Origin of the sequence: Pseudomonas sp. 18.1.10 (assembly GCF_024655625.1) — a bacterium.
In the GTDB taxonomy this organism is placed as follows: Bacteria; Pseudomonadota; Gammaproteobacteria; order Pseudomonadales; family Pseudomonadaceae; genus Aquipseudomonas.
In genome coordinates this window covers 1-42,897 of sequence record NZ_JANLGL010000031.1, presented here as the reverse complement: position 1 = coordinate 42,897, position 42,897 = coordinate 1, and the positions used below count along the sequence as shown (strand labels likewise).

At 60.0% G+C, this 42,897-nt stretch carries 47 protein-coding genes; 15 read left to right on the top strand and 32 right to left on the bottom strand.

The features are described 5' to 3' along the window. Positions 1-85: 85 nt before the first annotated feature. On the bottom strand, positions 86-865 hold the full coding sequence (gene fpr / locus NUV89_RS08135) for a ferredoxin-NADP reductase (RefSeq protein ID WP_124526086.1): 780 nt from the start codon (positions 863-865) through the stop codon (positions 86-88). Positions 866-990: 125 nt separating this feature from the next. Between fpr and NUV89_RS08130 the strand changes: the two genes are divergently transcribed. Beyond that, positions 991-1,917: a LysR family transcriptional regulator gene (locus NUV89_RS08130; RefSeq protein ID WP_017738246.1), complete on the top strand. Its 927-nt coding sequence runs from the start codon at positions 991-993 to the stop codon at positions 1,915-1,917. Positions 1,918-1,920: 3 nt separating this feature from the next. Here the strand turns inward: NUV89_RS08130 and NUV89_RS08125 are convergent, their stop codons facing one another. The 3 genes from NUV89_RS08125 to NUV89_RS08115 form a co-directional block, all read right to left on the bottom strand. Continuing rightward, positions 1,921-2,283: a diacylglycerol kinase gene (locus NUV89_RS08125; protein ID WP_017137081.1), complete on the bottom strand. Its 363-nt coding sequence runs from the start codon at positions 2,281-2,283 to the stop codon at positions 1,921-1,923. Between the two features lie 75 nt (positions 2,284-2,358). After that, positions 2,359-3,009 carry a response regulator transcription factor ErdR gene (gene erdR, locus NUV89_RS08120; protein ID WP_003189050.1) on the bottom strand — a complete coding sequence of 217 codons (651 nt, stop codon included), beginning with the start codon at positions 3,007-3,009 and terminating at the stop codon, positions 2,359-2,361. 251 nt (positions 3,010-3,260) lie between these two features. Continuing rightward, on the bottom strand, positions 3,261-3,980 hold the full coding sequence (locus NUV89_RS08115; RefSeq protein ID WP_207039861.1) for a tRNA-uridine aminocarboxypropyltransferase: 720 nt from the start codon (positions 3,978-3,980) through the stop codon (positions 3,261-3,263). A gap of 180 nt (positions 3,981-4,160) precedes the next feature. On the opposite strand from NUV89_RS08115, the gene NUV89_RS08110 reads away from it, so the two are divergent. Then, positions 4,161-4,601 carry a quorum-sensing-regulated virulence factor family protein gene (locus NUV89_RS08110; RefSeq protein ID WP_257780910.1) on the top strand — a complete coding sequence of 147 codons (441 nt, stop codon included), beginning with the start codon at positions 4,161-4,163 and terminating at the stop codon, positions 4,599-4,601. A gap of 290 nt (positions 4,602-4,891) precedes the next feature. Next, positions 4,892-6,004, top strand: coding sequence for a TIGR00730 family Rossman fold protein (locus tag NUV89_RS08105; RefSeq protein ID WP_257780909.1), 1,113 nt, complete (start codon positions 4,892-4,894; stop codon positions 6,002-6,004). A 178-nt stretch (positions 6,005-6,182) separates the two neighbouring features. Here the strand turns inward: NUV89_RS08105 and recX are convergent, their stop codons facing one another. The 21 genes from recX to NUV89_RS08000 form a co-directional block, all read right to left on the bottom strand. Beyond that, a complete protein-coding gene (gene recX / locus NUV89_RS08100; RefSeq protein WP_026136987.1) occupies positions 6,183-6,650 on the bottom strand; it encodes a recombination regulator RecX in 468 nt (155 codons plus the stop codon). Between the two features lie 8 nt (positions 6,651-6,658). Next, on the bottom strand, positions 6,659-7,717 hold the full coding sequence (gene recA / locus NUV89_RS08095) for a recombinase RecA (RefSeq protein WP_017738252.1): 1,059 nt from the start codon (positions 7,715-7,717) through the stop codon (positions 6,659-6,661). A gap of 84 nt (positions 7,718-7,801) precedes the next feature. Then, positions 7,802-8,302 carry a CinA family protein gene (locus tag NUV89_RS08090; protein ID WP_257780908.1) on the bottom strand — a complete coding sequence of 167 codons (501 nt, stop codon included), beginning with the start codon at positions 8,300-8,302 and terminating at the stop codon, positions 7,802-7,804. A gap of 92 nt (positions 8,303-8,394) precedes the next feature. Further along, positions 8,395-8,952 (bottom strand): glycoside hydrolase family 19 protein, encoded by a 558-nt coding sequence (locus NUV89_RS08085; protein WP_257780907.1) that lies wholly within the window; start codon positions 8,950-8,952, stop codon positions 8,395-8,397. 21 nt (positions 8,953-8,973) lie between these two features. Continuing rightward, positions 8,974-9,984, bottom strand: a complete 1,011-nt coding sequence (locus tag NUV89_RS08080) for a contractile injection system protein, VgrG/Pvc8 family (RefSeq protein WP_257780906.1) — start codon at positions 9,982-9,984, stop codon at positions 8,974-8,976. A 9-nt stretch (positions 9,985-9,993) separates the two neighbouring features. Further along, positions 9,994-10,206, bottom strand: coding sequence for a tail protein X (locus NUV89_RS08075; RefSeq protein ID WP_257780905.1), 213 nt, complete (start codon positions 10,204-10,206; stop codon positions 9,994-9,996). Next, a complete protein-coding gene (locus tag NUV89_RS08070) occupies positions 10,199-10,582 on the bottom strand; it encodes a phage tail protein (RefSeq protein ID WP_257780904.1) in 384 nt (127 codons plus the stop codon). Before NUV89_RS08070 ends, NUV89_RS08075 begins: the two co-directional genes overlap by 8 nt. Next, positions 10,582-11,676, bottom strand: a complete 1,095-nt coding sequence (locus NUV89_RS08065) for a glycine zipper domain-containing protein (protein WP_257780903.1) — start codon at positions 11,674-11,676, stop codon at positions 10,582-10,584. The genes NUV89_RS08070 and NUV89_RS08065 overlap by 1 nt, the downstream gene beginning before the upstream one ends. Before the next feature lie 128 nt (positions 11,677-11,804). Next, positions 11,805-12,377: a phage tail assembly protein gene (locus NUV89_RS08060; protein WP_017738260.1), complete on the bottom strand. Its 573-nt coding sequence runs from the start codon at positions 12,375-12,377 to the stop codon at positions 11,805-11,807. A gap of 154 nt (positions 12,378-12,531) precedes the next feature. Continuing rightward, on the bottom strand, positions 12,532-13,038 hold the full coding sequence (locus NUV89_RS08055; RefSeq protein ID WP_257780902.1) for a phage major tail tube protein: 507 nt from the start codon (positions 13,036-13,038) through the stop codon (positions 12,532-12,534). Further along, a complete protein-coding gene (locus NUV89_RS08050; protein ID WP_257780901.1) occupies positions 13,038-14,204 on the bottom strand; it encodes a phage tail protein in 1,167 nt (388 codons plus the stop codon). The genes NUV89_RS08055 and NUV89_RS08050 overlap by 1 nt, the downstream gene beginning before the upstream one ends. Before the next feature lie 2 nt (positions 14,205-14,206). Next, a complete protein-coding gene (locus tag NUV89_RS08045) occupies positions 14,207-14,398 on the bottom strand; it encodes a hypothetical protein (RefSeq protein ID WP_017738263.1) in 192 nt (63 codons plus the stop codon). 81 nt (positions 14,399-14,479) lie between these two features. Further along, positions 14,480-14,872, bottom strand: coding sequence for a phage tail assembly chaperone (locus NUV89_RS08040; RefSeq protein WP_257780900.1), 393 nt, complete (start codon positions 14,870-14,872; stop codon positions 14,480-14,482). Positions 14,873-14,881: 9 nt separating this feature from the next. Further along, entirely contained in the window at positions 14,882-16,324 is a 1,443-nt protein-coding gene (locus NUV89_RS08035; protein ID WP_257780899.1) for a phage tail protein, read from the bottom strand. Beyond that, positions 16,325-16,954, bottom strand: a complete 630-nt coding sequence (locus NUV89_RS08030; RefSeq protein WP_257780898.1) for a phage tail protein I — start codon at positions 16,952-16,954, stop codon at positions 16,325-16,327. It lies immediately after the preceding gene. Then, the gene (locus NUV89_RS08025) at positions 16,951-17,946 is read right to left on the bottom strand and encodes a baseplate J/gp47 family protein (protein ID WP_257780897.1); all 996 of its coding nucleotides are present in this window, start codon (positions 17,944-17,946) and stop codon (positions 16,951-16,953) included. Before NUV89_RS08025 ends, NUV89_RS08030 begins: the two co-directional genes overlap by 4 nt. After that, complete coding sequence (locus NUV89_RS08020) at positions 17,943-18,275, bottom strand: phage baseplate protein (protein ID WP_017738269.1); 333 nt, start codon at positions 18,273-18,275, stop codon at positions 17,943-17,945. The genes NUV89_RS08025 and NUV89_RS08020 overlap by 4 nt, the downstream gene beginning before the upstream one ends. Before the next feature lie 9 nt (positions 18,276-18,284). After that, positions 18,285-18,896, bottom strand: a complete 612-nt coding sequence (locus tag NUV89_RS08015) for a phage baseplate assembly protein V (RefSeq protein WP_257780896.1) — start codon at positions 18,894-18,896, stop codon at positions 18,285-18,287. Positions 18,897-18,899: 3 nt separating this feature from the next. After that, positions 18,900-19,415 carry a hypothetical protein gene (locus NUV89_RS08010; RefSeq protein ID WP_257780895.1) on the bottom strand — a complete coding sequence of 172 codons (516 nt, stop codon included), beginning with the start codon at positions 19,413-19,415 and terminating at the stop codon, positions 18,900-18,902. A 20-nt stretch (positions 19,416-19,435) separates the two neighbouring features. After that, entirely contained in the window at positions 19,436-19,765 is a 330-nt protein-coding gene (locus NUV89_RS08005) for a phage holin family protein (RefSeq protein ID WP_017738272.1), read from the bottom strand. A 595-nt stretch (positions 19,766-20,360) separates the two neighbouring features. Beyond that, positions 20,361-21,095 (bottom strand): XRE family transcriptional regulator, encoded by a 735-nt coding sequence (locus NUV89_RS08000; protein WP_207039880.1) that lies wholly within the window; start codon positions 21,093-21,095, stop codon positions 20,361-20,363. Between the two features lie 197 nt (positions 21,096-21,292). On the opposite strand from NUV89_RS08000, the gene mutS reads away from it, so the two are divergent. Beyond that, positions 21,293-23,884 (top strand): DNA mismatch repair protein MutS, encoded by a 2,592-nt coding sequence (gene mutS / locus NUV89_RS07995; protein ID WP_257780894.1) that lies wholly within the window; start codon positions 21,293-21,295, stop codon positions 23,882-23,884. Between the two features lie 143 nt (positions 23,885-24,027). Then, positions 24,028-24,351: a ferredoxin FdxA gene (gene fdxA / locus NUV89_RS07990; protein ID WP_017738276.1), complete on the top strand. Its 324-nt coding sequence runs from the start codon at positions 24,028-24,030 to the stop codon at positions 24,349-24,351. 487 nt (positions 24,352-24,838) lie between these two features. Here fdxA and apbC read toward each other — a convergent pair whose 3' ends face one another. Continuing rightward, complete coding sequence (apbC, locus tag NUV89_RS07985) at positions 24,839-25,933, bottom strand: iron-sulfur cluster carrier protein ApbC (RefSeq protein WP_257780893.1); 1,095 nt, start codon at positions 25,931-25,933, stop codon at positions 24,839-24,841. Between the two features lie 172 nt (positions 25,934-26,105). On the opposite strand from apbC, the gene metG reads away from it, so the two are divergent. From metG to NUV89_RS07965, 4 genes are all read left to right on the top strand, one after another. Continuing rightward, entirely contained in the window at positions 26,106-28,157 is a 2,052-nt protein-coding gene (metG, locus tag NUV89_RS07980) for a methionine--tRNA ligase (protein WP_257780892.1), read from the top strand. 113 nt (positions 28,158-28,270) lie between these two features. Beyond that, positions 28,271-29,434, top strand: coding sequence for an electron transport complex subunit RsxB (gene rsxB, locus NUV89_RS07975; protein ID WP_374684466.1), 1,164 nt, complete (start codon positions 28,271-28,273; stop codon positions 29,432-29,434). Positions 29,435-29,527: 93 nt separating this feature from the next. Then, entirely contained in the window at positions 29,528-30,166 is a 639-nt protein-coding gene (nth, locus tag NUV89_RS07970) for an endonuclease III (RefSeq protein WP_124526112.1), read from the top strand. Between the two features lie 107 nt (positions 30,167-30,273). Then, positions 30,274-30,456, top strand: a complete 183-nt coding sequence (locus tag NUV89_RS07965; protein ID WP_257780890.1) for a PA3496 family putative envelope integrity protein — start codon at positions 30,274-30,276, stop codon at positions 30,454-30,456. Between the two features lie 91 nt (positions 30,457-30,547). On the opposite strand, the gene NUV89_RS07960 is transcribed toward NUV89_RS07965, so the two are convergent. From NUV89_RS07960 to NUV89_RS07950, 3 genes are all read right to left on the bottom strand, one after another. Continuing rightward, positions 30,548-31,180, bottom strand: coding sequence for a response regulator transcription factor (locus tag NUV89_RS07960; protein WP_122719714.1), 633 nt, complete (start codon positions 31,178-31,180; stop codon positions 30,548-30,550). Positions 31,181-31,816: 636 nt separating this feature from the next. Beyond that, a complete protein-coding gene (locus NUV89_RS07955) occupies positions 31,817-33,034 on the bottom strand; it encodes an argininosuccinate synthase (protein ID WP_017738284.1) in 1,218 nt (405 codons plus the stop codon). A 129-nt stretch (positions 33,035-33,163) separates the two neighbouring features. Continuing rightward, on the bottom strand, positions 33,164-34,072 hold the full coding sequence (locus NUV89_RS07950; protein WP_257780889.1) for an OmpA family protein: 909 nt from the start codon (positions 34,070-34,072) through the stop codon (positions 33,164-33,166). Between the two features lie 156 nt (positions 34,073-34,228). On the opposite strand from NUV89_RS07950, the gene pyrC reads away from it, so the two are divergent. Together pyrC and rnt are read left to right on the top strand one after the other, a co-directional pair. After that, positions 34,229-35,275 (top strand): dihydroorotase, encoded by a 1,047-nt coding sequence (pyrC, locus tag NUV89_RS07945; RefSeq protein ID WP_032891786.1) that lies wholly within the window; start codon positions 34,229-34,231, stop codon positions 35,273-35,275. After that, positions 35,272-35,943 carry a ribonuclease T gene (gene rnt / locus NUV89_RS07940; RefSeq protein ID WP_017738287.1) on the top strand — a complete coding sequence of 224 codons (672 nt, stop codon included), beginning with the start codon at positions 35,272-35,274 and terminating at the stop codon, positions 35,941-35,943. The genes pyrC and rnt overlap by 4 nt, the downstream gene beginning before the upstream one ends. A 65-nt stretch (positions 35,944-36,008) precedes the next feature. Here the strand turns inward: rnt and NUV89_RS07935 are convergent, their stop codons facing one another. After that, positions 36,009-36,611, bottom strand: a complete 603-nt coding sequence (locus NUV89_RS07935) for a peroxiredoxin (protein ID WP_003172097.1) — start codon at positions 36,609-36,611, stop codon at positions 36,009-36,011. Positions 36,612-36,853: 242 nt separating this feature from the next. Here NUV89_RS07935 and NUV89_RS07930 point away from each other — a divergent pair, with 242 nt between their 5' ends. Next, complete coding sequence (locus tag NUV89_RS07930; protein ID WP_010564137.1) at positions 36,854-37,072, top strand: bacterioferritin-associated ferredoxin; 219 nt, start codon at positions 36,854-36,856, stop codon at positions 37,070-37,072. 201 nt (positions 37,073-37,273) lie between these two features. Further along, positions 37,274-37,744: a bacterioferritin gene (bfr, locus tag NUV89_RS07925; protein ID WP_257780888.1), complete on the top strand. Its 471-nt coding sequence runs from the start codon at positions 37,274-37,276 to the stop codon at positions 37,742-37,744. Positions 37,745-37,813: 69 nt separating this feature from the next. Here bfr and grxD read toward each other — a convergent pair whose 3' ends face one another. Next, positions 37,814-38,152, bottom strand: coding sequence for a Grx4 family monothiol glutaredoxin (gene grxD / locus NUV89_RS07920; protein ID WP_257780887.1), 339 nt, complete (start codon positions 38,150-38,152; stop codon positions 37,814-37,816). A gap of 77 nt (positions 38,153-38,229) precedes the next feature. Next, positions 38,230-40,338, bottom strand: a complete 2,109-nt coding sequence (locus tag NUV89_RS07915; RefSeq protein WP_257780886.1) for a molybdopterin oxidoreductase family protein — start codon at positions 40,336-40,338, stop codon at positions 38,230-38,232. A 435-nt stretch (positions 40,339-40,773) separates the two neighbouring features. Between NUV89_RS07915 and argF the strand changes: the two genes are divergently transcribed. Together argF and NUV89_RS07905 are read left to right on the top strand one after the other, a co-directional pair. Then, on the top strand, positions 40,774-41,694 hold the full coding sequence (gene argF / locus NUV89_RS07910) for an ornithine carbamoyltransferase (protein ID WP_257780885.1): 921 nt from the start codon (positions 40,774-40,776) through the stop codon (positions 41,692-41,694). Then, positions 41,691-42,800 carry an ABC transporter ATP-binding protein gene (locus NUV89_RS07905; RefSeq protein ID WP_257780884.1) on the top strand — a complete coding sequence of 370 codons (1,110 nt, stop codon included), beginning with the start codon at positions 41,691-41,693 and terminating at the stop codon, positions 42,798-42,800. The genes argF and NUV89_RS07905 overlap by 4 nt, the downstream gene beginning before the upstream one ends. The last annotated feature ends 97 nt before the right edge of the window (positions 42,801-42,897 follow it).

The window sequence follows — 42,897 nt, the reverse complement described above, 5'->3', positions numbered from 1 at the left end:
CAATAACTCTGTCGACTGACACTCCGCTTTCGCGAGCAAGCCCGCTCCCACATTTTTTTGGATCTATGGTGTTACTGACTCAGCATTACTTCTCGACGAACGCACGCTCGATCAGGTAATCACCCGGCTCACGCATGCGTGGCGAAACTTTCAGGCCGAAGCTGTTCAACACTTCGCTGGTCTCGTCCAACATGCTTGGGCTGCCGCACAGCATGGCGCGGTCGTCCTCGGGGTTGATCGGCGGCAGGCCGATGTCGGTGAACAGCTTGCCGCTGCGCATCAGGTCGGTCAGGCGGCCTTCGTTTTCGAACGGCTCGCGGGTCACGGTTGGGTAGTAGATCAACTTCTCACGCAGGGCCTCGCCGAAGAATTCGTTCTGCGGCAGGTGCTCGGTGATGAACTCGCGGTAAGCGACTTCGTTGACGTAACGCACGCCGTGGCACAGGATCACTTTTTCAAAGCGCTCGTAGGTTTCCGGGTCCTGGATCACGCTCATGAACGGAGCGAGGCCAGTGCCGGTGCTGAGCAGGTACAGGTGTTTGCCCGGCTTCAAATCGTCAAGCACCAGGGTGCCTGTCGGTTTTTTGCTGATGATGATCTCGTCGCCTTCCTTCAAGTGCTGCAATTGGGAAGTCAGCGGGCCATCCGGCACCTTGATGCTGAAGAACTCCAGATGCTCTTCCCAGTTCGGGCTGGCAATGGAGTAAGCGCGCATGAGCGGGCGGCCGTTGGGTTGTTGCAGGCCGATCATCACGAACTGACCGTTCTCGAAGCGCAGGCCCGGGTCGCGGGTGCACTTGAAGCTGAACAGCGTGTCGTTCCAGTGATGAACACTGAGGACACGTTCGTGGTTCATGTTGCTCATGTACGGGGAACTCCTGGAAATGGGTCTGCGCCAAAGAGATAGATGCGCAATTGCACAGCATTCTAATGGCGGCGACAATATCTGTTAACTGGATTATTAAGATAAGGGTTATCGGTTATATCGATATGCGATTTACTCTCCGTCAACTGCAAGTCTTCGTCGCCGTCGCCCAGCAGGAAAGCGTCTCCCGCGCTGCTGGCCTTCTGGCCTTATCTCAATCCGCCGCCAGCACCTCGATCACCGAGCTGGAGCGCCAATCCAGCTGCCAATTATTCGACCGCGCGGGCAAGCGGCTGAGCTTGAACGCCCTCGGCCATCAGCTATTGCCCCAGGCCGTGGCGCTGCTGGACCAGGCCAAGGAGATCGAGGACCTGCTCAACGGCAAGTCCGGCTTCGGTTCCCTGGCGGTCGGCGCCACGCTGACCATCGGCAATTACCTGGCCACCCTGCTGATCGGCAGCTTTATGCAGCAACACCCCGAGAGCCAGGTGAAGCTGCATGTGCAGAACACTGCGCATATCGTGCACCAGGTCGCGCACTACGAAATTGACCTGGGTCTAATCGAAGGCGACTGCAGCCACCCGGATATCGAAGTGCAAACCTGGGTCGAGGATGAACTGGTGGTGTTTTGCGCGCCCCAGCATCATTTAGCCAAGCGTGGCGTGGCGAGCATGGATGAGCTGACCCGTGAGGCGTGGATCCTGCGGGAGCAAGGTTCCGGCACGCGCCTGACGTTTGACCAAGCCATGCGCCATCACCGCAGCGCGCTGAATATCCGCCTGGAGCTGGAGCACACCGAGGCGATCAAGCGTGCCGTGGAGTCAGGTTTGGGGATTGGCTGTATTTCCCGGTTGGCGCTACGCGATGCATTCCGCCGTGGCAGCCTGGTGCCCGTGGAAACCCCGGACCTGGACCTGGCCCGGCAGTTCTACTTCATCTGGCATAAACAGAAGTACCAGACCTCGGCCATGCGCGAGTTCCTGGAACTGTGCCGCGCCTTCACCGCCGGGGTTCAGCGCAGCGACGAGATCGTGCTGCCGAGTATTGCCTGATCGTCAGATCAGGATCACGGCCCACACCAGGGTAATCATGGTCAGCGCGACGAATTGCGCGGCGCTGCCCATGTCCTTGGCGTTTTTCGACAAGGGGTGGCGGTCCAGGGAGATCCGGTCAATCGCCGCTTCCACCGCCGAGTTGAGCAACTCGACGATCAAGGCCAGCAGGCACACGGCGATGAGCAGGGCGCGTTCGACCCGGCTGACATGCAGGAAGAAGCTCAATGGGATCAGGATCACGTTGAGCAACACCAACTGACGGAAGGCCGCCTCGCCGGTGAAAGCCGCACGCAGGCCATCCAGGGAATAGCCCCCTGCATTGAAGATACGTTTGATACCGGTTTGACCCTTGAAAGGCGACATAGACGTAGGCAACTGAACCAAAGAAGTGGGGAAACTAGATCACGCCAAGTCAAAAAAGCGTGAATCGGTAACAGCTTAATGCTGCGAAATTGACTCAAGTTGTTGCAAGAGCAACGCCGCCTGGGTCCGCGTGCGCACCCCCAGCTTACGGAAAATCGCCGTGACGTGGGCCTTGATGGTCGCTTCCGACACGCTCAGCTCGTAGGCAATCTGCTTGTTGAGCAAGCCTTCGCAGACCATGGTCAGCACACGGAACTGCTGGGGCGTCAGGCTGGCCAAGCCATCACGGGCGGCCTTGGCTTCGTCAGATACGTTGATTTCTTCAAACGCTTGCGGCGGCCAAGACACATCACCATCCAGTACCGTACGCACGGCCTTCTGGATGTCTTCCATCGCGCTGGATTTTGGAATGAAGCCGCTGGCACCGAACTCCTTGGAACGCACCACGACATCGGCTTCTTCTTGCGCCGAGACCATCACCACGGGGATCTGCGGGTATTGCCCACGCAACAGCACCAACCCCGAGAACCCGTAGGCGCCGGGCATGTTCAGGTCGAGCAGCACCAGGTCCCAGTCGGATTTTTCGGTGAGGCGGGCTTCCAATTCGGCAATGCTGGCCACTTCGACCAGGCGCACGTCCGGGCCAAGGCCCAGGGTCACTGCTTGGTGCAGGGCGCTGCGAAACAGCGGATGGTCATCGGCTATCAGGATTTCGTATGTGGCCATTGATTAAATGATCCTGTTTTTTATGGGAGCCCTGATGGGTTCAGGGTTCGCCAATACACTAGGCGACGGCCAGGCAGCCATCGCCACAGGGCAAGTTCGACGTCAAAAGCACGTGCAACGACGTCGAAAATTCACGGTTGCGCCCCAATCGGCGCTCAGCATGCCCAGCGTAGCCTGGGGGGTCAAGCACTACGCCCTTGGGCATTTTAGCGGCGGCGGGTTTACGGTGCCATCATGCAAACGTCGTCTGGTTATACCGCTGGGATATAGGGTGCAAGACGAGTATGGACGATGTCGGTGGGGTCCAGGGGTAACTGGAATTTTGCCGCCAGGTAATGGGTGCTGAAGACGTCGAGGTAGGCGTCCAGCACTTCACTGGCGGCGCCATCGTCGGCCAGTTCCAGGCACAGCGCCGCGACCTCCGCAGTGCAGAAATGATCATCGCGCTTGGAGCGGCGCAGCTTGTAGCGCGACAGTTGCTCAGGCGCCAGGCTCAGTACCGGCAAATGCTCCAGGTACGGGCTTTTGCGGAACATCTTGCGCGCTTCGCTCCAGGTGCCGTCCAGCAGGATAAACAGCGGGCGCTTGCCCTCTTCGACCTGAACCTGGCTGACAACCCGCTCGGGCACCACGAATTCACCGGGAAAGACGATATAGGGCTGCCATTGCGGGTCGGCCAGCAAGGTCAGCAAGTCGGGGTCAACCTCGGTGCGCGACCAGGCGAACGCGGTGGTGTCGTCGATCACATCGGCGATCAGCCAGCCGGTGTTGCTGGGTTTCATCGGCTCAACGTCATGCATCAGCAGGCACATCGCGGACCTGGCCGCGACTTTAGGCCGCCAGGCGCACAGGCAATACTCGGGAATGACCCGGCAGCCCGGGCAGCGCTCGGCGCGGGAACCACGGTTCAGGAACGGCCGGACGGCGCGGGCCAGACGCTGGGTGCGCAGGCGAGAGACGGCGTGGCTCATCGGATGCGCCGTTGGGACGGGTAGATCGACACGGTGACAACTCGTGGACGGCTTTAAGTGGCGGCAGTTTACCAGCGATACGCCTGGCTGTAGTGGCAACGGCTCACCTATAATTGCGCGCCACTGAACGCGTAGCGCAGTGGCTGGTCTATGCACCAGTACCCGAATCAGGAGAGTTTCATGTTGCGTTCCATGCTGCGCCTTGCCGCCCCATCCATCGCCCTGGCGCTGGTATTGCCTGTAGGCGCCCAGGCGGCCTCGCTGCTGGAGGCCCAAATGAACCGCAAGCTGCAAAGCGTCGCAGCTGAAAGCAACAAGGACCTGCCCCGGGAAATCGACGAAAAAACCCTGGAAGTGGCCTACACCGTTGAAGGCATGCAACTGATCGATCACCTCAGCGTGCTGCCCGACCGCGCCGAACAGATGCGCGCCAACCCCAAGGCGGTGTATTTCCAACTCGGCCAGAGCGTGTGCTTGAACAAGGGCTACCGCGAGTTGATGGCCAAGGGCGCCGTAATGCGCTATGAGATTACCGAGAACAAGACCAACCGTCCTGTCGCGTCGGTGAAGTTCATCGAAGCCGATTGCCCGGCCCCAGCGGCGGCGAAGAAGAAAAAGTAACGGCTTAACCTTCGTGCACCACCGTCCGGTGGTGCGCACGCCCTCGCTTCACGCCCTTTCGGGCAGTTCGACTCTCTCTCGAGCAACCAATAAGTGGTTGCCAGCCAAGGGTTTTCCGGCTCATGATCGAGCCATCCCTGCCCTTCAATCACAGCATTTCCCCTGCTGTTCTGTAACATTTTCAGGGCAAAAGAAGGTTGCCCCCAGCGGCAAGCAGCGACACATGCAGTGTCGTCGCCTCCGGCGAATGGCTCGTCGGCCACCCGGGCCCTGCAAGAAGGAGAAGTTGAATGCCTTACGAACCGAATGACCGCCTGCTCCGCCATTTTGAACAAAGCGGAGCCGACCTCACGCAGCAGGTCGACGCGCAACTCCAGCTGATTGCCCCCAACAGCCCGAATATCCCTCTTTATCGCGACATGATCCTTACCGTGCTGCGCATGGCCCAGGACAACGGCGACCGCTGGAACGCGAAAATCACCTTGCAAGCCATTCGCGAGTTGGACAATGCGTTCCGCGTACTGGAACAGTTCAAGGGGCGCCGCAAGGTCACGGTGTTTGGCTCGGCACGTACGCCCGTCGAAAGCCCTTTGTATGCCTTGGCCCGTGAAGTCGGGGCAATGCTCGCGAAATCGGACCTGATGGTGATCACCGGCGGTGGCGGCGGCATCATGGCCGCTGCCCACGAAGGCGCGGGCCTGGAACATAGCCTGGGCTTCAACATCACCCTGCCGTTTGAGCAGCATGCCAACCCGACCATCGACGGCACCGACAACCTGCTGTCGTTTCACTTCTTCTTCACCCGCAAGCTGTTCTTCGTCAAGGAAGCCGATGCACTGGTGTTATGCCCAGGCGGTTTCGGCACCCTGGATGAAGCACTGGAAGTGCTGACGCTGATCCAGACCGGCAAAAGCCCGTTGGTGCCCGTCGTGTTGCTGGACGCTCCTGGTGGCGGCTTCTGGCAAGGCGCGCTGGACTTTATCCGCAGCCAGTTGGAAGCCAACCGCTATATCCTGCCCACCGACCTCAAGCTGGTACGCCTGGTGTACAGCGCAGAGGACGCGGTGGCGGAGATCAATCAGTTCTACGCCAACTTCCACTCCACGCGCTGGTTGAAGCGCGAGTTCGTGATGCGCATGCATCACCCCCTCAGCGATCGGGCACTGGCCCATTTGCAGAGCGAATTTGCCAGCCTGCGGTTGAGCGGGGAATTCCACCAACTCGCTTATACCGGCGAGGAACAGGACGAGCCGAGGTTCAGCCATTTGACGCGACTGGTGTTTAACTTTAATGGTCGCGACCAAGGTCGCTTGCGGGAGCTGGTGGATTTCATCAACTTGCCGGAGAACTGGGCGCAGGCTCAGGGCAAGACGCAGCAGCGGGTGGCGCCGGAGCCGGCGTGATTTTTTGAGCAAAAAAAAAGGCCCACTATTTTCATAGTGGGCCTTTTTTATGGAGGGTTTGTAGTGGAGTGGTTGGGGCTGCTGCGCAGCCCAGCGGGAGCAAGCTCCCTCGCCACAACAAGCGCCCTCATCACAACAAGCGCCCTTGCCACAATAGGCTCCCTCACTACATAACAACTCAGTCGTCCATGTCCCGGCCGCTTAGCAGGCGGCTAATCATTTCCATCGAGAATCCGCGATAACTCAGGAAGCGACCTTGTTTCGCACGCTCCCTGGCATCAATAGGCAGATGGCCAGAAAACTTGCGCCGCCAGGTCTCTTCCAACTGCGACTGCCAGCTGATTCCACACTCACGCAGCGCAAGGTCGATATCAGCACGTTGCAGACCCCTCTGGCTCAACTCTTCACGAATCCGCGCCGGGCCGTAGCCAGAGCGGGCTCGATAGGAGACAAAACTTTCGAGGTAACGGGCTTCCGACAGCAGCCCTTCTTCCGTCAAACGGTCGAGAGCGGTGTCGATCATCTCGGGCTCCGCGCCGCGCTGACGCAGCTTACGCGTCAGCTCGACTCGACCATGCTCGCGGCGAGCGAGCAGGTCCATCGCAGTGCGCCGAACGGCGACGAGTGTATCCAGTACAACTGTCATCGTTTGCTTCAGATATCAGTGTCGGCTTCTTCGACTTCTGCAACCGGCTCGCGGTTGGCGGCAGCCTTCACGTCTGGTGCGGCAGTCAGCAGTTTGTCGCGGATCTGCTTCTCAAGCGTGGCAGCGATATCCGGGTTTTCCGCAAGGAACTTGGCCGAGTTGGCCTTGCCCTGGCCGATCTTGCTGCCGTTGTAGGCATACCAGGCGCCAGACTTCTCAACAAAACCGTGCAGCACACCCAGGTCGATCATCTCGCCGTTCAGGTAGATACCCTTGCCGTAGAGAATCTGGAACTCGGCCTGACGGAAAGGCGGGGCCACTTTGTTCTTCACGACTTTGACGCGGGTTTCGCTACCAACAACCTCGTCACCTTCTTTCACCGCGCCAGTACGGCGGATGTCCAGACGGACCGACGCGTAGAACTTCAGCGCGTTACCACCGGTGGTGGTTTCCGGGCTGCCGAACATCACGCCGATCTTCATACGGATCTGGTTGATGAAGATCACCAGGCAGTTGGCGTTCTTGATGTTACCGGTGATTTTACGCAGCGCCTGGGACATCAGACGGGCTTGCAGGCCCACGTGCATGTCACCCATTTCGCCTTCGATTTCAGCCTTGGGTACCAGGGCTGCCACGGAGTCGACCACGATCACGTCGATGGCGTTGGAACGCACCAGCATGTCGGTGATTTCCAGGGCTTGCTCACCGGTATCCGGTTGGGAAACCAGCAGGTCGTCAACGTTGACGCCCAGCTTGCCAGCGTATTCAGGGTCGAGGGCGTGCTCGGCATCGACGAACGCGCAGGTGGCGCCCATTTTTTGTGCCTGGGCAATCACCGACAGGGTCAGGGTGGTTTTACCGGAAGATTCAGGACCGTAGATTTCAACGATACGGCCTTTTGGCAACCCGCCAATGCCGAGCGCGATGTCCAGACCCAGAGAGCCAGTGGAAATAGCCGGGATCGCCTGACGGTCGTGATCGCCCATACGCATTACGGCACCCTTGCCGAATTGACGTTCGATCTGACCCAGGGCCGCAGCCAAGGCTTTCTTCTTGTTGTCGTCCATTAAAGTCCTCACGTAATCAATAAGGCCGGAGCGGCCAACACCTGTATAAGTAGACAGTATTGTTCCACAAAGATCGGGGATCGCCTACCCCTGATTTTCTATTTCTGCTGCAGCTCGTCGCAACAAGCCCTCTAGCGCGGCCTTTACCGTTTGTCGGCGGACCTCATCGCGGTTGCCGGTGAAGTGCTCAAGCTCGGCGCTGACGTCATCACCGACACCAAACGCGAGCCATACAGTGCCCACCGGTTTGTCCGGCGAACCGCCATCCGGCCCCGCCACACCGCTGACCGCCACGGCAAAGCGCGCCAGGCTTTTTTCCTGGGCACCACGGACCATCGCTTCCACCACTTCCTGGCTGACGGCGCCCACTTTCGGAAACAAGGTTTCCGGCACATTCAGTTGCCGGGTCTTCTGGCGATTGGAATAGGTGACATACCCCGCCTCGAACCAGGCCGAACTCCCCGGAATCCGCGTGATCGCTTCGGCAATACCGCCGCCGGTGCAGGACTCGGCGGTGGTGACGTGGGCGTTGAGCACCTGCAAACGGCGACCTAGTTCAGCAGCCAGTTGAGTGATTTCCTTCACGGTCGTCTCCAGTCTTGGGCGGGGGTTCGCCTACCCTACAGGAGCCAATCGCGCGTGCAAGTGACGGACTGTCTCAAGCAGCTGGAAAGCACCTAAGAAACCCACAGCACCGTCTTCGCCCGCGCCCACAGCCGCAAGCGCTCCTCCAGCCCATTGAGCCCGCCATTGATACGCCGCGTGATCGTGGTGAACTGATCCTTGTCGGCCAGCTCATTCAGGCCGTTGCTCTGCCAGAACCAGGCAGCCGAGGCGACGGCCCAGTGCGGCTGCTCCAGCAGCGTCGGCTCCCGCAACAAACGATCGTCACCGAACAACGCCTGGCTACAGGCCAGATAATTGCGCCGACCGGTGATCTGGATCAGGCCACGGCCCCGGTACCGCTGGCCATCGCCGTCCTGTTCGGGCGTATTACCCAGACGCGCGGCCAATAGCCCCGTGTCGTACTTGCTCAGATACTGCTCGCTCCCAAGTTCGCGTACGTAGCGCAATTCACCGGACTCATGGCCGATTTGCGCGATAAACGCAGCGACGCGTCGGGCACTGTCGATCCCATAGAGGGCAAACGCGGCATTGAACCCAGGCAAAAAAATGCCCGCAAAAAGGCGGGCTCCCGGCAGGATTTGAATCAGTTGCGCCCGTGTGATCTGCATCAATCGCTCCCTGAAAAGTGCCTATTCCGACAAACCGCCGGCGGTGATGGAGCTGCGATACCCCGCCACCGGATCGTTCGCATTCACCACCTGGGTGATCGACCACCGCCCCTGCATGTAAGCCGGCCAGGTCTCATCGAGCCGCAACAGCCCTTCGGCTGCCAGTAAAGGATTGCCAGGACAATCGATCACCAACTCCAACCCCTCGCGCCCAGCCCTGCGCAGTTCGGCTTCAGCGACGGCACGGGCTTCCGCCGCGTTTTGACAGCGCTGGCGCACGGCCTTGAACGGCGCAATGCCCACTTCAACCACATGCTGCTTGCCTCCCGCCGCATCCCACCAGGTGACACGGCTGCCCTGGTATTTCGCGCGCGTCTTGTCGTTGAGCGTGGCGGTGATAAAGGCTGGATCACCGGGGCGATTGTCCTGGGTCACGGACAATTTCACCTCCGGCAACTGTTGCAGGGTCAAGGTCCGGGTTTTGCCGGCTTCGGCGAGGACATACAGTTCGTTGAACGGCTTGGTGATCGCGCAATAACGCTTGGCCAGCCGGGTAATGAAGGCCATGTCGCTTTCATTGGACTGGTCGATATGCGGCACCGGAACGTTTTCCAGCGACGGCGCCACACGCGGCGAAAACCCATGCCGGCTGACCAGTTGGCGAAACAGCACGCCCAGCGTGGTGGGCCCATAGCTGGCCGATCGACGCTGGCGATAGCCGCTCGCGTCCTGTTCGCTGAAGGGCGCCGCTGTGGCGACAATCAGCAAGCGCAGGGGAAACAGCACGGGGGTGCGCTGGCTGATCAGAAACTGACCTTTTTCCACCAGCCCCGTCTCTTTGTAACCCACGCGCAAGCCAATCTTGCCGCTCATGCTCGGCAGGCCTTCCAGCCCCTCGATATTGAGGGTCAGTTCCAACCGGTCAGATTGAATGCCGACCCCATCGGTATGGCTCCAGCGCAGGGTGCGTTGGTTGAGCAGTGCCGCGTTGGCGCCGTAAAACTCCACGATGGGTGTAAATCCCTGTGTCATGCAGCCTCCTTAATCCCACGCCAGAACGGGGCGCAGCGCAGCTGGCCGCGCTTGCATTTCCGGCACGATTACCCACACACCCGCCGGCAAAACAGGGCCGTACTCGGCAAGCGTGGGGTTCAGGCGCCACAGGGTTTCTTCGGCCGCATCATCGCAACGCCCCAGCTCGCGGTAGAGCAGCAGGTTGACCGAGTCACCGGCGATACTTCGTACTCTACGCATTGACGAATTCCTCCAGCTCAAGGGTCCAGGTCATCAGCATCGCCGTACCGTCATCGATCACGTTGCTCTGGGTTTCCTGAACCGAATTGATGCGCCACAGGCCCCAGTTGCGGCCGATGCCATCCACCAGCGGCAACGGTGTGCGCAAGCCTTGCAAGGCACGCAACTCATCCAGGCGTTGCATACCGATGGCGTACATGGCCTTGCCGCTGAAGGTGAGTTTTTCCAGCTTCTGGCCGCTCTGCCGCGATTGCGGCTTGCTGGCAATAATCGCCAGGTCGCTCCAGCCGCCGTCGCTGTTGCGGATCAGCGAGGCATAGGCAAAGCCTCGGGACAAACCAAAAATGAAATCGCCCAAAACCATCTGTTGTCGCATCAATCACCTCCTGGGTCGGCGAGAGCCACATTACGGCGGACTCCCAGCGCATCCGTGACCATCGGCATGCATTGAAATTGCAGGGCGTGGATCACCTGGCTGACCACCTGTTGGGCATCGGCAGGGTTCACACCGGTGATCTGGATACTCGGCGCGATGGACACCTGCACGTTATCCGTGCGGGCACTGTTGAGCTCTTTGCTCACGGCATCGGGCGCCGGCAGGCGATCACTGCGGCCGAACAGTTTGTCGCCCAGCCAGGCGCCCGCTTCGCTGCCCAGCAAACCACCGATTGCGCCGCCGACCGCTGTACCGACGCCGGGAAGAACCAGCGTACCGATGGCGGCCCCCGCAGAGGCACCCGCCCACGCTCCGCCCGCCGTGCTCAGGCCGGAGCCGATGGCGTTGGCGTCGCCGTTGCGTACGCCCTGGATCACGTCCAGGGCAGCTGCGGCGGCTCTCAATGGCCCAAGCCGGCGCATGCCGACGGATTGCAGTGTGCCGACAGCATCGGCCAAGGCGCCTGCGCTTAGGTTGGGTGCGCTAGCTGCCACGCTGGCCCCGGCAAATGACTGGCCCGCCCCCGGCTGAAAGCTGTTTGACAGGCCCCCCAAGGCCTGGCGCTTTCGCTTGGGCAGACTGCGCCTTACTGTGCTGTGCCCACCGTTTTTTTTGAGCTCTTTGAGTTTATTGACGGCCGCGTCCATGGCCAGATCAACCGCTTTTTCTATGAACTTGTCTTTGATCGTGCCCCACAAGCCTTCGTCGGCCGCCTTGGGCTGGTCCTTCGGCGCGCTCGCGGCCACATCGGCAGCCTTGGGCAGCAGCGCATCGCCGTTGATGAACAGCGTGCTGTTGAGCGTCTCCAACGTCTCGCGCAGCCGCACGTTTTCCTGGGCCAAGGCGTTGATATCCACACTCAGCGTGACCAACGCAGAGCGCAGTTCCACCTGCGGCTGCGCGGCCGCCTCCAGGCTTACGGGGGCCGCCGCACTGGCGGAAAACGGCGCCAGCACATTGCCAAGGTCGGCGTCGCCGATCATCCAGCGCAAGTCCTCCTGGGCGAGCCTCATCCCATATTTCGTGTCTTGCATCCCGCTCTACTCCTGTTTGACGCCAAGGCGAGTGATCGCGATGTCGTAGCGGCGCATGGCTTTGGCGGCGTCCCATTCCAGGATCTCCGCTTCATTGACCGAGTAAACCAGCGGCACCACATCGAGGATTACGTCAATGTCCCGTTGCGAAAGAAGGCCGCCGGTTGATTTAAAAAATCGTCAATGCGCTCCTGCAACCCCGTCCAGTCGGGCACGGTCAGGCCGGCGAGATCGGGGATCATCAGCCCGGTGCAATGGGCGGTAATGAATTCGGCGCGGTCCTTGGCGGTGGCGAGTTTTTTCATCACCTTGGTCGCGCGCAGGGCGGGCATTTCCAGGTCGAGTGCGGTGTGGGTGCGACCGGCGGCATCCACCGGCAGCAGCAGTTGGACCGGTTGTTCGTGGCTCGATGGCGCCGGCTCGCCGAGGAAGAACGACGCAGGACGGGTCGACATCTCATGCACGAATTGGGCGATGGTCACGTAGTCCGGGCGCTTGAGTTGGTCGAGCTCTTTTTCCGACAGGCCGGTGGCGAGTTTCGCCAGTTCGAAGAACTGATCGTCCTCATCATCACCGGCCCGGGCCAGCGCGTCTTTTTGCGCGGCGTAGTACAGCGGCTTGAGTTGTACCTGCTCGATCGTCGCGCCAGTGTCGGCGGTGATCGGCGAGAGCAGGCGGTGCAGCGGTGGCATCCAGGCCATGGGGCAATTCCTTGGGTAACGTTGTAAAAAAGGGCGGGCGCCGATTCCTGTGGGAGCTGGGCTTGTCCGCGATGCAGGCGACTCGGTGTTTCTCAGATAGACCGAGGTGTGGCCATCGCAGGCAAGCCAGCTCCCACAGGGACCGCGATCATTCCTAAGGCATCAGCACGGCGCGGCGTGCGTCGCCGAGAATATCGACGCCATTGAGCACGAACTTCTGGGTGCGCACGTCGATGTCGATCACCGGGATGCCGTTTTCCAGGCGGTTGTAGGTGCGGCAGGACAGCACCAGGGTAGTGGTGGCCTTGTCGCCCATTTTCAGCTTGGCTTCCGCCAGGGATTTGAGCTTTCCGCCGACCGTGTGGTAGGTGAAATAGGTCTTGCCGTCCTGGTCCTGACCGGCTTCGCGCACGTTCAGCAGGATGTCGTCACCCAGGCGCACACCCAGGGCCAGCATGATTTCCGGGCCGGCGCCTTGCAGGATCAACGTGGCATTGAGCACCTTGCCGCTCTTGGCCATTTCCTCGGCGATAAAGCGCCCGCCGGACATGGGCTCCATCTCGAACTCGATCGTCGGCGGGGTGAATTCCTCCACCGTCGCGGACAACGGCAGGCCTTGAAGGGTGGCCGCAATGGCCTGTCTGACTCGGTTGGTAAACATTAGAGAACGTCCTCCAGGAACTGCTCGATGATTTCATCGCGGGCATTGAGTTGATAAATCATGTGTTCGTTCGGCGCGTAGCGGCCGTAGTCGATGACGATGAACCAGGTGCCGTTCTTGTACTTCTCGACACTGTTCAGTTCCGGGTGCAGGTACACGCTGCCGCCGGGGATGGTTTCGTCGGCGACCAGGGTTTGCAGCCAGTCGTTGATGCGCTTGACCTCCTGGTCCATGAAGGACTTGGTGAGGTTCTTGGCCATGGCTTTCTGGCCGGCCTTGACCAGCTTGCGGCTGATGGCATCTTCCAGGCCGACATAGCTGATGAACTTGCCGGTGATGGAGCGGTTACCCAGCAGCGAAAAACCGCCGAGGATGGTCCGGGCGTAGTAGCTCACGCCGTAGCGGTTGAGCAGGTCGCCTTCGGTGGAGGTGTCGAGGATGTTGTACTCGACCACGCGGGAAACATCCTCGGCGAACGTCACCTGATTACCCGGGCTTTCCCACTGCTTGACCTTGGCCAATGCAGCAATGGCCAGGGACGACGGCGCGAGGAACACATTCTTCTTCGCCGCCTTGGAGTACACCGACGGCATGTTGTGCACCAGCAGGCAACGGTCGAAGCCAAGGTCGGCACCGCCCAGTTCGCCGCTGTAGGTCACTTGGCCGGCGACCGCCACGTCCTTGCCATCCAGCACCACACGGGCCTTGATGCGCTTGCCGAAAGCGGCGAACTCACCAGCCACCGCCTTGGCGCCGGTGAAGCCTGGAGCGCCGATGATGGTCAGGTCTTCCGGCACGCTGGCCAGTGCCGCCAGGCCCAGCTTGCGACCGGTGACCGGCTCATCGCCGCCGATCACGTTGTTCTGGGTATCGGCCGCCGTTGCGCCCTCCTCCACGATCACCACGTAGACCGGCACCTTCACCACCTTGAGGATCTGGTACACCGCATGAAACAACGTGCCCGACTCGCTGCCTGTAGGATCCAGCAACGCCTGGGCGGTGAAACTGTTGATACGGAACGGCGAATTTTTCGGGATCGACGCGTGGGCCTTCGGCGCGGTGCCGACCAGGCCGATCACGTTATCGCCCAGGCCGCCCATGGCCTCGGGAGATTCGGTCGCGTTGACGGTGATGCCGTTGTGCTCGAAGTTCAAAACCTCAGCCATGATTAGTCAGCCTTCTCGGTGGTGGCCTTTGGGGCCGGGGTGGCGTTGAGGACGCTGGTCAGTTCCAGACGGCCAGCGGTGCGCAAGGCGGTTGCTTCGACGTCCAGCAGGTCGAGTTCCTCGCCGACGACAGACCAGTGGCCGGCGTGGGTGGGGAATGGGATGAGGACGGTGTAGGTTTGGCGGGTGGGCATATGCACTCCATGCACAAAAAAGCCGCTCAAGGCGGCGGGGTTCTGGATCTGGAAAGAAAACGCCCCGTCAGTGCGGGGCGTTTATTCGGTTTGGTTGGCGATCCACGACGGTGCAACAGGCCGATGTTCACTGTTCGGAAAGTCGGGCGACTGAGGCCAGTCGCGCAACGCCTGCATATACATCAGCAGTTCTTTGAACTGCGCCTCGGAGAGCGTTGGAGCAACTTCAATTTCAAGCTGATCGCGATGGCGCTCACGCAGCCATTTCACTGACGACAACTCATAACCGCGCCAGGCTCGTTCCCGAGCGACAACATCTTCAATGGTTGGAGAAACACCAGGATCCGAAATGGCGAAACCCCGTTCGCTGAGATCCGCATATTCCTTTTCCGACATTTCAATCACATCGGCCGGCATGTTTTTGCCATGCAGCGACAACGAGTAAAGCCCGTGGGTAGACGGTGAATAAAACATGGCACCTCCTCAATAACCGATTGCAATCACCAGCGGAAAGACAAGCCCTTGGTTCGCGGTACCGAACCACTGAGGAAATAGTTTGACGGTCTCTTTGTTCCAGCTACTGACTTGGAACATCTGGTCAGAAAACACCGTGTCATTACCCATGGTCGAGACAGAAGAGATCAGACATGCATTGGGAAATGCGAGAGGAAAACTGACCGCGGGATAAGCGACTGATTCAAGACCGCTGACGGGCCCTTTAAACCACTGGATAACCAACCCGCCCAACCAAGAAGGAAATGCGATATGCCCAGGCATACCGAGTGAAATTGAAAACCCGGCGCGCAGTTTTTTGGGGGTTACAACGACTGCATCGTCCACCCCGGCATTCACTTGTGCCTGAGTTGCAACTTTCACAGTGCCTTGATTGATTTCCGTCGCCTGAACCGCCAAAGGCGCCAACGCCGAAACATTAATAGTTCCCTGATTGATCGGCGCGCTCCAGGCCTTGATACACCACATCACCGCCAGGTTGCGCGGACGGGTTTCATTACCGCCGGTGTACCCGACGTCCTGAAGGAAATCAAAAACGGAACCGCCGAGAGCCTTAACGCCAGCGACGCCAACCGCAGAACTGATGCCAGTTTGATTGGGCGGCGTATGGGTGTGGTTCTTGAACGCATCCGCCTGGAAACTGGCAACCGCACGCCCCGCATCAACGCCCCGCCCATGATCCCAACCCCGGAAAAACTCCCCTCGCGACTCCGGCAACCGGGTGAACCCAGCTGCATCACTCGCAACGTTGAATTTCTTCGCCAGATACGCAGCCAAGTCTGGATAAACAGAATCCTTGAACAGGCTGTTATCCACCTCCAGATACCCCGACGGCACGATTCCAAGCGGAAACGGCACCATCGCGCCGACCGGCAACGCTGAAGCCTTGGCGATCAATGCTTCAATCTCTGCCCTGGTATACGACCCCTTCGCCAACTGCTGCGCCAGGTAATCCACCACCCACGCCCGAGTCGCCTTCACCACCGTGTCATCAATCAACAACGTCACATTGGCGGCATTGGTCGTCTCGAAAATCGAGCGAATGTAAAACTCTTTGCCCGCCCCCGACGTCGTCAACACCGGCTTGTACGACTCCGGATATTTCACGATGGCATACAAGATCCCGCTGTCCGTCCACAGCCCGGCTTCCCGCACATACCAGCCGCCGACATTCGACGGAATGGTGACCTCAGCCATCAGCCAGTTGGCGTTTTTTTCATCTTGAAACAGCGCGTTCAATGGCCCGCGCCAGACTTCGCGTTTCAGCGCTTTTGCACTGGCATCAGGGTTATAGACAGCGCCGTTGCCGTCGCCGACGGAGATCTGCGCCAGTTTGATCGGCACGCCCGCAGCCTTGCAGGCGGTTTCGTAGGCGAGCCCCGCGTTGGTGAGCAGGGTGTAATAGTCAGCCATTTAATGCTCCTGTGGATAAAGGGTGGTGGTTTCGACGGTGTAGAGCCCGGCCGCCAAACAGGCGCGGCCCGTGGCCTCAACGCCGGCCAGCACATTTGGGTAAATCGTCGCGAGTTCGCCGCACAGCGTGGCGCCGCCGATGCTGTGGCGGCCCGACGCGCTCAGGCCGACAGAGACCGAGAAGATGTCGCGCTCGCTTTTGGCATCGGCCAGGCGTCGATCAAGTCGCAGGTCAGTGGCTTCGCTGTAGGGCAATTCGGTCCAGACCCGGACGGCAAAGCTGTAGGGCACACCTCGCGGTTTCTGCTCGTACCAGGCGCGCACTTCGGCGCGTAGTTGCAGGCCTTTGATGGCGTTTTCCAGGGCTTGGCGAGTGCCAGCCTGGCGAGCGGTGGGCCAGGCGAGTTTGACCGTCAGGCGCTTCTCGGCCTCGGGGGCGGTGGTGCTCCATTCGTTCACCGCGCGGTCCGCTGCCAGGTAGGGCAAAAACGCCGCCGGCGTACGATCCGGGTCCATCAGTTGGGGGAACGGCGGCGTGACCCGCTCCAGCAAATAGCCGAAGCCCAGGTCCAGGGCCTTTTCCAGGGGTGAACTGTTGGCGGGCAACAGGCTCGTCTTGGGCTCACTCATAGCGTGCGCACCTCCACCTCGACGCCCGTGCAGTACGGGGCCTGGAATGCCGAACTGATGATCGGCGCCAGCGGTTCAAGGATTTGCAGTTGCGCAGCGCCGGCGCTGTGGATGGCGTAGTCGATCCAGCTCGGATCGACCCGCCCTTCCAGGCGATGACAGGAATCGGCGTAGGTTTGCAGCAGCTGTTGCGCGGCAACCTGGGTCAACCCCGAATCGGGGCCCGCGTTGATCTTGGCGACCACACGGATCTTGTAGCGTTGGATCTGCGCGCCCTGGACGGTGACCAGATCGGTTTCCGGTCGTACATCGGGCCGTGCGAAATGTCGCCGCACGCCGTCAAGCAAATCGGCAGAGGCGCTGCCATCGCCGTCCCGGGAGAGCACGGTGACCATCACCTCGCCAGGCGCGGTACGCCGACCGTTGCCATCCTTGATCCGCGCAGCATAGCCGTCCGGGTTGAAGGTATAGCTGACCGTCACCACGCCCGGCGCGGCGCTTTGCACCTTGACCGCTGGCCGCTCGCCCAAGGTGAACACTTCGCGGCGATATTGCATGCGCGAGCCCGCCGCTGGGGCGTGGGGCGCCAGGTAATAACGCAGGCGAGCATCATCGTCGCTTTCCAGAATCGGCGGCACAGGCGGGAACGCGGCCGGGTCGCCAGGGTCGAGTACCTGGCGCTCCAGGCCCATGTCCGCGAGGCGCGCATCCAGGTTGCTGCCGGTGGCCCACCACGCCAGCATCTGCTTGATGCGCGCATTGTATTGGCGTTCGTGGGTTTGCAGGCGTACGCAAAACGCTTCCAGGGCCAGGGTCAGCAGCTCGCTTTCATTGTCGAGGCTGAGCTTGAGCTTGGCCGCGCTCTGCGGCGCTCGGGTGGCCACGTAGTCGACGACAAACGCCTTGAACTCCGCCAACAGCGGCTCGAAGGCGTCGACCGCGATAATCGCCGGTTCCGCCAGTTGGTTCTGGCCAGGGATCAGCATGCTCATGTGACGACCTCGAAGGATTGTTGGCGGTTTTTCCAGGTGCCGGCAAAACGCAGCAGCAAGCCGGCGCCCTGGCGGGTCGCGACGATGACCTGGGGTTGAAAGTCGGTGATGCCGTTCTGCGCGTTGTAGAACGCGTCGGCGGCGTGGCTCTGGGCGAGGATCAACAAGTCATCGCCGAGGTTCTGGCCGAGCAGTTGCGGGATCTTCGAGCCGTACAACGGGCGCTTCTGGCGAGTGCCCACGGGGGTGGTCAGCGCTCGGGTGGCGCGCTGGACGAATTGCAGCCAGTCATCGACCGCTGCCCCGCTGTTCCTATCGATTCCGATCATGGCAAATCCTTATGCGCTGCTGATCACGCGGCCGTGGTGGTCCACCACGGGGCCGCTCAAATGCACACCCTTGGCATCCAGCAGCAAGCCGCTGGCGCCGAGTTGCAGGGTGATGCTGTCTTTGGTCAGCGCCAGCGTGGCGGCGCCGACGGTCACGTTCAGCTGTTCACGGGAGCCGCTGACAGTGGTCGGCCCGTTGCTCCAATTGAACGTATGGCTGGCATCGTCATAGTCGCTTTGGGTGCCGTCCTGATAGCGGCGCCGGGTCAACGAGGCCACGCCGGAGACCGGCGGAAACAGATTACTGTTGAGGCCGAACAAGGCCACGGACTGTGCTCCGCCTTCCCCGCCGCCATAGTTGAGCAACAGGCATTGCTCACCCACCGAGGGAATGCGGGTTTCAGTCTGTGAACCGGCGCTGGGGTTGAAAAAGCGGATGGCCGGGCTGAGCAAATCCCCATGGCTGACCTTGCAGGTGTTGCTGGCGGCGTCGACCTCCTGGCACACGCCAATCCGGCAGAAACTTTCCGCACGGCGATACAGGTCTTCGAGCTGGGTTTCCATTTCTACCAGGCGCTCGACAATCGGCCCGAGTTGCATGCGTAGCAATGCGTCGAACATGGACTACTCCTGGAGTGGGCGATATTGATCCGGATCGTTGATGTCGGAGACTTCCCAAGTGCGGGCAAATAACGGTTTGCCTGTGGGATCTTCGAGGAGGCGCGGGCCGAGGTAGAGGGTTTGGCTGAAGGACACGGTCCAGGTGTCGTAGTCCGTTTCCACGCCGTTCAGCGCGGAAGGTGCAGCGACGATGGCCATGGGCAAATCGCACTGATCCGGCGGCAGGCCCCAGCGGTTGTCCAGGGCCAGGTCCATCAGTTGGCTGGCCAGGTCGCACGCATCAAACGCTGCGGCCCCGGTGGCGACAGTGACCTTGAGTGAAACCGCCAGCACATGCGCCTTGCGCCCCTCAAGGGAGCGCACGCCAGGGCCATTGCGCTCCATGCTGACAAGCACGCCGGTCTGATCGCCGGAGCCGCTGAAGTCTTGGTGATTACCGACACGCAATTGTGGGAAAGCGCTCTTCAGCGCGTCCGCAATCGCCATGGGCAGTTGGGAAGTTTTTTCGATAGAGGTCATCTTGTTGCGTCCTTGCAGCGTTACTGCTGATCCGGGCGGTTGACGCCGATACGCTTGGCCGCCCAACGTTCATAAAGGCCGATGGCCACGTCTGCGCCAGCCATGGCGGTCAGGCAACCCAGGGCGGCGGCGGTCCAGACCGACAGGCCCGCGGCATACAACAGCATCACGGCCGAGACCCCGCAGACCATGCACGCCCCAGACCGCAAGGCCAGGCGGCGTACCAGCGACCAGCCCCGGGCGCCCTCCTTGTCGGCGCGCCACATTTCACCGCTGACCCCGCCGATCAGGGCCAGTACGATCACCAGCCAGATCGGCATTTCCGCTAACGCTTGCTGCTCGTTTGTCATATCACGCCTCCTGGCTGAGCAATGCCGGCACAGTGCCGGGGTTTGGATACTTCCGTATGTCGGTGGGCATTCCAAAAAGCCCGGTTGCCCAGGCTTTTCAGCAATGCGTCCCGCGAACTGTCGGCGCTACTGGCGCGGTACGGTTCTTCCCTCGATGTTTTTCCGACCACGATCCCTGTCTGCCGGATAACTGCTTCTGGTGCTTTACGCTGCACACCCGGGCCAGTTGCCAACCCTCTGAACCGTTGAGGCCGGTTCATCGCTGCCTGTTCTTGTCATGCGGTGTAACTAAAGAGCGTCGGCATCCTTGCCGGTATTACCTGGCGTCCTTGCCATCGCTGTGATGGCGTCCTTGCCGATGTTGCGTGCCTTCCTTGTCTTCCTTGGCAGCATCCTTGCCGCCTCCACCAAGCCTACTTGCCTGGCTTGAGATGGAGAATATGCATGTATGCATATACAGTCAATGCGCAGATGCATTTATTTTCGCAGGGTAATTGCGCTAATGCATAGAAAGCCATGCAGGCATGGGGTTAGCCTGCTTTTGCCAGGCGAAAAAAAACCCGCGCATTGGCGGGTTTTGCCTTACACAAGAGGGTTAGCGAGCGTACATGCCCCACCAGAACACATGGCCAAGAATGCTGATCTGCTCATCCTGGATGTCCTGGAAACTGTAGTCCTCGTCCGGGTGCTCATCGCGATTGAAACTGCGCAGGCGAATCCCGGAAGGCAGGCGATAGAGCTGTTTCACCCGCAGTTGACCGTTGTGATTGATGGCATACAAATCGCCATCGACGATATCGCCAATCCCGCTCTTGCCCGCGTTGACCCCAACCGTCGCCCCATCACGCAGCACGGGCAGCATGCTGTTGCCACGCACGGTCACGCACTTGGCCTGGTCAAACTGCACACCGTTATGCCGCAGGCTGCGCTTGCCAAACCGCAGACTGGCTTTCTCGCTTTCCTCGATGACGAATCTTCCTGATCCAGCAGCCAATTCAACCTCGCGCAGAAAAGGGATCGACACCTCGTCATCATTCACGGGGGTGTCGTCGTCCCACAGGCTAATGTCCTTGAGTTCCGAATGGGTTGGGTCACGCAGGTCTTCGCGCAAGGCGCCGATGGCTACGCGCCCGCGCAGTTGGTCGGTGCTGACGCGAAAGTACTCGGCGATGCGCGAGATGTGTTTGTCCGAGGGATCGACGATCTTGCCGCTGAGGATCCGGGACAGCGTGGATTGAGGCACACCGGTGCGCCGGTGAAGCTCCATGGGGGAGATCCGGTCGCGGTCCAGCAGTTCTCGTAAGACGATAGAAACGTTGCGTTTTTGCATAGCGCGGATAGTGACGAGTGTTTTTTGGGTTGGCAAATGCAAAATTGCATATTTATTGCATTTATTACCGCCTTGCCCCTATCTGCTTGTGACCTGCGAAGCCCCGACCTCGCGTGTTAACCTTGCGGCCATCGCAAAATCAGCAGGGCCGAGCGCCCCCTTTGCCCCACTCCTTTAACGAATTTGCCTACTACCCAATGAGTAAAAACACTTCCGACCTGTCCTCCCACACCCCGATGATGCAGCAGTACTGGCGCCTCAAGAACCAGCACCCTGACCAGTTGATGTTCTATCGCATGGGCGACTTCTACGAGATCTTCTACGAAGACGCGAAGAAGGCCGCCAAGCTGCTGGACATCACCCTGACCGCCCGTGGGCAATCGGCTGGGCAGTCGATTCCGATGTGTGGGATTCCATACCACTCGCTGGAAGGTTATCTGGTCAAGCTGGTGAAGCTGGGCGAGTCGGTGGTGATCTGTGAGCAGATTGGCGACCCGGCCACTAGCAAGGGGCCAGTGGAACGCCAGGTGGTGCGCATTATTACACCGGGGACGGTGAGTGATGAGGCGTTGCTGGATGAGCGCCGCGATAACCTGATTGCCGCGGTGTTGGGCGATGAGCGTTTGTTCGGCCTGTCGGTGCTGGACATCACCAGCGGCAATTTCACTGTGCTGGAGATCAAGGGTTGGGAAAACCTGCTGGCCGAGCTGGAACGTATCAACCCGGTGGAGTTGTTGATCCCGGATGATTGGCCAAAGGACCTGCCAGCGGAAAAACGTCGTGGGGCCAAGCGCCGTGCGCCGTGGGATTTTGAGCGTGACTCGGCGCTGAAAAGCCTGTGCCAACAGTTCTCCGTGCAGGACTTGAAGGGCTTCGGTTGCGAAACCCTGACCCTGGCCATCGGCGCCGCCGGTTGCCTGCTCGGTTATGCCAAGGAAACCCAGCGCACCGCCCTGCCGCACTTGCGCGCCCTGCGTCATGAGCGCCTGGACGATACCGTGGTGCTGGATGGCGCCAGCCGGCGCAACCTGGAGCTGGACACCAACCTGTCCGGCGGCCGCGACAACACGCTGCAATCGGTCGTCGACCGTTGCCAGACCGCCATGGGCAGCCGCTTGCTGACCCGTTGGCTGAACCGTCCGCTACGAGACTTGAGCGTGCTGCAGGCGCGTCAGTCGTCTATTACCTGCCTGCTGGACGGTTACCGCTTTGAGAAGCTGCAACCGCAGTTGAAGGAAATCGGCGATATCGAGCGCATCCTCGCGCGGATTGGCCTGCGCAATGCGCGGCCCCGCGATCTGGCGCGCCTGCGCGATGCCCTCGGCGCCCTGCCGCAACTGCAAGCGGCGATGACCGAACTGGAAACGCCACACTTGCAACAGTTGGCCGTGACCACCAGCACCTACCCGGAGCTGGCGGCACTGCTGGAAAAAGCCATCATCGACAACCCCCCGGCGATTATCCGTGACGGCGGCGTGTTGAAGACCGGTTACGACAGCGAGCTGGACGAGCTGCAATCCCTCAGCGAAAACGCCGGGCAGTTCCTGATTGACCTGGAAGCCCGCGAAAAAGCCCGTACCGGCCTGGCCAACTTGAAAGTCGGCTACAACCGCGTACACGGCTACTTTATTGAACTGCCGAGCAAGCAGGCCGAGTCGGCGCCTATCGACTATCAGCGTCGCCAGACCCTCAAGGGTGCCGAGCGCTTTATCACGCCGGAGCTCAAGGAGTTCGAAGACAAGGCGCTGTCGGCCAAAAGCCGTGCGCTGGCGCGGGAAAAGATGCTGTATGAAGCCCTGCTCGAAGACCTCATCGGCCAACTGGCGCCGTTGCAAGATACCGCCGCCGCCCTGGCCGAGCTGGATGTGTTGAGTAACCTCGCCGAGCGCGCGCTGAACCTTGACCTGAACTGCCCGCGTTTTGTCAGCGAGCCGTGCATGCGCATCGTGCAGGGGCGCCACCCGGTGGTCGAGCAAGTACTGACCACACCGTTCGTCGCCAACGACCTGGCGCTGGACGATGACACCCGCATGCTGGTCATCACCGGTCCGAACATGGGCGGTAAATCCACCTACATGCGTCAGACCGCACTGATCGTGCTGCTGGCGCATATCGGCAGCTTTGTGCCGGCGGCCAGTTGCGAGTTGTCCCTGGTGGACCGGATTTTCACGCGGATCGGTTCCAGCGATGACCTGGCCGGCGGCCGTTCGACCTTTATGGTGGAAATGAGCGAAACCGCCAACATCCTGCACAACGCCACCGAACGCAGCCTGGTGCTGATGGACGAAGTCGGTCGCGGCACGAGCACTTTCGACGGCCTGTCCCTGGCCTGGGCGGCGGCCGAGCGTTTGGCGCACCTGCGTGCCTATACGCTGTTTGCCACCCACTATTTCGAACTGACCGTATTGCCGGAAAGCGAACCGCTGGTGGCCAACGTGCATCTCAATGCCACCGAGCACAACGAGCGCATCGTGTTCCTGCACCACGTGTTGCCTGGGCCGGCCAGCCAGAGCTACGGCCTGGCGGTGGCACAACTGGCCGGCGTGCCGAACATCGTGATCAGCCGCGCCCGCGAGCACCTCAGCCGCCTGGAAACTACAGCGCTGCCCCATGAAACCGTGGTCGCCAGCCCAGCCAAGGCCGCGAGCAAAAGTGCAGCTCCTCACCAGAGCGATATGTTCGCCACCCTGCCCCATCCGGTGCTGGAAGAGTTGGCAAAGCTTGACCTGGATGACTTGACGCCGCGCAAAGCGCTCGAAATGTTATATGCACTGAAGGTTCGGATATAACGCTGACGCTTGCAAGCTGGTAGACTCTCGCGCGGTTTGGGATGCTGCGGGCTTTTTAGCCTGGCCTGCAGACTATCGCTCCCGAACCTCGCGAGCCCTGCCACAAAGGGTTTCGCTGCCGCCGCCTGAGGAGAGAATTAGAAATGACCTTCGTCGTCACCGACAACTGCATCAAGTGCAAGTACACCGACTGCGTGGAAGTATGTCCGGTGGACTGCTTCTACGAAGGCCCGAACTTCCTGGTCATCCACCCGGATGAGTGCATCGACTGCGCCCTGTGTGAACCAGAATGCCCGGCCGTCGCGATTTTCTCCGAGGACGAAGTCCCGGCAGAGATGCAGGAATTTATTCAGTTGAACGTCGAGCTGGCGGAAATCTGGCCGAACATCACTGAGAAGAAAGACTCGCTGCCGGATGCAGCAGAGTGGGATGGCGTCAAAGGCAAGATCAAAGACCTCGAGCGCTAACAGCGCCGCCGCCAAACAAAAAAAGGCCCTTAGGGGCCTTTTTTGCGTCCGGGGACTTTTCTGCAGGCAAAAAAAAGGGGCGGTATGACCCGCCCACATTTTTTCCCTAGTCCCTGTATTCCTTTTCATCATCCTGATGAATCGCATCCTGCGACGTTCCTTCAAACCATCGTTCCTTGATGGCTGTGTCAATCCGTGGACACAGGGCTGATCTTAGAGACTTCCAAGGGAAGTTCAACGGGATCCAACCCGTGGACTGACACACAAAAACCCTCAACCAGATTTAATTAATTGTTGTATTTCAATGCGTTAAAAAAAACTCTCAGCGTTTCGGGACGTACATGTCCGGTAAAAAAACCAAACACTTACGAAAAAGTAAGCAAATGCTTACACGAGCAATTGCGCAAAAGCGTAACGACCATGTCCTGGGCATCTTGCGGGCATGAAAAAGCCCCGACACTGTCGAGGCTTTTTCCCTTCACATCCCTTAGTCGTCGCTGACAGTAATCGTCGGCATTGCCGGCGCCGCGGCTTCCTGCAAGACGATGCGTGCGCCCACATGACGGGCCAGTTCCTGATAGATCATGGCGATCTGGCTGTCAGGCTCGGCCACAACGGTGGGCTTGCCGCCGTCAGCCTGCTCGCGAATCAGCATCGACAGCGGCAGCGAGGCCAGCAGTTCAACACCGTATTGAGTGGCCAGCTTCTCACCGCCGCCTTCTCCGAACAGATGCTCGGCGTGGCCGCAGTTGGAGCAGATGTGCACCGCCATGTTCTCGACAACACCCAGCACCGGGATATTGACCTTGCGGAACATCTCCACGCCCTTCTTGGCATCGAGCAAAGCCAGATCCTGCGGCGTGGTGACGATCACCGAACCGGCCACCGGGACTTTCTGTGCCAGGGTCAGCTGGATATCACCGGTGCCTGGCGGCATATCGATCACCAGGTAGTCCAAATCGCCCCAGGCCGTCTGGGTGACCAGTTGCAGCAGGGCCCCGGAGACCATCGGCCCGCGCCAGACCATTGGCGTGTTGTCGTCGGTGAGGAAGGCCATGGACATGACTTCCACTCCGTGGGACTCGATCGGCACAAACCACTTCTGATCCTTGACCTTGGGCCGTGTGCCTTCGGCGATGCCGAACATCACGCCCTGGCTCGGGCCGTAGATGTCGGCGTCGAGGATGCCCACGCGCGCGCCTTCACGGGCCAGGGCCAGGGCCAGGTTAGCCGCGGTGGTGGATTTGCCCACGCCACCCTTGCCGGAGGCGACGGCGACGACATTCTTGACGTTGACCAGACCCGGGATCTGCGCCTGGGCCTTGTGTGGCGCAATCACGCACTGGATATCGACCTTGGCCGAGCGCACGCCGTCGAGGCCTTCAATGGCCATCTGCAGCATCTGTGCCCAGCCGTTCTTGAACAGGCCGGCGGCATAGCCCAGCTCCAGCTGGACCGACACGTGGTCGCCCTGTACCTCGATGGCACGTACACAGCCGGCACTGACCGGGTCCTGGTTCAAATAAGGGTCGGTGTACTGGCGAAGAACGGCTTCCACCGCTGCGCGATTGACGGCGCTCATGGGCTACTCCCGAAAAAAGACTGACTGAAACAGGCGGCTATCCTAACCGTTCCCGCCGGTCAGCGGCATGCTTTCGCAGGCCGGGAAGATGCTGAAACAGCTCCACGGGGTGAAATATATTTCCCAGCGCTTTATAGTGGCCGACCTCCGTTTCATCAAGTAGCCGAGCCCCATGTCCGAGCCACGCAAGATCCTCGTCACCAGCGCCCTGCCCTATGCCAATGGTTCCATCCATCTTGGCCATATGCTTGAGTACATCCAGACCGATATGTGGGTGCGCTTCCAGAAGCATCGCGGCAACCAATGCATCTATGTCTGCGCGGACGACGCCCACGGTTCGGCCATCATGTTGCGCGCCGAAAAGGAAGGCATCACCCCGGAACAACTGATCGCCAACGTGCAGGCTGAACACAGCGCCGACTTTGCCGAGTTCCTGGTGGACTTCGACAACTTCCACTCGACCCACTCCGAAGAAAACCGCGAGCTGTCGAGCCAGATCTACCTGCGCTTGAAAGAAGCCGGGCATATCGACCAGCGGTCGGTCACCCAGTATTTCGACCCGGAAAAGAAAATGTTCCTGGCCGACCGCTTCATCAAGGGCACCTGCCCGAAATGTGGCACCGAAGACCAGTACGGCGACAACTGCGAAAAATGCGGTGCAACCTACGCGCCGACCGAGTTGAAGGATCCGAAGTCGGCTATCTCCGGTGCCACCCCGGTACTCCGGGATTCCCAGCACTTCTTCTTCAAGCTCCCGGATTTCCAGCAGATGCTGCAAGCCTGGACCCGCAGCGGCACCCTGCAGGATGCCGTGGCCAACAAGCTCGCCGAATGGCTCGACAGCGGCCTGCAACAGTGGGACATCTCCCGCGACGCGCCGTACTTCGGCTTCGAGATCCCAGGCGAGCCGGGCAAGTATTTCTATGTGTGGCTGGATGCGCCAATCGGCTACATGGCCAGTTTCAAGAACCTGTGCGATCGCACGCCGGAACTGGACTTCGACGCGTTCTGGAACAAGGATTCTACCGCCGAGCTGTACCACTTCATCGGCAAGGACATCGTCAACTTCCACGCCTTGTTCTGGCCAGCGATGCTCGAAGGCTCGGGCTACCGCAAGCCGACCGCCATTGCCGTGCACGGCTACCTGACAGTCAACGGCCAGAAGATGTCCAAGTCCCGTGGCACCTTTATCAAGGCGCGCACCTACCTGGACCACCTGTCGCCGGAATACCTGCGCTACTACTACGCCTCCAAGCTGGGCCGTGGCGTCGATGACCTGGACTTGAACCTGGAAGACTTCGTACAGAAGGTCAACTCGGACCTCGTAGGCAAAGTCGTCAACATCGCCAGCCGTTGCGCCGGGTTTATCCACAAGGGCAACGCCGGTGTGCTGGTGGCCGAGAACGCTGCGCCAGAACTGACCGACGCGTTCCTGGCCGCCGCGCCAAGCATCGCCGACGCCTATGAAGCCCGCGACTTTGCCCGTGCCATGCGTGAAATCATGGGCCTGGCCGACCGCGCCAACGCCTGGATCGCCGACAAGGCACCGTGGTCGTTGAACAAACAGGACGGCAAGCAGGCTGAAGTCCAGGCGATCTGCGCCACGGGTGTCAACCTGTTCCGCCAGTTGGTGATCTTCCTCAAGCCGGTGCTGCCATTGCTGGCCGCCGACGCCGAGGCGTTCCTCAACGTCGCGCCGCTGACCTGGAACGACCACGCCAGCCTGCTCAGCAACCACCAGCTGAACGAGTTCAAGCCACTGATGACCCGGATCGACCCGGTCAAAGTCCAGGCCATGACCGACGCTTCGAAAGAAGACCTGGTCGCCAGCCAGACCGACACCGGTTCGGCTGCCCCCGCTGGCAATGGTGAACTGGCCAAAGACCCGATTTCTGCGGAAATCGACTTTGACGCTTTCGCCGCCGTGGACCTGCGTGTCGCGCTGATCGTCAAGGCCGAAGCCGTGGAAGGTGCCGACAAGCTGCTGCGCCTGACACTGGATATCGGTGATGAGCAACGCAACGTGTTCTCCGGGATCAAGAGTGCCTACCCGGACCCGTCCAAGCTGGATGGTCGCCTGACCATGATGATTGCCAACCTCAAGCCTCGGAAGATGAAATTCGGTATTTCCGAAGGCATGGTGATGGCGGCTGGCCCTGGCGGTGAAGAAATCTACCTGCTGAGCCCTGACAGCGGCGCCAAGCCAGGTCAACGCATCAAGTAAGCCTGCAAAACAGCCCTGTCGCTTCGGCGATGGGGCTTTTCCGCTAGTCCCCTCTTCTCGCTTGCCGGATAATCAGGCTCTATTTGTTTAGCCGGCATGCCAATGATCCCAGCATGAACCTCATTCAACGTATCGACGCGCTGCTGCCGCAGACCCAATGCGGCAAATGCGGGCATCCGGGCTGCAAGCCATACGCCGAAGGCATCGCTAAAGGCGAGGCGATCAACAAGTGCCCGCCGGGTGGTCAGGAGACGATCGTCGGCCTGGCACACCTGCTGAGCGTCCCTGTGCTGACGCTGGACACCAGCCGTGGCGAAGCGCCAGCCCAGGTTGCCTACATCCGCGAAGCCGAGTGCATCGGCTGCACCAAATGCATCCAGGCGTGCCCGGTGGACGCCATCGTGGGCGCCGCCAAACTGATGCACACGGTAATCAGCGACGAGTGCACGGGTTGCGACCTGTGCGTGGCGCCTTGCCCGGTCGACTGCATCGATATGCGGCCGTTGGTCGAGCTAGTGCCAATGGTGGGCGGATTGGCGGCCAACGAACACGAACAGCACGCACGCAGCCTCAAGCGTGACCGGGCGCGGCGGCGTTTTGAACAGCGCAACGCGCGCTTGCAGCGGGAGGAACAACGCCAGCTAGCAGAGCGACTGGCACGGGCCAAGCGCGCGGTGCCGACGCATGCTGCACCCGCAGATGCAGGGCAAGCGGCCTCGGATGCAGCGATCAAGAAAGCCAAGATCGGCGTCGCCATGAGCCGTGCGCAGCTGCATAAATCCTTGAAAGCCTTCGGCCATCCGCCAACGTTTGAGCAACAATCGCAACTGATCGTCCTGCAACACCAGTTCGAAGCTGCGGAGCAAGCACTCGCGGCGCTAGAAGCGAACAGCCCGTCACCGCTGCCTGCCAACAAAGACCCAGAGCTCAAGCGCGCGAAAATCCAGTTGGCCATGCGGCGCGCCGAGTTGAAAAAGGCTCAAGAGCAGCACGCCGACGATCAACAACTGGCAACGCTCAGCGCGGCATTGACCGCTGCCGAGCAAGCCCTGCATGACGTCGAGGCGATCTCCGCGCAACCCCGCCCCGACTTGCAGCGCGTGGAGAAACGCCCCATCGACGCCCAACTGCGCCAGCTGAAAACCGCCCTGGCCTACGCCCGTGCGGATGTCAGCAAGTTACAGCGCCAACCGGGCACCAGTGCGCAAGCGCTGGCTGCGGCGCAACACAAACTGGAAGAGGCGCAGCGCCAGGTCGATACCCATGTCGGCACCTGACCTCTATCCTAATGAGGTTGTGGATTATAGGGTTACAAGCCTGGAACCCCTTTTCACCATTACGCCGACCGTTTGCAAGGAACTGCCTGCCCCATGAACGCCGTAAAACGCCTGGAAATTTTCCGCAGGTTTCACGAAGACAATCCAGAACCGAAAACCGAACTGGCCTACTCTTCGCCGTTCGAGTTGTTGATTGCGGTGATCCTGTCGGCACAATCCACTGATGTGGGCGTGAATAAGGCCACGGCCAAACTGTACCCGGTGGCGAATACACCGGAGGCGATCCATGCCCTGGGCGTCGATGGGTTGTCCGAATACATCAAGACGATTGGCCTGTACAACAGCAAGGCCAAGAATGTCATCGAGACCTGTCGGATGCTGGTGGAGTTGCACGGCGGTGAAGTGCCGCAAACACGTGAAGCCCTGGAAGCGCTGCCCGGTGTAGGCCGCAAAACCGCCAACGTTGTGCTCAATACGGCATTCCGCCAGTTGACCATGGCGGTGGACACCCACATTTTCCGGGTCAGTAACCGGACGGGCATCGCCCGCGGCAAGAATGTGGTGGAGGTGGAAACCCAGTTGATGAAGTTCGTGCCCAAGCCCTATCTACTCGACTCCCACCACTGGTTGATCCTGCACGGGCGCTATGTTTGCCAGGCGCGCAAGCCGCGCTGCGGCAGCTGTCGCATCGAAGACCTGTGTGAATACAAGGACAAGACGTCGGACGATTGAGTAATCATTGTTTTTTTCGATCAGTCGATTGAAAAAATCTTTTTTACCCATTCATGGATTATCGTTATAAGGAGCGCCAACGGCAGTCTTAGCCCGGAGTGAACCTTATGAGCACTGGCAAAGAACAACTGGATGTAGAAGACGACCTCGCTGCAGAGTCGGAGGACGATGGCGAAGCCCCCGTTGCGGAGGTAGCCAAGACCAATCTGAGCAAACGTCGCACTATCGACAATCTTCTGGAAGAGCGACGCTTGCAAAAACAACTGGCCGATTACGACTTCGACCTCTGACCTGCCCGTTGACGACCAGAAGCCTCCCTGACGGAGGCTTTTTTCTAGCGGTCTCACTGGCCGGTTAACACGTCCGTAGATGCCCCCTCCCCTATACGAGCCCGTTGCGTTGGGCCAACTCAATCAGGTCCACCAGCGAGCGTGCATTGAGCTTGAGCAGCAAACGCGTCTTGTACGTACTGACGGTCTTGTTGCTCAGGAACATGCCGTCGGCGATCTCCTTGTTGGTTTTACCGCGTGCCAACTGCTGCAGCACCATCATCTCCCGCCCCGAAAGGCGCTCGACCATGTCGGCCTCACTCGCGTTGCCCATGGTTGAGCGCACCGAATTCAACGCCTGGTTCGGGAAATAGCTGTAGCCGGAGAGCACCGCCTTGATGGCGCTCAACAACTCAGTCAAGTCCTGCTGCTTGCAGACATAACCCGCAGCGCCAGCCTGCATGCAACGCATGGAGAAATGGCCAGGCGCCTGGGACGTCAGCACCAGCACCTTGAACGGAGCGGGCTGTTTGACGGAGGAAAGCCGGCAAATAACTTCCAGCCCATCGAGCTTGGGAATTCCAATATCCAGTATGACGATGTCCGGCATATGCTCCCGTGCAAGTTGCAACGCATCGACACCGTTATCGGTCTCGGCAACGACCTCATAACCATGACGCTCCATTAGCATACGCACAGCAAGACGAATGACGGGATGATCATCCACGATCAGCACTTTATTCATAAGGAAAGTCCAATTTCGCTGTTCGAATTATTCAGAGCAAGCACAATAGCCTAGTCGTTTCCTAGTTGGCATAGCGTTCCCCCCTGAGTAACAGCAAGCAGAGACCCAAGCCACAACGATATAGGAATAAGCCTACAAAAAAACACTGATTCGGATGTGCCGAGTTTTATGGAGGCTTTCAGACTTTTCTGGGCCCACACACATTTCGAATGAAATATCCAACGGCTATGGGGCAGGCGGTAAAGGTAGCGCACATGACTTTCAGCAAATGCCCCTTGCTTGTTGCCTTCGCGCAGGTAAGTCGGCAAGAAAAACCTTATCATTTCAGTTCCCTTAAACACATCCACTTACACCATAATTTCCTACAGATATTTCACTCAGCAACACCCATCTCACGCCTATATGAGTGAATCTTCTGTAAGAAATAGTTCCTACCTCGGTGTAAATAAGTCATTCTCCATTTAATACGCCGCCCCAGAACCATTTCCCACATCTAAAAAACCTCACAAGCGCCAACTATTCAACACTCTATAAACATCACTAAACACCTGCCTAAAACTCGGTATCGACTTGCTTTTTTAACAGGCAAAAAAAAGGCCCCTTTAACAAGGGGCCTCTCTTAAAGCGTCAGGGCATTCAGAACAACTTGCGACCTTTGTTGGCCGCAATGCGCATGCGCAATGCGTTCAACTTGATAAAGCCCGCTGCGTCAGCCTGGTTGTAGGCGCCGCCATCTTCTTCGAAGGTAGCGATGTTGGCGTCGAACAGCGACTCATCGGACTTGCGGCCGGTGACGATCACGTTGCCCTTGTACAGCTTCAAGCGCACAACGCCGTTCACGTGGGCCTGGGAGGCGTCGATCATCTGTTGCAGCATCAGACGCTCAGGGCTCCACCAGTAGCCGGTGTAGATCAGGCTGGCGTACTTGGGCATCAACTCGTCTTTGAGGTGAGCCACTTCGCGGTCCAGGGTGATGGACTCGATAGCACGGTGAGCGCGCAGCATGATGGTGCCGCCCGGGGTTTCGTAGCAGCCACGGGACTTCATGCCCACGTAACGGTTCTCGACGATGTCGAGGCGGCCGATACCGTGTTCGCCACCGATGCGGTTCAGGGTCGCCAGCACGGTGGCCGGGGTCATCTCGACGCCGTCCAGTGCGACGATGTCGCCGTTGCGGTAGGTCAGTTCCAGGTACTGCGGCTTGTCTGGCGCGTTCTCCGGAGAGACGGTCCATTTCCACATGTCTTCTTCGTGCTCGGTCCAGGTGTCTTCCAGCACGCCGCCTTCATAGGAGATGTGCAGCAAGTTGGCGTCCATCGAGTACGGGGACTTCTTCTTGCCGTGACGCTCGATCGGGATCGCGTGCTTTTCAGCGTAATCCATCAGCTTTTCACGGGACAGCAGGTCCCATTCACGCCAAGGTGCAATCACTTTCACGCCTGGCTTGAGGGCGTAGGCGCCCAGTTCGAAACGCACCTGGTCGTTGCCCTTGCCGGTGGCGCCATGGGAAATGGCGTCGGCGCCGGTTTCGTTGGCGATTTCGATCAGGCGCTTGGCGATCAGCGGACGTGCGATGGAGGTACCCAGCAGGTACTCGCCTTCGTAGACGGTGTTGGCGCGAAACATCGGGAAAACGAAATCGCGGACGAATTCTTCGCGCAGGTCGTCAATGTAGATCTCTTTCACGCCCATGGCTTGCGCCTTGGCACGTGCAGGTTCGACCTCTTCGCCCTGACCCAGGTCAGCGGTGAAGGTCACCACTTCACAGTTATAAGTATCCTGCAGCCACTTGAGGATCACCGAAGTGTCCAGGCCGCCGGAATACGCGAGAACGACCTTGTTTACGTCGGCCATGCCATCACTCCACGGGGTTGTACGGAAAGGCGACGATTCTACCGATCAAAACCGTGAAATTACAGGGGCGCGACAGCAAATGAAGATAAAGCGACAGATTATGTCGAACGAGCGACCGATGGTCGCACGTCAGGAGGTGGCGGCTGGGTTGCTCGGCCCGGTGGCCGTGGGTGCCGGTTTCTCGGGGGCTGCCACCCGTTCCAGCTGAATATTGACGCGCCGGTTGCGCGCCCGGTTGGCCGCATTGGTATTGGGCGCCAGGGGGTAGCTTTCGCCGTGGAAACGCAGGGTGACCTGCGACTCCTGGATGCCGTTGGCCTTGAAGTACTCCATGACCGCCAAGGCCCGACGACGCGAAACATCGCGGTTGGTCAGGCGATTGCCGCTATTGTCCGAATGACCGTTCAATTCAACGTGGTTGACGGTCGGATCAGCCTTCATGAATTCCACAATCACCGCCAACTTCTGCTTGGCCGCAGCGTCCAGTTCAATGCCGCCGCCGGGGAAGCCGACTTCCGTCTGCTTGACTTGGTCGTAGTTCATCGGCAGCAACTTGGCGGTACACAGTTGGTAGTCGCTATAGGCCTTGTTGAAGCGCACCGGCAATAAACGGATTTCCGAGTAGCCACCTTCGCGCCCGTAGTGTCGAACCGTCGGCGAGCGCCCCTCCAGCAAGCCATTGAACAAACGCCCAGCCTGGGCCTGGGAACTGTTGAACAACACATCGCCACTGCCGGCACGCACTGCACCCAGGTTGATATCACCTCGGCCGGGCTGCCAGGGTGCAGCGGCTGCCAACAAGGTCGCAGAACCCGCCCCCAGCGATCCGCCATAGGCTTTCAGACGAAACGTCGCCTGCTCGCCCGCCCGGCGCACGAACTCACCCGAACCGAAGTCGGTGATCGGCTGGGTCAGACGGCACTCGAACTTGTCGCCCTCCACCTTCCACTCAATATTCTCCAGACGCGTCTGGAACGTGAGGGCCATCGCAGGCAGGCTGGCGAACACACTGAGCAGGGCTAGATATTGCTGGCGCACGGGAGGCTCCACTGGTTTCTACAACACTTCAAAGCGTCATACATCGATAAGGCATACGAAAGGCTATCGGATGCATCCTGCAAAACTTGATAGCGAGTGCCTGCAAGAGTCTTTTCCGGTAGCATTCCCACCAGATTGACCCGCCTGGAATCCCCAATGTCCGACCGCCTGACCCTGCTGCGTCCCGACGACTGGCATATTCATCTTCGCGATGGTGCTGCGTTGCCCCAAACCGTGGCCGATGTTGCGCGCACGTTTGGCCGCGCCATCATCATGCCTAACCTGGTACCTCCGGTGCGTAATGCCGCTGAAGCCGACGCCTATCGCCAGCGTATCCTCGCTGCGCGGCCGGCCGGCAGCCGCTTCGAACCGCTGATGGTGCTCTACCTCACCGACCGCACCCAGCCCGAAGAAATTCGTGAAGCCAAGGCCAGCGGCTACGTGCACGCCGCCAAGCTGTACCCGGCTGGCGCGACCACCAACTCCGATTCCGGCGTGACCAGTATCGACAAGATCCTGCCGGCCATCGAAGCCATGGCCGAAGTCGGCATGCCGCTGCTGATCCACGGTGAAGTCACCCGTGGCGACGTGGACGTGTTCGACCGCGAGAAGATCTTCATCGACGAGCATATGCGCCGTGTGGTCGAGCTGTTCCCGACCCTCAAGGTGGTGTTCGAGCACATCACCACCGCCGATGCCGTGCAGTTCGTCACCGAGGCCTCGGCCAACGTCGGCGCGACCATCACCGCCCATCACCTGCTGTACAACCGCAACCACATGCTGGTGGGCGGGATTCGGCCGCACTTCTATTGCCTGCCCATCCTCAAGCGCAACACCCACCAGGTGGCGTTGCTGGATGCGGCGACCAGCGGTAATCCGAAGTTCTTCCTCGGCACCGACTCGGCGCCCCACGCCCAGCACGCCAAGGAAGCGGCGTGCGGCTGTGCCGGTTGCTACACCGCGTATGCGGCGATCGAGCTGTACGCCGAAGCGTTCGAACAGCGCAATGCCCTGGACAAGCTTGAAGGTTTTGCCAGCCTCAACGGCCCGCGTTTCTACGGCCTGCCGGCGAATACCGACCGCATCACCCTGGTCCGTGAAGACTGGACCGCCCCTGCCAGCCTGCCGTTTGGCGAGCTGACCGTTATCCCGCTGCGCGCCGGTGAAACACTGCGCTGGCGCCTGCTGGAGGAAAGCAAGTGAGTGAAGACCATTACGACGACGAACACGAGCACAGTGGTGGCGGCTCCCGTCACCCGATGGCCGAGCGGTTTCGCGGCTATCTGCCGGTTGTCATCGACGTAGAAACCGGTGGTTTCAACTGCGCCACCGATGCGCTGCTGGAAATTGCCGCGACCACCATCGGCATGGATGAACAGGGTTTTGTGTTCCCGGAGCACACCCACTTCTTCCGCGTCGAGCCGTTTGAAGGCGCGAATATCGAAGCAGCCGCTTTGGAATTCACCGGCATCAAGCTCGATCACCCACTGCGCATGGCCGTGAGTGAAGAAGCCGCGCTGACCGACATCTTCCGTGGTGTGCGCAAGGCGTTGAAGGCCAATGGCTGCAAACGCGCGATCCTGGTCGGGCACAACAGCAGCTTCGACCTGGGTTTCCTGAACGCCGCCGTGGCGCGGTTGGACATGAAGCGCAACCCGTTCCACCCGTTCTCCAGCTTCGACACCGCCACCCTCGCTGGCCTGGCTTATGGCCAGACCGTGTTGGCGAAAGCCTGCCAGGCAGCCGGTATCGACTTTGACGGTCGCGAAGCCCACTCGGCGCGCTACGACACCGAGAAGACAGCCGATCTGTTCTGCGGCATCGTCAATCGTTGGAAGCAGATGGGCGGCTGGGAAGATTTCGGCGACTGAAGCCATTTCCCGCGCATAAAAAAACCGGCCTTCTCAGGCCGGTTTTTTTGTACCTCGACGCTGGCTTACAGCTTGCCAGCGTTCTCGGTCAGGTAAGCCGCAACGCCTTCTGGCGAAGCGTTCATGCCTTTGTCGCCTTTTTTCCAGTTGGCTGGGCAGACTTCGCCGTGCTCTTCGTGGAATTGCAGGGCGTCGACCAGGCGGATCAGCTCTTCCATGTTACGGCCCAGTGGCAGGTCGTTGATGATCTGGGAGCGCACAACGCCCTTGTCATCGATCAGGAACGCGCCACGGAAAGCCACGCCGCCTTCGGACTCAACGTCGTAGGCCTTGGCGATGTCGTGCTTCATGTCGGCAGCCATGGTGTATTTGACTTTGCCGATGCCACCATCATTGATGGCAGTGTTGCGCCAGGCGTTGTGGGTGAAATGGGAGTCGATGGAAACGGCTACCACTTCAACGTTGCGCGCCTTGAAATCGTCCATGCGGTGGTCCAGAGCGATCAGCTCCGAAGGGCAGACGAAGGTGAAGTCCAGCGGGTAGAAGAACACCAGGCCGTATTTGCCTTTGATGGCTTCAGACAGCTTGAAGCTGTCAACGATTTCGCCATTGCCGAGGACGGCAGGTACGTCGAAATCCGGGGCTTGTTTGCCGACGAGTACGCTCATTGGGTATCTCCTGATGTAGGGGTGACGATTGAAGTAAAAGGACCGGCCCAGTCTGGCGCGCATAAGCGACAGCCCTGTGACGCAGTCACGCTTCGTGAAGACCGACCATCATACACTGAAAAAACCGTTCGTCAGTGCAGGGGGCGTAGCAGCGAATACCCTACGAATCTACTTTGACAATCATTCTCGTTAACATTAAGATCCACCGCACTTAAGCCTTAAACCCGCGACGGTTCTCCCTTATGTATGTCTGCCTCTGTACTGGCGTCACCGACGGACAAATCCGCGAAGCAATCTATGAAGGTTGCTGCAGCTACAAGGAAGTGCGTGAAACCACCGGCGTTGCCAGCCAGTGCGGCAAATGTGCCTGCCTCGCCAAGCAAGTGGTACGGGAAACCCTGACGCAGCTGCAAACAGCCCAGGCCGCGCTCCCCTATTCAGCAGAATTTACACACGCCTAAATAGGCGTGTTTTAAAGAACCGGACTTAGTGTCCGGTTTTTTTATGCCCGCAATTCAATTAGTTAGCGCCAAGACGCGGAACACAAACATTCTTATTCCGATTAATTTTCATTTATTATTCAATAACTTAGGTTTGACACTAAGGTTTTCGCCGCTCAAACTCCGCCTTATACACAGCGATTACAGGGCAGGACCCCAGTCATGAAAGGCGACATCTCAGTCATCCAGCAACTCAACAAAATCCTTGCCAATGAACTGGTCGCGATCAATCAGTACTTTCTGCATGCACGCATGTACGACGATTGGGGCCTGGAAAAGCTCGGCAAGCGTGAATACAAAGAATCCATCAAGGCCATGAAGGACGCCGACGCGCTAATCAAGCGCATCCTGTTCCTGGAAGGCCTGCCGAACGTGCAGGACCTGGGCAAGCTGAACATCGGCGAGCACACCCAGGAAATGGTCAGCAGCGACCTCAAGTTCGAACAGAAGAGCCACAGCGACCTCAAGGCCGCCATCGCTCACTGCGAAACCAAAGGCGACTTCGGCAGCCGCGAACTGCTGGAAGACATCCTGGAAGACCAGGAAGAGCACATCGACTGGCTGGAAACCCAGCTGGGCCTGATCGACAAAGTCAGCCTGGAAAACTACCTGCAATCGCAGATGGGCGAATAAGCCCTCAGCACCCAGGTATAAAAAAGCCCCGCTCTCTCACGAGAAGCGGGGCTTTTTATTGCAAGCGCATCAAGCGTCGGTCTTGGACGCCGCGTTTGCCGCTGCTTCTTTGATCAGCGCTTGCAGCGAACCATCAGCCGCCATCTCGACGATGATGTCGCTACCGCCGACCAGCTCACCGGCCACCCACAATTGTGGGAACGTAGGCCAGTTGGCGTACTTCGGCAGGTTGGCGCGGATTTCAGGGTTTTGCAGGATATCCACGTAAGCGAATTTCTCGCCGCACGCCATGATGGCCTGGGACGCCTTCGCGGAGAAACCGCACTGAGGAGCGTTAGGTGCGCCCTTCATGTAAAGCAGAATGGTGTTGGCAGCAATCTGCTCTTTGATCGTTTCGATGATATCCATGGAACACCTCGGCTGGAACTTTGCGACTCACAGGTCGGCACGGTGGCGCATTGTAACGCAAAATTCCAGCCGGGTGCTCAGGCAGCTGCGACCTGCACCGGAACACCATTGAGCGCCGCGTTGCCCGACAATTCGTCCAGTTGCCGTTCGTCGGTCAAGTCGTTCGCACTCGCCCCCGGCTGCCCGCTGGCGATGCTCATCTGCACGCCCGGGCGGCCATGCCCCCAGCCGTGGGGCAGGCTGACCACGCCGGGCATCATGTCCAGGCTGGCCAGCACTTCCACCTCGATCATGCCGATGCGTGAACTCACGCGCACCCGCTGGCCATCGCTCAACTGCCGGCTGGACAGGTCATCGGGATGCATCAGCAACTGATGACGCGGCTTGCCCTTCACCAAGCGGTGATAGTTGTGCATCCAGGAATTATTGCTGCGCACATGCCGGCGCCCGATCAACAACAGTTCGTCGGCCACCGGCAGCGGCTGCGCGGCAAACCGCGCCAGGTCGGCAAGGATCACCGCAGGCGCCGCCTGCACCTTGCCATCCGCAGTTTTCAGACGTGAGGCAAGGTTGGCCCTGAGCGGCCCCAGGTCCACGCCATGGGGATGATCTGCCAGCATCGCGACGGACAGCTTATGCTCCGACGCATCACCGTACGCACCGGCCCGTAGGCCGAAGTCGATCATCTGCGCCGGCGCCATGGTCGGCTTGAGCGCTGCCCCCGTCCGTGCGGCGAACGCCTGGGCCAAGCCGACAAAGATCTCCCAGTCATGCAACGCGCCTTCGGGCTTGGGCAAAATCGCGCGATTAAAGCGGGTGACATTACGCACGGCGAACATATTGAACGTGGTGTCGTAGTGATCGTTTTCCAGGGCCGAGGTGGACGGCAGGATCAAGTCCGCATAACGGGTGGTCTCGTTGATATAGAGGTCGATGCTGACCATGAACTCCAAGCCATCCAGGGCCTGCTCCAACTGACGACCGTTCGGCGTGGACAACACTGGGTTGCCGGCAACGGTCACCAGCGCGCGGATTTGCCCTTCGCCTTCCGTCAACATTTCTTCGGCCAAGGCCGACACTGGCAACTCGCCGCCATACTCCGGGCGCCCGGAAACCCGACTCTGCCAGCGATTGAAATGCCCGCCGCCGGTGGACGCCACCAGGTCCACCGCCGGCGAGGTGCACAACGCACCGCCGACCCGATCCAGGTTACCGGTGACCAGGTTGATCAACTGCACCAGCCAATGGCACAGCGTGCCGAAGGCCTGGGTCGAAACCCCCATGCGCCCATAACACACAGCCTTGTCCGCCGCCGCAAAGTCCCGCGCCAACTGGCGGATCTGCTCGGCCGGCACCGCACACTGGCGGCTCATGGCTTCGGCGGTAAACCCGGCAATGGCGCAACGTACCTCCTCCAGGCCGTCAACGGGCAAATGACTGGCACGGGTCAGGTTTTCGCTAAACAACGTGTTGAGCACCGCGAACAACAACGCCGCATCCCCACCAGGGCGCACAAATATATGCTGGTCGGCCATCGCCGCCGTCTCGCTGCGCCGTGGATCGACCACCACCACCTTGCCCCCCCGGGCCTGGATGGCTTTCAGGCGTTTCTCCACATCGGGCACGGTCATGATGCTGCCGTTGGACGCCAGTGGGTTGCCGCCGAGGATCAGCATGAAGTCGGTGTGGTCGATATCCGGGATCGGCAGCAACAAACCATGGCCGTACATCAAGTGGCTGGTGAGGTGATGGGGCAACTGGTCCACCGAGGTCGCGGAGAAGCGGTTGCGCGTCTTGAGCTGGCCCAGGAAGTAGTTGCTGTGGGTCATCAGCCCATAGTTGTGCACGCTGGGGTTGCCCTGGTACACCGCCACCGCATTCTGCCCATGCCGGGCCTGGATGCCTGCCAGCCGTTCGGCTACAAGCTTGAACGCGTCTTCCCACGGGATAGGCTGCCACTCGCCACCCACGCGTAACATCGGTTGGTGCAGGCGATCCGGGTCATTCTGGATGTCCTGCAACGCCACGGCCTTGGGGCAGATATGGCCACGGCTGAACGTGTCCAGCGCGTCGCCCTTGATCGAGGTGATCGCCAGGCTGCCGTCGTCGGCGCGCGTGGTTTCCAGGGTCAGGCCGCAGATGGCTTCACACAGATGGCAGGCACGGTGATGGAGAGTCTTGGTCATGGCCAGTCTCTTTATTAGGGCTTTGACTCAACTATGGGCCGCGACCGATGAGGGCGCCACCATGGTCAGTCCCGTGAATCGACGGACATCAGGCCAAGCCATGGGTAAGCATGAGTAAATGTTTCAGAAACATCCCACACCGCCGCTGAAACCGACATAACCCAGCCCAGGCCCGCCCCGGCGGATTGCAAAAGGTTGCAGGGCCAGTGTACAAATGGCCCGCTGCTGTCTGGAAACCGTCTTCAAAAGCGCTCCTGCGCCCTGCTTGAACACCCATAAAACCGTAGCCCCTATTGGTAAGACGCGACATTTAATGTCAATATCGCGCCTTCCCCTATTTCGTCGCCCCGTGCGGCTTTCGCCGCAGGTCTCGCCCGTTGTCACAATAAACAAGGCTTTGAGTATCTGCGGTCTGTTGCAAAAAGGTAGTTAATGATGAGCGCAAGGCACTTTCTCTCCCTGATGGATTGCACGCCCGAAGAGCTGGTCAGCGTGATCCGTCGAGGCATTGAGCTTAAAGACCTGCGTAACCGCGGCGTACTGTTCGAGCCTTTGAAAAACCGCGTGCTCGGGATGATCTTCGAAAAATCCTCGACCCGTACCCGTGTGTCTTTTGAAGCCGGCATGATCCAACTGGGCGGCCAAGCCATCTTCCTGTCATCGCGCGACACCCAACTGGGCCGTGGCGAGACCGTCGCCGACAGCGCCATCGTGATGTCGAGCATGCTCGATGCGGTGATGATCCGCACCTTTGCCCACAGCACCGTCACCGAATTTGCCGCCCACTCCCGCGTACCGGTAATCAACGGCCTGTCCGATGACCTGCACCCGTGCCAGTTGCTGGCCGATATGCAAACCTTCCAAGAGCATCGTGGTTCGATCCAGGGCAAGACCGTGGCCTGGATCGGCGACGGCAACAACATGTGCAACAGCTATATAGAAGCGGCGATCCAGTTCGACTTCCAATTGCGCGTTGCCTGCCCGCAAGGCTACGAGCCTGATGCACGTTTCCTGGCACAAGCCGGCGAGCGCGTCACCGTCGTGCGCGACCCCCGCGAAGCAGTGATGGGCGCACACTTGGTCAGCACCGACGTCTGGACCTCCATGGGCCAGGAAGACGAAACCGCCAAGCGCCTGGCCCTGTTCGCGCCGTTCCAGGTGACCCGTGCCCTGCTCGACCTGGCCGCACCGGACGTGCTGTTCATGCACTGCCTGCCGGCCCACCGTGGTGAAGAAATCAGCCTCGACCTGCTGGATGACAGCCGTTCGGTCGCCTGGGATCAAGCAGAGAACCGCCTGCATGCGCAAAAGGCCCTGCTCGAATTCCTCGTCCCGCCGTCGTACCACCACGCATGAGCCAGCCATTCCTGCTGAACCTGCGCAATCTGGCATGCGGCTATCAAGATCAACGGGTGGTGCAGAACCTCAATCTGCACCTCAACGCCGGCGACATCGGCTGCCTGCTGGGCTCTTCGGGCTGTGGCAAGACCACCACCCTGCGCGCGATCGCCGGGTTTGAGCCGGTACACGAAGGGGAAATCAGCCTGGCGGGCGAAGTGATCTCTAGCGCCGGTTTCACCCTGGCACCGGAGAAACGTCGCATCGGCATGGTGTTCCAGGACTACGCGCTGTTTCCCCACCTCAGCGTGGCGGACAACATTGCCTTCGGTATCCGCAAGCACCCGCAAAAAGACCGCGTGGTTGCCGAGCTGCTGGAGCTGGTCAACCTGAAGAACCTGGGCAAACGCTTCCCCCACGAGCTTTCCGGCGGCCAGCAACAACGCGTTGCCCTCGCCCGCGCCCTGGCGCCGGAACCGCAACTGCTGCTGCTGGATGAACCGTTCTCCAACCTCGACGGTGAGCTGCGGCGCAAGCTCAGCCACGAAGTGCGCGACATCCTCAAGGCGCGCGGCACCAGTGCGATCCTCGTCACCCATGACCAGGAAGAAGCGTTCGCCGTGAGCGACCAGGTCGGTGTCTTCAAGGAAGGCCGCCTGGAACAATGGGACACGCCCTACAACCTCTATCACGAGCCGCAGACAACCTATGTCGCGAGCTTTATCGGCCAGGGTTATTTCATCCGTGGCCAATTGAGTTCGCCGGAGTCGGTCAGCACCGAACTGGGCGACCTGCGCGGGAACCGGGCCTACCCATGGCCAACCGGCGGTGCCGTGGATGTTTTGCTGCGCCCCGACGACATCGTCTACGCGCCAGACAGCGCCTTGAAAGCGCGGATCGTGGGCAAGACGTTCCTCGGCGCATCGACCTTGTACCGCCTGCAATTGCCGACGGGCGCGCAGCTGGAGTCGATTTTCCCGAGCCACGCCGACCACCAGGTGGGCGCTGATGTGGGGATTCGGGTGGCGGCTGAACACTTGGTGCTGTTCCAGGCGTCGGGCAGCGTGGCGGCGCAGATTCCTCAATCCGATTCAGGCGTTCGCCGTTACAGCGCTGCCCACTGACAAAACCGGATCGAAATGTGGGAGCGGGCTTGTGTGGGAGCGGGCTTGCTCGCGAATGCAGTGTGTCAGCCACCAGATTCATAGCTGATTCACCGCT

What these genes read in the sequence shown, in the direction of transcription:
- metG (WP_257780892.1), top strand. Translation starts at nt 26,106, where the DNA reads ATGTCCGAGCCACGCAAGATCCTCGTCACCAGCGCCCTGCCCTATGCC.
- NUV89_RS08045 (WP_017738263.1), bottom strand. Translation starts at nt 14,398, where the DNA reads ATGCCCACCCGCCAAACCTACACCGTCCTCATCCCATTCCCCACCCAC.
- NUV89_RS08040 (WP_257780900.1), bottom strand. Translation starts at nt 14,872, where the DNA reads ATGTTTTATTCACCGTCTACCCACGGGCTTTACTCGTTGTCGCTGCAT.
- recA (WP_017738252.1), bottom strand. Translation starts at nt 7,717, where the DNA reads ATGGACGACAACAAGAAGAAAGCCTTGGCTGCGGCCCTGGGTCAGATC.
- NUV89_RS07960 (WP_122719714.1), bottom strand. Translation starts at nt 31,180, where the DNA reads ATGAATAAAGTGCTGATCGTGGATGATCATCCCGTCATTCGTCTTGCT.
- NUV89_RS08115 (WP_207039861.1), bottom strand. Translation starts at nt 3,980, where the DNA reads ATGAGCCACGCCGTCTCTCGCCTGCGCACCCAGCGTCTGGCCCGCGCC.
- NUV89_RS08015 (WP_257780896.1), bottom strand. Translation starts at nt 18,896, where the DNA reads ATGTTCGACGCATTGCTACGCATGCAACTCGGGCCGATTGTCGAGCGC.
- NUV89_RS08030 (WP_257780898.1), bottom strand. Translation starts at nt 16,954, where the DNA reads ATGAGTGAGCCCAAGACGAGCCTGTTGCCCGCCAACAGTTCACCCCTG.
- fpr (WP_124526086.1), bottom strand. Translation starts at nt 865, where the DNA reads ATGAGCAACATGAACCACGAACGTGTCCTCAGTGTTCATCACTGGAAC.
- NUV89_RS08070 (WP_257780904.1), bottom strand. Translation starts at nt 10,582, where the DNA reads ATGCGACAACAGATGGTTTTGGGCGATTTCATTTTTGGTTTGTCCCGA.
- recX (WP_026136987.1), bottom strand. Translation starts at nt 6,650, where the DNA reads ATGACAGTTGTACTGGATACACTCGTCGCCGTTCGGCGCACTGCGATG.
- NUV89_RS08055 (WP_257780902.1), bottom strand. Translation starts at nt 13,038, where the DNA reads ATGTTTACCAACCGAGTCAGACAGGCCATTGCGGCCACCCTTCAAGGC.
- pyrC (WP_032891786.1), top strand. Translation starts at nt 34,229, where the DNA reads ATGTCCGACCGCCTGACCCTGCTGCGTCCCGACGACTGGCATATTCAT.
- apbC (WP_257780893.1), bottom strand. Translation starts at nt 25,933, where the DNA reads ATGAGCGCCGTCAATCGCGCAGCGGTGGAAGCCGTTCTTCGCCAGTAC.
- erdR (WP_003189050.1), bottom strand. Translation starts at nt 3,009, where the DNA reads ATGGCCACATACGAAATCCTGATAGCCGATGACCATCCGCTGTTTCGC.
- NUV89_RS07905 (WP_257780884.1), top strand. Translation starts at nt 41,691, where the DNA reads ATGAGCCAGCCATTCCTGCTGAACCTGCGCAATCTGGCATGCGGCTAT.
- NUV89_RS08080 (WP_257780906.1), bottom strand. Translation starts at nt 9,984, where the DNA reads ATGACACAGGGATTTACACCCATCGTGGAGTTTTACGGCGCCAACGCG.
- NUV89_RS08110 (WP_257780910.1), top strand. Translation starts at nt 4,161, where the DNA reads ATGTTGCGTTCCATGCTGCGCCTTGCCGCCCCATCCATCGCCCTGGCG.
- NUV89_RS08085 (WP_257780907.1), bottom strand. Translation starts at nt 8,952, where the DNA reads ATGCAGATCACACGGGCGCAACTGATTCAAATCCTGCCGGGAGCCCGC.
- fdxA (WP_017738276.1), top strand. Translation starts at nt 24,028, where the DNA reads ATGACCTTCGTCGTCACCGACAACTGCATCAAGTGCAAGTACACCGAC.
- NUV89_RS08050 (WP_257780901.1), bottom strand. Translation starts at nt 14,204, where the DNA reads ATGGCTGAGGTTTTGAACTTCGAGCACAACGGCATCACCGTCAACGCG.
- bfr (WP_257780888.1), top strand. Translation starts at nt 37,274, where the DNA reads ATGAAAGGCGACATCTCAGTCATCCAGCAACTCAACAAAATCCTTGCC.
- NUV89_RS08000 (WP_207039880.1), bottom strand. Translation starts at nt 21,095, where the DNA reads ATGCAAAAACGCAACGTTTCTATCGTCTTACGAGAACTGCTGGACCGC.
- NUV89_RS08125 (WP_017137081.1), bottom strand. Translation starts at nt 2,283, where the DNA reads ATGTCGCCTTTCAAGGGTCAAACCGGTATCAAACGTATCTTCAATGCA.
- argF (WP_257780885.1), top strand. Translation starts at nt 40,774, where the DNA reads ATGAGCGCAAGGCACTTTCTCTCCCTGATGGATTGCACGCCCGAAGAG.
- nth (WP_124526112.1), top strand. Translation starts at nt 29,528, where the DNA reads ATGAACGCCGTAAAACGCCTGGAAATTTTCCGCAGGTTTCACGAAGAC.
- NUV89_RS08130 (WP_017738246.1), top strand. Translation starts at nt 991, where the DNA reads ATGCGATTTACTCTCCGTCAACTGCAAGTCTTCGTCGCCGTCGCCCAG.
- NUV89_RS08075 (WP_257780905.1), bottom strand. Translation starts at nt 10,206, where the DNA reads ATGCGTAGAGTACGAAGTATCGCCGGTGACTCGGTCAACCTGCTGCTC.
- NUV89_RS08005 (WP_017738272.1), bottom strand. Translation starts at nt 19,765, where the DNA reads ATGACAAACGAGCAGCAAGCGTTAGCGGAAATGCCGATCTGGCTGGTG.
- mutS (WP_257780894.1), top strand. Translation starts at nt 21,293, where the DNA reads ATGAGTAAAAACACTTCCGACCTGTCCTCCCACACCCCGATGATGCAG.
- NUV89_RS07930 (WP_010564137.1), top strand. Translation starts at nt 36,854, where the DNA reads ATGTATGTCTGCCTCTGTACTGGCGTCACCGACGGACAAATCCGCGAA.
- NUV89_RS08060 (WP_017738260.1), bottom strand. Translation starts at nt 12,377, where the DNA reads ATGGCCTGGATGCCACCGCTGCACCGCCTGCTCTCGCCGATCACCGCC.
- NUV89_RS08025 (WP_257780897.1), bottom strand. Translation starts at nt 17,946, where the DNA reads ATGAGCATGCTGATCCCTGGCCAGAACCAACTGGCGGAACCGGCGATT.
- NUV89_RS07915 (WP_257780886.1), bottom strand. Translation starts at nt 40,338, where the DNA reads ATGACCAAGACTCTCCATCACCGTGCCTGCCATCTGTGTGAAGCCATC.
- grxD (WP_257780887.1), bottom strand. Translation starts at nt 38,152, where the DNA reads ATGGATATCATCGAAACGATCAAAGAGCAGATTGCTGCCAACACCATT.
- NUV89_RS07935 (WP_003172097.1), bottom strand. Translation starts at nt 36,611, where the DNA reads ATGAGCGTACTCGTCGGCAAACAAGCCCCGGATTTCGACGTACCTGCC.
- NUV89_RS07965 (WP_257780890.1), top strand. Translation starts at nt 30,274, where the DNA reads ATGAGCACTGGCAAAGAACAACTGGATGTAGAAGACGACCTCGCTGCA.
- NUV89_RS08010 (WP_257780895.1), bottom strand. Translation starts at nt 19,415, where the DNA reads ATGACCTCTATCGAAAAAACTTCCCAACTGCCCATGGCGATTGCGGAC.
- rsxB (WP_374684466.1), top strand. Translation starts at nt 28,271, where the DNA reads ATGAACCTCATTCAACGTATCGACGCGCTGCTGCCGCAGACCCAATGC.
- NUV89_RS08065 (WP_257780903.1), bottom strand. Translation starts at nt 11,676, where the DNA reads ATGCAAGACACGAAATATGGGATGAGGCTCGCCCAGGAGGACTTGCGC.
- NUV89_RS07955 (WP_017738284.1), bottom strand. Translation starts at nt 33,034, where the DNA reads ATGGCCGACGTAAACAAGGTCGTTCTCGCGTATTCCGGCGGCCTGGAC.
- NUV89_RS08105 (WP_257780909.1), top strand. Translation starts at nt 4,892, where the DNA reads ATGCCTTACGAACCGAATGACCGCCTGCTCCGCCATTTTGAACAAAGC.
- NUV89_RS08020 (WP_017738269.1), bottom strand. Translation starts at nt 18,275, where the DNA reads ATGATCGGAATCGATAGGAACAGCGGGGCAGCGGTCGATGACTGGCTG.
- NUV89_RS08035 (WP_257780899.1), bottom strand. Translation starts at nt 16,324, where the DNA reads ATGGCTGACTATTACACCCTGCTCACCAACGCGGGGCTCGCCTACGAA.